Below are 57,671 nucleotides of genomic sequence, written 5' to 3'. Positions count from 1 at the left end.
TTCTAACGAACTCTGGATTGATTCCGATATTGCAGTTGGTTAATTTGTAATGTCTATTAGAAAAACGCACCTTCGGGTGCGTTTTTTATAAAAATCTAGAAAAGCAGGTTATAAAGTCACAAGCTTTGAACAAATTGACGATGCCAAATGGTCAATTACAGTGGTTAAATAACACACAAATCAAATCCTAAATATCTTTTCTATTAGCTTGGTCAGAATAGCTGGCCAAGCACTCAAAAAAGCAAGCAAAATAATAAAATCAATGAGTTAAAATTACATTGTAAATAAAGTGTAAATTTCTTAACTTTCCCTTCCTTTATTTAAAATTTGAGTTAAAATTCGGCACCTTATCGCCCTGTGCGTACGATTTTCAAACAACAACATCGCGTTTGCTTAGAACCTATAAGTATATTTTAAAGGACTTTATTATGAGACTTTCCAAACTTTTTACTGCAGCGATGGCAGCTTTCATGCTATCTGCTTGCTCATTAAACAACGAAAAATGGTCAAACTTTGATAATCAATCAACGAGTGTGACACCACAAGAAAATCATGCTGGCTTGATTTTCTATCGCACTGATGCTGGAGCAAACCCAATCGCAGTCAATATCAAAGTAAATGGCGAATACCTGTCTTCTCTTCAAGTCGGGGGATTCACTAAAACTGAAATTTGTGCAAAACCAACCGCACTTGAAGCGCACTATGTTGCAATGAAACCTGCAACAAACTTAACTGTCAATCTCGCGAAGCAAGCTGTTCATTATTTCTACGTCGATACCTCTAATGCATCAAAACCACAATTAAAAGAGGTGGATGCGGCAACAGCACAAAACCAGTTAAAAACAATTAAACATCAAGCACACACTATCTCTCGTGTAAACAACACTGCTTGTGCAACTCATTAATTAAGGGAGACTATTTATGTCAAAAAATATTAGCGTAAAGATTAATAACGGCAATAAAACTATTGAAACTGTCAAATTAAATTCAGCAAATCAAAAAGTTATCATCAAAGCACAACCTCATGTGAACTATGAATTGGTTGACGAAACAACACAATATGCCCCTGAAATACACCAAACGTGTCAAATTAAACGATCTTTAAATTGCGTTTGAAGGTTATCATCAAAGCACAACCTCATGTGAACTATGAATTGGTTGACGAAACAACACAATATGCCCCTGAAATGATCGACACCAAACGTGTTGGCAACGATCTTTATATTGCGTTTGAAGGCACCGATATCAATAAAGAAAGCGATTTAGTCTTAGAAGGCTATTATGAACATGATAATACTGAATTAGTATTAGGTATGGCCGAAGATGGTCAATACTATGCTTACGTTCCACAAAGTGGGGTGGAAAGCGATGCGGTGACTTTGCTTGCAGATCAAGTTTTTGCACCACAAGCATTAGGCGGAAACAGCGTCACTGCACCATTCTGGGCATTTAATCCAAACTGGTTATGGGTGGCGGCAGGTGTGGCTGCTGTAGGTGGTATTATTGCAGCAGCAAGTGGCAGTCATGGTGGCGGCTCGTCAAATAATACTGCTGACAAACCATCTGATAATAGTGATGCTAATAACAATAGCAATACCGCTAAAGACACCACTGCACCAGCTAAACCAACTGTTAAAGAAGGTTCAGCAAATGCGGGTAATAATCCTGACACCACGGCACCAAGTGCACCACAAGTAACGCCATCAACCACTGATGGCTCAGTAACCGTGAAAGTGCCAGACGATGCGCAAGTAGGTGATACTGTAGAAGTAACCGTAATTAGCGAAACCTCTGATACCCCCGAAAAAGTCACCTTAACGAAGAATGCAGACAGCAGCTGGACTTCTGATAAACCAGAAATCTTACCGAATGTTGATGCGGGTAAAGACAGCTCCACTATTCCACAAGATAAAGTGAAAGATGCTTCTGATGTAACGGCAGTAGCGAAAGACCCAGCGGGCAATAATAGTGCACTAGTAACGGCTCAAGCGGGTGAAAATGTAGATAAAACGGCACCAGCTAAACCAACTATTGAAGCGAAAATGAATGGTTTTGTTTATATTACTCCTCCAGCAGATGAAGATACTAAATCAGTTGAAGTGCACTACATTGATGAAGAAGGAAATCCACAAACAGTCACGATTACTAAAGATGCTGATAAAGGTTGGGTATCATCTAATCCAGATAATGATATCTGGCTCAATTCAGAAACTGGCAAAATAACTCTTCTAGCACATAAAGTGAAAGATGGATCTCTAGTGAAAGCCTCGGCAACGGATAATCAAGGTAACACAGGTGAAGCAGCAACGGAAAATGCGGTTAGCATTCCGGATACTTATGCGCCAAGCCGGCCGGAACCATTTTCTTTAGAAAATCGTTCTATAGGAGTAACAATGCCAAAAGAGGCAGAAGTTGGTGATTCTGTTGTAATTAAAGGAGTTATTTATATAGATGAAGAGGATTCGGGTTGGGGGAATACCCTTGATAATGCTAAAACTTTAGCTACCTTGACTAAACAACAGGATGGTAGTTGGATTTCAGATAAACCAGAGAATGTGCCGAATGTTAAGGCAGGCGACACTAATACTATTATTCCAGCTAATACACTTAAAGGATTCGAGCATGTACATACTTATGGGATAGATCCTGCTGGTAATAAAGGCCCATCATCAACAATTGGTCTTCCTAGCGAAATAGCTCCGCCAAACATAACCGTAAAACCAGATGGTTTTGTGGAAATTACCTATCCTACAGCTCAAGACCTTAAGTCTATGAAAATAAAATATACCGATAAAGCAGGGACACAAAAAATTACAATCTTAACGAAAGGTGAGGACGGTAATTGGACTTCGGACAACCCAGATGTGACGGTTGAGCCCGCCACCGGGAAAGCGATGATTTCAGCGGATAAAATACAACCTGGCTCACTAGTAAGGGCTAAAGTGTATGATAATTCGGGTATAATTACTGATAATGGCGTGGTAGTCGGTAAAAAACCTGATACTCCTGCACCAAGCGCACCAGAACTTATTCCATCAACTACAGATGGTTCAGTCACCGTGAAAGTACCAGATGATGCAAAAGTGGGCGATACTGTTGAAATAAGAGTAGTCTTTGAATATTCTGACATATTTTTGAACCCAAAAGATTCGGCTATGCCTTTCAACCTAACTTTAACAAAAAATGCAGATGGTAGCTGGACTTCAAGCGATCTTACGACGTTCCCAAACATTGAAGCAGGTCAAAACAGCACAACCATTCCACAAGACAAAGTAAAAGATGGCTCTTATGTGACAGCTCAAGCGAGGAATTCTGCGTACAACTATAGCGAACTGGTAACGGCCCAAGCAGGTGAAAATGCTAAAGATCCTGATGAGGCTGGGGTATCATCTAATACTATAGATAGTAACGGTATGGGCAGTAGCGCTAATGACTATGCAAGCTTTGAGCGAATTGCGGGCACTATTAATATGGGCGCGGGTAATGATATTCTTGAAGCGCGTTCTACAGATTTACCGTTCACCTATGGATCCCTCTATGGAACCTTACAAGCTAGGATAGATATGGGCTCAGGTGATGATATTATAAAAACATCAGGTTCTATTTCGCGTTACTCTTTTTACAAAGAACTATCTATTGATGGTGGTGATGATTTCGATACACTTGAGTTTGTGAATCGAGACGGCGAAGCGATTATTACCTCGATTACATCGCTCTCTAACTTTGAGAAAATTGATATTAAAGGTACGCTAAACAACACACTTAATATCCAAAAAGATGATGTTGAGAGAAACCACAGTGCTAAACCAACGGTTGATGACAGTGGTAAATCTCACAACAACGTATTAATTGTTGATGGTGATGCAGGTGATAAAGTGCGTTTAAATGATATTAGTGAAATTGCAAGCTCACAAGTTAATTATAAAGGCAATACTTATCATGTTTACCACACCGGTTCTAACGAACTCTGGATTGATTCCGATATTGCTGTTAGTTAATTTGTAACGTGTATTAGAAAAACGCACCTTCGGGTGCGTTTTTTGTAAAAATCGAGAACGTTTGACTGCTTGATGCTGAATAAAAAGAGGTATAGCTGAGATGTTTTTAGCGCAGCTTTATGCAATATTTATCTTGAACACTGCCTTTACAAGCGGTTAAATTTTACGAGCAGTTTGCATCTTTAATTATTACTCTTAACTTATTTGAGCTATAATTAAACAGTTAAAAAATTTTATTTTGATTACTCTATAAGAGAGCCTTTCCATGAAACTTGTACATCATAAAATCATTACATTGCTACTCCTTGGTGCATTGCAATCTCCATCTGCTTTTGCAGAAGAACTTGCTGATATTCTTCGCAATGCTTTGCGAAATGATCCTGCATTACTTGAGGCGAGCGCTAATACAGAAGGCGCTTATAATGAAATGGAAGCATCTAAAGCTGGGCACTATCCAACATTTTCGTTAACGGGACAAAATGTTGTCGCCCAGCAACATACTTCTAATAATGCCAGAATGCGTGATGATGTTGGCATTAAATCCCGTTTAAATTTATATGCTTGGGGTGGAATTCAAGCTGCTGTTGAGCGTGATAAACATAAAATGGAATATTATCAACATAAATATTATGAAACGCGCGAAGAATTAGCCAACACGATTAGCACTCTTTATTTAACCGCACTTCGTGCAAAAGAATCCATTGCAGTTGCTAAAAAAAATATTAAACGCCATGAGAAATTCTTAGCAGATTTGCGAGTAATTAGTGAATATGATTCAGGTCGTCGTTCAGAGATGACACAGGCACAATCCCGTTATTTACAAGCACAATCAACAGAAGCGAGTTTACAGAAAACGTTATCGGTTACTTTGAGTAAATTAAACAAATATAGCTCAAAACGTTTAACTGAAAAAGATATCGTCGATCCGTTTAATAAACAGAATTCAGCACAGCTTATTGCACTATTCGATAAAGTGCCAATCACTGCACATCCAAGTGTGAAAGCGCAAGAATCAGAATACAGTAGTGCATTATCGGATGCTGAAGTTGCAAAAGCTTCAAAATATCCCTCTATTAATTTAGAAGGAAGTGCAACTCGCCATGATAGAAGTGTTGCGGTAACGATGACTTGGGATCTTTATAATAAATCTGCTGATTATGCACTGGAGAAGAGCCACGCAGTAATACGCTCAGCCAGAGCGCGTTCAGATGAGTTATTACGTGATATCCAGGAACGAGCAGAAACAGCAAAAGTGGATATGAAGCAAAGTGAGCAACGCGCTAAAATTGTAAAATCACTGATTTCGACACAATCTCAAGTTGCTCAAGACTATGAGCAACAATTCTATATTTCTCACCGCACTTTGCTAGAAGTATTAGATTCTTATGCAGAATTAGCCGCAACGGAGACAAGTTATGTGGAAGCACAAAATGATTACCGCGATGCAGCTGTGGCATATTTATTGGCGAAAGCAAGTTTAGCAAAATGGGCAAAAATCCCGGATTTTAATGCAAATGGTCAGTTCTAAGTAGAAGGCATTTTGTAGATAAATTTTATGAATTCAATTATTAAACATTTAGCTATTGCAACAAAGCTACTCAATCAACCTGTTGCAGAAGAGGCGTTAGCCGCAAATGTCGCAAGGGATCGAAATTTAAATGCGAATATTCAATCACTTAGCGAAGTATTGCGTAGTTATGGATTTGAAAACCATATTTCTCGCCGTAAGTTAGTTGAGATTCCTTCACTAGCGATGCCAGTTATTATTATTTTACATAATGACGAAGCTGCTGTTGTGAGTGAGGTAAAAGGGCGTGGCGAAGAGCGTGTTTATGTTGTTCGCCAAGGTGATGCGCCAGCACATGAGGTTAGCCATAAAGATCTTGAAGCACAATATTTGGGATTCTGCTGGTTTATTAAGCCAAAATTAACTGCGGATCACCGTTCTGAATTACCAGAATATCATTTACCAAAAGCCTGGTTCTGGAAGGTTATTGGTCGCTTTAAAAAATATTACTACCAAGTCATTTTAGCCTCTTTTTTAATCAATATTTTGGCATTGGTGAGTTCACTTTATGTGATGAATGTGTACGATCGAGTGATTCCAAACCAAGCATATTCAACATTATGGGTGTTAAGTATAGGCGTATTCTTAGCTATTACCTTTGAATTTATTGCTAAAATGATACGTTCGCATTTAACTGATATTGCTGGTAAAAAAGCTGATTTAATAGTCAGCTCGGCACTTTTTAGACGAGTAATGGCATTACGTTTAATTGAACGTCCAATTTCTTCGGGCTCTTATGCGAATAATTTACGCGATTTTGAGGCGGTGCGTGAATTTATGACAAGTGCTAGCTTATTGGTATTAGTTGATGCACCATTCTTATTGCTTTTCTTATTTGTCATGTTTGTTATTGGTGGAAAATTGGTTATTGTACCTGCAGTGACTTGTGCTTTAGTGTTGCTAATTTCTTTTGCAGTGCAGCCAACATTAGCAAAACGTATCAATGAAAGTATGAAAGAGAGCTCTCAACGTCAGGGGCTAGCAGTTGAAGCGGTAGAAGGCATTGAAACATTAAAGGTTAATAACGCAACTAACTGGGCTCAGCAGCGTTGGGATAGACTCAATGCTTTAACAGCTATCAGTTCAATGAAAGTTAAGCAGATCAATGAATTTGTTTCTAACTTTACAGTAGGGCTACAGCAATTAAATACCGTAGGTTTAGTTGTATTAGGTACTTATTTAATTCACGATGATGTCGTTGAAGCTCGTATTACAATGGGTGCGGTAATTGCTTCGGTAATCCTTTCTGGCCGCGCACTTTCATCTCTTGGGAAAATTGCAGGATTAGCCATTCGATATCAACAAGCTAAGAATGCACTCAAAGGTGTAAACTCCATTGTTGAAAGACCAATTGAACGAGATCCAGAACGTTCTTATGTAACACTTGATCAAGTACAAGGTCAGATAACCTTTAACAATGTCGTATTTAAATATAATAAAGATTCGCAACCTGCTATTGCAAACCTTAATTTAACCATTCGTCCTGGTGAAAAAGTTGCAATTTTAGGGCGAATCGGTAGTGGTAAAAGTACATTATTAAAATTAGCGAGTGGGCTATATGAGCCAACGGGCGGAAATATCTTGTTAGATAATGTAGATATTCGCCAAATTGATCCGAATTTCCTACGTGATAAAGTCACTTTACTTAATCAATCCCCACGTTTATTCCTTGGGACATTACGTGAGAACTTAGATTTAGCCAGAATGGATGGTTATTCAACAGACCAGGAATTGCTTGGTGCATTGCGTAATTTCCATTTAGATCAGTTGGTTCGTAACCATCCTAAAGGTTTGGATATGCCACTCGGTGAAGATGGTTTAGGGCTTTCTGGTGGACAAAAACAAATTGTTTCATTAGCACGTTTGACTTTACGCCATCCTCGCGTTGTTTTATTAGATGAACCCACAACAGGTTTAGATGAGCAAACTGAACAACAAGCGCTAGGCGTGTTAGCTCAATGGGCTAGAGATAAAACCGTTGTAGTGGTGACGCATCGTTTACAAGTGTTACCAATGGTTAATCGTGTCGTTGTTGTTGATAATGGCCGTGTCGTGATTGATGGCCCTCGAGATGCAGTTATTGCAAAATTGCGTGAAAATGAAGAGCGACAAGCACAAGCAGCACAGGCAAAAGCGCAAAATGTTGCACAGGTTGCCGCTGAGAAAAAAGAAGAAAAAGGTGAGTAATATGTCAAATCAGCAAAGAGAAAATATCAATCAAGAGGATTTAAAGCTGATTAACGATCTAAATGCAGCCTTACAATCGGAAAAACATACGGGTTATTTTTCAATAATTAGTTTATTTTTGTCTTTTATCATTGCTTTTATCATTTGGGCATATTTTAGTCCGCTCGAAGAAGTTACCCAAGGACAAGGACGAATTATTCCAAGTAGCCGTGAGCAAATCGTACAAAGCCTCGATCCAGGAACGATTCAAGAAATGTTAGTCAAGGAAGGAGATACCGTTGAAAAAGGACAAATTCTCTTAAGATTAGATGATACCCGTAGTTCTGCTATTTTACGTGAAAGCCAAGCAAAAGTAGAAAACTTAGAAGCTATGGTAGCTCGTTTACAGGCAGAGGCCTACAACACAAATCTTGTTTTCCCTGACCATATTTCAGATGAATTAAAAAAGCGTGAAGAAGCCGCTTACGTTTCTCGTCGTAGAGCGATGGAAGAACAAGTTTCGGGTTTAAGACAAAGTAAAGATGCGCTTGAACAGCAAATAGCTATAGCAGAACCAATGGTAAAACGTGGCGTTATGTCACAAGTTGATCTTTTACGTATGCAACGTGATTCACATGATTTAGAAGCACAAATTACAGAACGTCAAAACCGTTATACAACAGATGCAAGTAATGAGTTAGTAAAAACAGAATCGGAACTCGCACAGGCTAAGGAAAATATGGCAATGCGAGCTGACCCCGTTGAACGTTCACAAATTCGTGCACCAATGAAAGGGATTGTAAAAAATATTCGCATTAATACGATTGGTGGAGTTGTTAATGCTGGGCAGGATATTCTTGAAATTGTACCGATTGAAGATAATCTTCTAGTTGAGGCTTATATTCGCCCGAATGATGTTGCATTTATCCGCCCTGGTTTGCCTGCAGTTGTAAAACTCACCGCTTATGATTATGCCATTTATGGTGGTTTACAAGGCGAAGTGACTTTAATCAGCCCAGATACATTAAGTGATGAAAAACATAATGCTAGTGAATTAAAGCTAAATATGAATAACGTGTATTATCGCATATTAGTGAAAACGTCAGGGAGCCATCTTGTTGATAAAAACGGGAACGAAATGCCAATTATTCCTGGGATGGTTGCAACAGTAGATGTTAAAACTGGTGAGAAAACAGTGTTTCAATATTTAATAAAACCAATTACGCGAATGAAACAGGCATTAAGAGAGCGATAAATTTCAAAGTGCGGTCAGAAAATATATAAATTTCTAACCGCACTTTTTCTTTAATGAATCGAAATAATTAAATCAATTCTACCGGTACTTTCACCACCAGTTTTTTCACAATAGTAGATTTACCGTTTACGGTGCAACCCGGTTTATGGGGTTCATAAGGGAAAAAGACGGCGAACATTTTTGGTAAAAGTGTCACGGTGATTTTATCTTCAATTTGTGGGGTTAATTGGTAATCATCTGCTTCATGATATTCATCGTATAAGCAAAGATTTGGATAAGTCGCGCTTACTTCAACATTTTCTTCACCACGAATAAGTAATTGAATATCTAGATATTTGTGGTGAAGTTCAGCCTGTTTGCTATCTGCTTCAACCGTATCAAATTCCATGACATTCATATAGACTTGCTCGCTTAAATCATGACGACCATTTTCTAATGCTTCAAGATCTAAAGTATTGAGATGATCGCAAATGTCTGCGATAACTTTTGGTAACCCCACTTTAAAATTTGGGTTATTTAATGCACTGATAATCATAGTATCTCCTTACGTATGTATTTCTATGAGAATATGATAACAAGTCGGTTAAATGAAATAAAGTTACCAATCACACAAAAACCCCTGTATAATGCTTAAGCTTTATTTTCTACATTAGCGTGCGGCTATCAAAAGCAATTTTACTCACTCGAAAGTGCGGTTATTTTTACAAAAGATTTCTTTTGCTAGTCGCAATCTGGAAAATAAGGCATTGTTTTTAATATAAATTTCAAGGAAAACATTGTGAATCCAATTGTTAAACAATTTAAATACGGTCAACATACCGTTACTCTAGAAACCGGCGCGATTGCACGTCAAGCAACGGCTGCGGTTATGGCAAGCATGGACGATACCACAGTATTCGTGACTGTTGTGGCTAAAAAAGATGTGAAAGAAGGTCAAGACTTCTTCCCATTAACCGTAAACTACCAAGAGCGTACTTATGCGGCGGGTAAAATCCCTGGTGGATTCTTCAAACGTGAAGGTCGTCCATCTGAAGGCGAAACTTTAATTGCACGTTTAATCGACCGTCCAATTCGTCCATTATTTCCAGAAGGTTTCTTCAACGAAATCCAAGTTGTGGCGACTGTGGTTTCTGTAAACCCACAAATTAGCCCTGACTTAGTGGCAATGATCGGTGCTTCTGCAGCATTAACCTTATCTGGCGTGCCTTTCAATGGTCCTATCGGTGCAGCACGTGTTGGTTTCATCGACAACCAATTCGTATTAAACCCAACGATGGCTGAACAAAAACAAAGCCGTTTGGACTTAGTGGTTGCAGGTACTGACAAAGCCGTATTAATGGTTGAATCTGAAGCTGATATCTTAACTGAAGAACAAATGTTAGCGGCAGTCGTATTCGGTCATCAACAACAACAAGTTGTGGTTGAAGCAATCAAAGAATTTGCAAAAGAAGCTGGCAAACCACGTTGGGATTGGGTTGCACCACAACCAAACACAGATTTAATCAATAAAGTAAAAGCAATTGCTGAAGCACGTTTAGGCGATGCATACCGCATTACTGAAAAACAATCACGTTACGAACAAATCGATGCGATTAAAGCGGATGTGATTGCACAAATCACAGCAGAAGATGAGGAAATCAGCGAAGGTAAAATCGTAGATATTTTCACCGCACTTGAAAGCCAAATCGTTCGTGGCCGTATCATTGCAGGCGAACCACGTATTGACGGTCGTACCGTTGATACTGTTCGTGCATTAGATATTTGCACTGGTGTATTACCACGTACTCACGGTTCTGCGATTTTTACTCGTGGCGAAACGCAAGCATTAGCTGTTGCAACCTTAGGTACCGAACGTGATGCACAAATCATTGATGAATTAACGGGTGAACGTCAAGATCACTTCTTATTCCATTATAATTTCCCTCCATATTCTGTAGGCGAAACAGGTATGATCGGTTCGCCAAAACGCCGCGAAATCGGTCACGGTCGTTTAGCAAAACGCGGTGTAGCGGCAGTTATGCCTAGCCTTGCTGAATTCCCGTATGTTGTGCGTGTTGTATCTGAAATCACTGAATCTAACGGTTCTTCTTCTATGGCATCTGTATGTGGTGCGTCTTTAGCATTAATGGATGCAGGTGTACCAATTAAAGCAGCTGTTGCAGGTATCGCAATGGGCTTAGTAAAAGAAGAAGAAAAATTCGTGGTGCTTTCAGATATCTTAGGTGATGAAGACCACTTAGGGGATATGGACTTTAAAGTAGCGGGTACACGCGAAGGTGTAACGGCACTTCAAATGGACATCAAAATTGAAGGTATCACCCCTGAAATTATGCAAATTGCATTAAACCAAGCGAAAAGTGCACGTATGCACATTCTTGGTGTAATGGAACAAGCAATCCCAGCTCCACGTGCGGATATTTCAGATTACGCGCCGCGCATCTATACAATGAAAATCGATCCAAAGAAAATCAAAGATGTCATTGGTAAAGGTGGTGCAACAATTCGTTCACTAACTGAAGAAACTGGTACATCAATTGACATTGATGACGATGGTACAGTGAAAATTGCCGCAGTAGATAGCAATGCAGCGAAAAACGTGATGGGACGTATTGAAGAAATCGTTGCAGAAGTTGAAGCTGGTGCAATTTACAAAGGTAAAGTTACTCGTCTTGCTGACTTCGGGGCATTCGTTGCTATCGTTGGAAATAAAGAAGGTTTAGTTCATATTTCTCAAATTGCTGAAGAGCGTGTAGAGAAAGTGAGTGATTACCTTCAAGTTGGTCAAGAAGTAACCGTTAAAGTGGTTGAAATCGATCGTCAAGGTCGTATCCGCTTAACCATGAAAGATCTTGCACCAAAACAAGAAACTGAAATTAACCAAGAAGATTCTGTAGAAGAACAGGAATAATCTTGGAATATAGAATCAAAACTTGGTAGCGTTCGCTGCCAAGTTTTGTTGTTTTCCCAACTTTTAGGCATAAAAAAAGCAAATGCGGTGTTTTCGCTTATCTCGCCATTTTATAGTCTATTTATTTAGCTTATGTGCGATCTTACTCCTTGCAGGCTGTGTTCAGTCTAGGGGCGGTTTTGTGTCTAAAAATCATGTTGTGTTGGCTGAACAAAATCCGAATACTCACTTTGAACAAGAAGTGATGATCGTGCGATTAAGCCAAGTACTACTCGTTGGAAAAATGAGTAATGAAGAACGTGCATCGCTACATTTTGAACGTGGCGTACTCTATGATTCCCTTGGATTATGGGGACTTGCTCGTTACGATTTTACTCAAGCCCTTGCATTACAGCCTAAAATGGCATCTGTGTACAATTACTTAGGGCTTTATTTATTGCTTGAAGAAGATTACGACGGCGCATTGGAAGCATTCAATACGGTGTTTGAATTAGATTCAAGTTATGACTATACCCACCTTAATCGTGGTTTAAATTTTTATTATGTAGGGCGCTACCATCTTGCTCAGCAAGATTTCTTACAGTTCTACCAAGCCGATACAAAAGATCCCTATCGTGTCTTATGGCTATATTTGAACGAACAAAAATTAAAACCACAAGAAGCCCAAACAAACCTTGTTGAACGAGCAAAAGGGCTATCAGAGGACTTCTGGGGTACACATATCGTTCAATATTACTTAGGACGCATCTCTGTAGAAGAATTACAACAACGTGCGAGTGAATTTGCTGAAAATTCACAACAATATGCTGAAATTCTCACAGAAACCTATTTTTATCTAGCAAAACAAAAACTCAATGTAGGGCTAGTAGATGAAGCGGCAGCTTTATTTAAACTAGCTATGGCAAATCAGGTTTATAACTTTGTTGAGTATCGTTTTGCCGCGTTTGAACTAATGAAATTAAAACCGGTTCAAACAGAAGACGAAAAAGAAGAGAAAAGTGCGGTAACAAAAGCGATTGTTTTCTAAAAATCAATCAAAAAAACTTACCGCTCTTTGTAGTAGAACGAATAGAAAAATTCATTCGCTCTGCTCAACTTAATAAACCGAAGGCCTCTTTGAGCTTTCCTTATTTATATTCGAGTATTTTAATGACTGACAAAATTACTTTTAATGACTTAGGCTTACCTGAGTTCATCTTAAAAGCTGTTTCTGACTTAGGTTTTGAAACCCCTTCTCCAATTCAACAAGCTTGTATCCCACATTTGCTCAGTGGCAATGATGTGCTAGGTATGGCACAAACGGGTAGTGGTAAAACCGCTGCCTTTGCACTGCCTTTATTAGCGCAAATCGATCCAAGTGAAAAACATCCACAAATGTTAGTAATGGCGCCTACTCGCGAACTTGCTATTCAAGTTGCCGATGCATGCGAACAATTTGTTAAATATGCTCATGGCTCCCGCATTGTTACCTTATATGGTGGCCAACGTTATGACATTCAGCTTCGTGCATTAAAACAAGGCGCACAAGTGGTTGTGGGTACACCAGGCCGTATTCTTGACCATATTCGCCGTGGAACATTAAATCTTTCAGAACTTCGTTTTATCGTATTAGATGAAGCAGATGAAATGCTACGTATGGGTTTCATTGATGATGTAGAAACCGTCATGGCAGAATTACCAGAAAATCACCAAACAGCGTTATTCTCTGCAACAATGCCTGAACCGATCCGTCGTATTACGAAACGTTTTATGAATGATCCGAAAGAAGTGAAGATCAAAGTTAATAACGAAAATGCCCCAGATATCGACCAAAGTTGTTGGTATGTGCACGGTGTGCGTAAAAATGAAGCTCTTCTTCGTTTCTTAGAAGTGGAAGATTTTGATGCAGCGATTATCTTTGCTCGCACTAAAACTGGTACTTTAGATATTACAGAACTACTTGAAAAAAATGGTTTCCGTTCTGCCGCACTTAATGGTGATATGACACAACAATTGCGCGAACAAACACTCGATCGCTTACGTAACGGCAGTTTAGATATTGTTGTGGCAACCGATGTAGCCGCACGCGGTATTGATATTGAACGTATCAGCCTTGTGGTGAACTACGACATTCCGCTTGATGCAGAATCTTATGTACACCGAATTGGCCGTACTGGTCGTGCAGGTCGTTCTGGTCGTGCTTTATTGTTCGTTGAACCTCGTGAGCGTCGTTTACTTCGTAATATTGAACACCTAATGAAAAAAGGTATCAATGAAGTAGAATTGCCAAATCATCTTGTGTTACAAGAATGCCGCCGCAAAAAATTCGTTGCAAAAATTACGAAACAATTAGAACATCACGATTTAGAACAATATCGTAGTTTATTAGAAGACTTATTCACAGCCGATCAGGATCAAGAAGATATTGCTGCAGCAATGTTAATGTTGCTACAAGGAAAACAAAAATTAATTCTTCCACCAGATCCGCCAATGGAAAAACGTCGTCGTGAACGTAATGAACGAGATGATCGCCGTGAAAATCCACGTTCAGCTGAACGTCGTGGCGAACGTAAAGGCTACGGAAATCCACAACCAATGGATTTATATCGTATCGAAGTCGGTCGTGCAGATGGTGTGGAAGTTCGCCATATCGTTGGTGCGATTGCTAACGAAGGTGATATCAATAGCCGCTATATTGGCCATATCAAACTTTATGATGACTACACTACCATTGAATTGCCACAAGGTATGCCGAAAGAATTATTGCAACAATTCGGTAAAACACGCGTATTGAATAAACAAATGCAAATGTCTTTCTTAGGTTCAGTGAAGTCTGATAGTTCGCGTGGCGGCGATGATTTTAACGGTAAACGTAAAGGCCGTGGTGGCGATTTCCGTGGAGAACGCGGGCGTAATGAACGCAGTGGTGACAATCGTGGAAATCGTAAATTTAATGAAAAAAGTAACCGCTCTTTTAGCGATAAACCACGCCGTGATCGCAGAGGATAATATCCTTACGATATAAAGAATAGTGTTATTTCCTAATGTTTTTGCATCATTTAAAATTTAGCACTACTCGGTGAACAAAATTTAGCCCCTTGAACCTCAAGGGGCTTTTTATTGTCTATTGCTTAAATTCTGGCTACAATCCCGCAAAATTTTTATATAGGAAAAATCATTGAAAGGTCTCTTTTTACGTATTATTACTGCCTTGGCTTTATTACTTTGGGCTATTGATATGGTATTCCCATGGCAATTTCTACTCCATGCTGAAGAAAACCACTATATAGCAATTCAAGAACGAGGCTCACTCATTGTGGGCACAATGAACAACCCTATTTCTTATTTTATAAATAAAGATGGTAAACGCGGTTTTGAATATGAATTGGCTAAAGAATTTGCTGATTCACTCGGTGTAGAACTCGAAATTAAAACTTTCAATAATCAAGAACAATTATTTAATGAGTTAGATAAGCATAATATTGATTTAGCTGCGGCTCACCTTTTATATCATCCTAATAATGCAGAGCGTTTCCAAATTGGCCCAGCATATCATTCAGCTTCATGGCAATTAGCTTATCGAAAAGATGAACAACGCCCTAAAAATCTAGGTGATATTAAGAAAGAAATTTATATCGCTAACAATTCATCATTGGAAGAAACACTAAAAGAATTACAAAAACAATATCCACAATTAACTTGGAAAAGAAATCAAGCGTTTACTCAAGAAGAACTATTACTACAGCTGTCTGAAGGAAAAATTCCTTACGTCATTGCTAATTCCATTGATATCGCTGCGATCCAACAAATCAAACCAGAATTAGCCATTGCCTTTGATATTACTGATGAAGCAAATATTCACTGGTATTTACCAAATAATGCCTACAATGATCTGCAAGCTGCCTTACTCAATTTTATGAATAACGCACAAGAAACAGGGCTAGTAGATAATTTAAAAGAAAAATATTTAGGGCATATTTCACAATTTGATTACGTGGATACGCGCTCTTATATGAACGCAATTGAAAATACACTGCCACAATTCTCACCGCTCTTTGAAAAATATAAAGGTAAATTAGATTGGCGATTACTCGCAGCAGTCGCTTATCAAGAGTCTCATTGGAATCCAGATGCAACATCACCTACGGGCGTGCGTGGCATAATGATGCTGACGAAAGATACCGCACAACATATGAAAATCAGCGATAGAACAGATCCTGAACAAAGCATTAAAGCGGGATCAGAATATTTACACTGGCTGATTAGTCAAATTCCAGAAACCATTCAAAAAGAAGAAAAAATTTGGTTTGCCTTAGCTGCCTATAACATGGGGCTGGGACACTTAATTGATGCACGTCGTTTAACTAAAAATCTTGGAGGAAATCCAGATAATTGGCTCGATGTGAAAAAAAATCTGCCTTTATTAGCAGAAAAACGCTATTATTCCCAACTCAAATACGGCTATGCGCGAGGCTATGAAGCCCATCAATATGTAGAAAATATTCGCCGCTATATGAATAGCATTGTGAATTATCATCGAGTCCAAGAAAATCAAACAACGAATGATAATGCAAACAACGAAAGTGCGGTCAAGAATTCAGAAGAAATAAAAGAAAAAAAGGATAAATAAAATGTTAAAACGCAAAACTTTTCTTAAAAAGAAAACCAATTTACAACAAACCTCTTTATCACGTAATCTACGTTTGAGACGCTTGAAACACCGAAAACAACAGCAATTTGCGAGACATTCATTACAATTTGTCGTACAAGAAATTTGTTGTTAATTAAAGCATCTCTATCTAACAAAAAAACGGGTTAAAACTTATAGTCTTAACCCGTTTTTTATCAAAATTTATGCTGTTTAGCTTAAGCTAGAGGAATCTCCGCATCTGGCTCGCCAGTTAAGCGATTACGTAAATCTCGACGAATAACCTCAATAGTCCAGAACCAGAAAATATGCCCAACTAATTCTGAAATATGTTCATATAGCGGCCATTCTGCAACTGGTGGGGCTAAACCTAGTGTGGGGAAAGTGATATAGTGCACGCAAATATTAGCAATAATCCCTGCTCCAATACCTTGCCAAAACTTAATTTTTGGAAAACGCTCTGCGACTAAGCAATAACCAATTGCAAAAACTAAAGAAAAGATCATATGGATAACACCAATCCAATTGAATTCATGATCAGCAAAGGTAAATGCCACATCTGTTGGATTAACACCTAAATATAGGTAGTGTACTAAAATAGTTTGTGGATGAGTCAAGTTATTATTCTGATTTCACATCAAGGTTCCCAATTTTTACGCCTAATAATCCAATAAAAATAGGATCGAAATAATCACTCAGAAATTTGAATAACTCATTTAGTTCTGTAAAAGAGCGCTGAATTTTTATTTGATCTTCTACTTTACGAACGAACTCATAACGTATTCTATTTTCTTCAAAATATGCAGTTAAAGTGAGGTAGATAGTTTCAAAAAAATGGCTTTTTGCCCCCTCTTCACCAGGATCGCTAATGCGTACATTCCATGTATTATTAAACAGGACTTGAGGCTGATTTGACATTTTATACTCCTTTTTACTATTTTTAGCCTAAGAAAAACCCGATTATAAAGTTTCTGTAATCAAAAAATTTATAATCGGGTTTTTCAAACATTTTCCCTGCGTGTTTCGCTTTACGTTGGTAACTACCTTTCCCTTTACGTTTTTTCTCAACACGTTGGCGAAATAATTTATCATGCAATAATGCCATCACTGCATTATCTTTGATCACTCCTCGAGTGTGCTCATAAACGGTTTCATTTTCAACCGCACTTTTTTGTTGCTTTGCCATAATTTTTCCTTAAAAAAGCCGCGGAAGGATTTCCACGGCGGGAGTATTATACGCGCAAACGTTTAAATTACAAAATCTCAAGTACACTTTCTGGCGGACGCCCGATTTTAGCTTGATTACCATTGATAACGATTGGACGTTCAATAAGCGCTGAATGTTCACTCATGGCTTTTAATAATGCAGCTTGAGAGAGATCTAAATTATCTAAATTTAAGCTTTTATATAAATCATCTTTCGTACGCATCATTTGACGCACATCATCAATCCCTAATTTTTGGGCAATGCTTTGTAATTCATCAATGGAATATTGCTTTTGCAAATACAATTCAACTATTGGCTGAACTCCTTGATTTTCTAATAATGCTAGCGTTTCACGACTTTTTGAACAACGAGGGTTGTGATAAATCACGACAGACATAGGATTTCCTCTTAGTAGCTATAAAGACTATAAATTTTAACTTATAATGGCGGAAAATACTTATAGGAAAAGAAATTATGCTAGAAATGTTGAAAAGCTGGTACTCGCGTCGCTTAAGCGATCCACAAGCGATGGGGCTATTAGCAATATTATTATTTGGCTTTATCTCCATTTATTTTTTTGGAGATTTAATCGCGCCGTTGTTGATTGCTCTAGTACTATCCTATTTACTAGAAATGCCGATCAATTTTTTGCATCAACATTTAAAATGCCCAAGAATGTTAGCGACAATCATCATTTTTGGTGGCTTTATTGGACTAGCGACAATCTTCTTTTTAATCCTCATGCCAATGCTATGGAATCAAACTATTTCCTTATTAAGTGATTTGCCCGCAATGTTTAACAAGCTCAATGAATGGTTACTAAACTTACCAGAGCATTATCCTGAGCTCATCGACTATTCAATGGTAGATTCTATTTTCAATTCTGTGCGAGAAAAAATCCTTGGTTTTGGTGAATCTGCTGTAAAACTTTCTTTAGCCTCTATTATGAACTTGGTTTCTTTAGGGATTTATGCCTTCTTAGTGCCATTAATGATGTTTTTTATGTTGAAGGATAAATCAGAACTTTTACAAGGTGTGAGCCGTTTCTTACCGAAAAATAGAAACTTGGCCTTCAAAGTATGGAAAGAAATGCAACAGCAAATTTCCAACTACATTCATGGAAAATTATTAGAAATACTGATTGTCACGCTCATCACCTACATTATTTTCTTAATATTCGGGCTAAATTACCCGCTCTTATTGGCTTTTGCGGTGGGGCTTTCAGTTCTCGTTCCTTATATTGGCGCGGTAATTGTTACGATTCCTGTTGCATTGGTTGCTTTATTCCAATTTGGAATCAGCCCAACATTTTGGTATATCATCATCGCTTTTGCTGTGAGCCAGCTCTTAGATGGAAACTTACTCGTCCCTTATTTATTTTCTGAAGCAGTGAATTTGCATCCATTGATTATTATCATTTCAGTATTAATTTTCGGCGGTTTATGGGGATTTTGGGGCGTATTCTTTGCCATTCCTTTAGCGACTTTAGTGAAAGCCGTTATAAATGCCTTACCTCAAGATTAAAAGCCTAAATTAAAAAGTGATACAAATAAAAAAAATAGTTAACCATGAATTTTTGGTTAACTATTTTTTATTGAAGTTTATTCTAAGAATAGAATTTAACTAAGGTAATTCGTCAATTTCCTTATCTACTTTAGGCGGGATCATATGTTCACGGCGTAATCCAACATCATATGCAATTGCGATTGCAATAAAGATTGAAGAATATGTACCAAATCCAATACCCACAAGTAACGCTAAAGAGAAGTTGTGAATTGATGGACCACCAAAAAAGAACAATGCAATAACAACAATTAATGTTGTTGCAGAGGTCATGATGGTTCTTGATAAAGTTTGAGTTAAAGAAACATCAATAATATCAATCGTATCTAGACGTCTTATTTTTCTAAAGTTTTCACGCACACGGTCAAAAACCACGATACTATCGTTAATAGAATAACCCACAACAGATAAAATCGCTGCAACGAAGGTTAAATCAATTTCGATTTGTAACGCTGAAAACACACCAAGAGTAATAATTACGTCATGCGCAAGGGATGCGATACCGCCGAAACCTAAACGCCATTCAAAACGAGAACCTACATAAACTAGCATCATCGCTAATGTTGCTAATGTCGCATATACCGCGCCTTGAGCCAATTCTTCCCCTACGTTTGGTCCAACGAATTCAACACTACGAATCTTAATGCCAGAATCTACTTCTTGGAGCATTCCTTTTACGCGATCACCAATGCCTGAATCATTGTCCGTAGCTGGTAAACGAATCATGACATCTTGAACAGAACCGGTTGTCTGCACAATTGGGCTTTCAATACCATTTTCATGGAGCTTACCACGGATTTTTTCTAAGTCTGCAGATTGTGAAAAATGGGTATCAAAAACAACCCCACCGGTAAAATCCAATCCCCAGTTAAAGCCTTTTGATACGATAAAAAATAGCGAAACGGCCATTAAAAGTGCGGAAAAAACATAGCCCCATTTACGCATTTTCATAAATTCGGTCAATGGGAACGGGAGTTTAATCCCATTGATTTCACGGATAAAATGTCCGTCTTTATCTTTTGCAAAAATTTTCATCGTTCCCTACCTAAATTGATAATTTCTTAAGTTGTTTGCCGCCATAAAGCGCATTAACTAATGCACGTGTTCCTGTAATTGCGGTAAACATTGAAATTGCGACACCAAGTGAAAGCGTAATCGCAAATCCTTGAATTGGGCCTGTCCCCACAGCATACAAGATAATTGCAGTTAAAATTGTCGTTAAATTCGCATCAAAAATAGAGGTAAACGCCCCGTTGTAACCTTCGTTAATTGCTTGTTGAATTGGACGACCATTACGAATTTCTTCTTTAATACGTTCAAAAATCAACACGTTTGCATCCACCGACATACCTAAGGTTAATACAATACCGGCAATCCCTGGCATAGAAAGTGTCGCACCAGGTAAAATAGACATTAAACCGACTAACAACACAATATTAATGACCAAAGCAAAACTTGCGATAATACCGAACATCTTGTAGTAGAACAGCATAAAGACAATTACAGCAATGAGTCCCCAGAAACTTGCATTAATCCCTTGCTCCACATTTTGTGCCCCCAAAGATGGGCCAATTGTACGTTCTTCAACAATTTGAATTGGTGCAATTAATGCCCCAGATTTCAATAAGGTAGAAAGATTGTGCGCTTCCGCGATACTATCAACACCGGTAATTTGGAAATTAGAACTGAAACGACCTTGGATCGTCGCCACATTAATCACTTCCTCATGTTTTTCTAAAATAGTTTTACCATTTTCGTCTTTTTTACCGTTATCTTTATATTCAACATAAAGCGTCGCCATTGGTTTCTTGTAATATTTTTTGGTGGTTTGAGACATAATCTCACCACCTTCACCATCCAAGGTTACGCTCACTTGCGGGGTGCTTGAATGCTGATCTAAACCAGAACTTGAATTAATGATATGCTCACCACCTAATACCGCGCGTTTAAATAATGCAACAGGATGACCTTGGCGATCATATTTAACTTCCGAATCAGCTGGCAACATATTACGAGAAATTGCATCGGCCGTAACATTTTGATTTACGATACGAAACTCAAGCGTTGCAGTTGCCCCTAAAATTTCTTTTGCGCGAGCAGTATCTTGAACACCTGGTAATTCAATTACAATACGTTCAGCGCCTTGACGTTGAATGACCGCCTCAGATACCCCTAGTTCAGCAACACGTTTACGCAAAATCGTTAAGTTTTGCTCAATTGCTAAGTCGCGTGCTTCATTTAATGCTGAAGTTGAAAGACCTAAATTGATACTATCATTATCCAACTCTGTGATATCTAAGGTTGGATGCAACTGATGAATAATACGTTCCGCTTTAGAGCGTTGACTTGCATCGGCCAATGTGACCGATGTACCAAAATGCTCAGTATTTTTAATTGCCGTATATTGAATTTTTTCTTTACGAAGTTCGTTACGTAAACTGTCTTGTAATTGTTCTTGGCGTTTTACAAGTGCAGCATTCATATCAACTTCCATCAAAAAACGAACCCCACCTCGTAAGTCCAACCCCCATTTCATTGGGTTAGCACCAAACATGCTTAACCAAGCTGGGGTGGCTGGAGCAAGATTTAATGCGGTGGTGTAATTATTGCTAAGACGTTCAGCAATTTTATCTTTAGCGAGGAGTTGATCATCGGTATTAGTAAAACGAGCTAGAATTGAGCCGTTCTCAAGCACGATAGATTTGGTTGGAAGATTGTTGGTTTTAAGCACATCTTGAACTTGTCCAAGCACGCTAGTATTCGCTTCTTGACCGCGCGTACCAGAAATTTGAACCGCAGGATCTTCACCATAAATATTTGGAAGAGAATATAAAATCCCGATGGCCACAATAAAAATAACCATCAAATTCTTCCATAATGGATAACGGTTTAACATAGTTTTCCTTTTCTTTTCTAACGCACAGAGCCACAATTCGTGGCTCTGGAAAATAATTTAACGTTACTCTTAAAGTGATTTTAATGAACCTTTAGGAAGAACGCTCACAATGTAGTTACGATTAATCGTAATTTCTGTCGTGTCGTTTAACGCAATCACGATGCTATCGCTACCTTCGGTTACTTTAGTAATTTTGCCGATTAAACCACCAGCAGTTAAAACTTCAGTACCTTTTGCAAGCTCAGACATCAATTTTTTATGTTCTTTATTGCGTTTAGCTTGCGGGCGATAAATCATAAAGTAAAAAATTAAACCAAAGATCACGAAAATAAATAACGTGGACATCGGGTTTTGTGCTTCCATTGTATGTTTTCCTTGTTAATTTAAGTTAAAAATTGCGCTTAAAATACCATAAATTGGCTCATTGGGAAAGGTGAACCACGCCCAATATCCTACGTTATGGCGATTAATTTTATTTTTTCAAGATAACGATAAATTCTTTTTCCGAAGCATAATATTGCTCAACCAAAGCAACAGAATTTTCCTCGGCAAAAATAGAAAAATTTCCCACCGCACTTTCAAGGTTTAAGATCAACATTAGCTCATCATTTTTATCCAAATTTTTTAAGGCTTTTTTGGCACTTAAAAGAGGAATTGGACATCGAAGTGCGGTTAAATTGAGCTGATATTTCATTCTTTAATTTGACGACGAGCACTCATTCTCTTGCCCATTTCAGCCAAAATATCTGCACTTAAGCATTCACGCCCCATTTCAAATAATGGTTCTTCTAACGCAATATGACGATCATAACCTTGAACAAAGCATTCAATTAAATGTTCATCAATATTTTGACGTTGTTCAGAAATAAGCTCTTCTAACTGCGCAGATAGTGCATTCCAATTTTCATGCAAATATTCGTGCTGTTTTTCTAATTCATCAATGAAGCTTTGTGCTTGCGGAGCCACTTTGACTAATTGAGGGAAAAAATCTAATTCCTCATCCTCATGATGTAGGGGAGCGGCACGATTGAAATAAGTTAAAATTTGCTCAACATCATTTAATACAGCCTGAGTATATCCGTGTTTTTCTAGATAATCAGGTAAAATGCTTAACTGGCGACAAAAACGTTTTACCTTACTATGACAGGCATAAAGCATTTCAATAGGTTCATTCCATGTGGCGAATTGTTGAGGTTCAAGAATTTGCATAAGGTTTCCTTTGTTAAAAAGTGCGGTCAAAAAACATTTCATTTTTTACCGCACTTTTATCAATTATGATTTATCCGCTAATTGTAATGGGGGAACAGGTTTGCCCATGCGAGCATAGAATTCCACCACAAAATCATCAAAACGATCTTCTTCGATAGCTTGACGAATTTCCGCCATTAAACGTTGATAATAGCGTAAATTGTGAATGGTATTTAAGCGTGCACCTAAAATTTCACCGCACTTATCTAAATGATATAAATAGGCCTTGGTATAGTTTTTACAGGTGTAGCAATCACATTCAGGATCTAATGGGCTCGTATCATCGCGATATTTTGCATTACGAATTTTAACAATACCGTCAGTCACGAATAAATGACCATTACGTGCATTACGGGTTGGCATTACGCAGTCAAACATATCAATACCACGACGTACGCCTTCTACTAGGTCCTCCGGTTTACCTACGCCCATTAAATAACGAGGTTTGTCAGCCGGGATTTGTGGGCAGATATATTCTAAAATGCGGTGCATGTCTTCTTTTGGTTCGCCTACCGCTAAGCCGCCCACCGCATAACCGTCAAAGCCAATATTCACTAAGCCTTCTAATGAGACTTTGCGTAACTCTTCAAATACTCCGCCTTGAATAATACCGAATAGCGCATTTTTATTGCCTAATTCATCAAAGCGATCGCGGCTGCGTTTTGCCCAACGAAGAGACATTTCCATGGATTTTTTCGCATAATCGAAAGTCGCAGGATAAGGCGTACATTCATCGAAAATCATCACGATGTCAGAACCTAAATCATATTGAATTTCCATGGATTTTTCAGGCGAAAGGAAAATGCGCTCACCGTTAATTGGGTTTTGGAATTTCACGCCTTCTTCGGTAATTTTACGTAATTTACCTAAACTGAATACTTGGAAACCACCACTGTCAGTCAAAATCGGGCGATGCCATTGCATAAAATCGTGCAAGTCACCGTGTTTACGCATCACTTCTTGGCCTGGACGAAGCCATAAATGGAACGTATTGCCAAGTAAAATTTCTGCACCTGTCGCACGCACTTCTTCTGGCGTCATGCCTTTCACGGTGCCATAAGTACCCACAGGCATAAACGCAGGGGTTTCTACACTGAACGTGCCTTGTGGACGTTCAAATACCAAGCGACCACGACGGGCATTGCCGCTTGTTTTATCTAATTCATATTTCATTTTTTTCCTCAACGAATAAACAGTTCGAAGATTTTTGTAAATAAAAAAGCCTGTTATAACAGACAGGCAAAATTTGATAAAACTCATTAAACAGACGCAGATTTAAAAATAATCTGCCTCAAAAGAGTTTAGATATTTCGTACTTAACACTACAAAACAATAACTAAGTACGACCTTTTTATTGTAAGTTCTGTGTACTTACAAGTCAAACGACTCATTCTAATCCTAGAACATTAGGGTTTTTATTGATAAACATCGCATCACCATAACTAAAGAAACGATATTTTTCTTGCACTGCATACTTATACGCATTCATAGTATTTTTATAACCAGCAAAAGCTGAAACTAACATTATCAATGTGCTTTCAGGTAAGTGGAAATTAGTAATTAAACAATCCACCACTCGAAATTTTTTTCCTGGATAAATAAAAATAGAGGTATCAGAAAAATAAGGCTCAATTAAATCTGGATTGCCAAATTCTTCCGCAGAAAGCGCCGCACTTTCAATAGAACGAACAGAAGTGGTTCCTACTGCAATAACACGTTTACCCGCTTTTTTTGTTGCAATAATAGCATTACAAACTTCTTGAGAAACTTCTACGTATTCTGCATGCATCACATGATCTTCAATATTTTCGACACGAACAGGCTGGAATGTTCCTGCGCCCACATGCAATGTGACAAATTCAAAATTGACACCTTTCTTTTTAAGTTTTTCAAGCAAGGGAGCATCAAAGTGTAAGCCTGCTGTTGGTGCAGCTACAGCTCCCGGTACTTTACTATAAACGGTTTGATAACATTCTTGATCAGCTTCTTCATCTGGACGGTCGATATAAGGCGGCAATGGCATGTGTCCAATGGCTTGCAACACATCTAAAAGAGCGGTTGATTTATCACTTAATTCCACTTCAAACAATGCGCCATGGCGCGTTGTCATTACCGCTTTAATTCCATTATCTTCGCCTAATTTATCTTCACCTAAAAATAATTCAGTCCCTTCTTTGGGTGACTTCGATGAACGGATATGCGCTAAGAAACGATGCTCATCTAACATGCGTTCAACTAAAACTTCAATTTTCCCACCGCTAGCTTTACGCCCAAACATTCTTGCAGGAATGACGCGAGTATTATTGAAAATCAATAAATCGCCTTCATTAATTAAATCCAATACATCTGAAAAAGTGCGGTCAATTACCTCGCCATTTTCCCCATTCAAATGTAATAAACGGCAAGATGATCTGTCCTCTTTTGGATAACGAGCAATAAGTTCATCAGGTAAATCGAAATTAAAATCTGAAACACGCATAATAAAATTTAGGTTAAATAAAATAGGCGGTAAGTCTAGTTTGAATCGAGGATGATCTCAAGAAAAAATAAAAATCTTATCTTCTATTTGTAGTTAAACTTTTTTATTTATCTATCTATTCAAGTGATGCAAGTTAAGAAGTATTTAAGATAGAAAAATGGCTAGCAATTACGCTAGCCATTTTGATGAATTACAAATTTGCTTTTTTAGTTGCTTTTGCGTTTACATCACAGTTTTTGATGATGATCTTATCGCTAGTTTTGCCTTTTTGAATTAAATTTACTGGCACAACAGAATCAAATTTATCTAAAGTTAAACCACTATCTACATTCCAAACATAGTCACCAGAAGTGAAACTTGTAAAATCGTTTTGTGATTTATCACGAGCAAAATCTTTTGCAATAATTTTGTTACCTAAACTAACCATTGCCGCAACTGGCTCTTGGTTTTCAAATTGATACACTGCAGTCACAGTTTTTTTATTGCAAGAATAAACTACTGTTTTGTCAGTAATAGTTGACGCAGTTTGAGCAGCCATTTGAGTCGATGCATTTTCCATTATTGGCGCATCTTTTGCACATGCAGATAATACAACAGCGGCAGCAAATGCTGGTAAAACTTTAGTAAAGTTCATTATTAAATCCTCTTAATTAAGCCCCAATCTGAGGCGCTACTTAGATACGTTAAATAAAATAAAGTTCTATTTTAAAGTAAAAATTTGTTGAGATAAAAACTAAACAACTCGTCAAACAAATCAACCTATCTACGAATAATGTTTTACCAACGATAACCTAATTTCAAGCCTATATTTTGCTGTTTATCTAATTGCGAACCTTGTGATTGTGAGATAGCAGCAGAAAATTGGAAATGTAAAATTTCCGTACTTAATCCAACCTCTTTTTGCCAATAACGTCCAAATGGCTGTTGTAATGTAGCACTATTCACTTTGATTTGCATATTGGCATTAGATGCATCAACATAATTCACTGAGAAATAAGGCTTAATCGTGATGTTATTAGTTGGTGTAAAAGTATAATCGAACCGTACACCTGTATTATAGCGATTAAATACAAGGCTAGGTGTTTGAATTCTCACGCCTTCCGATTGATAGTTTTCACGTTCAATAAAATAGCGATTCCCCCCCAAATAAGGCTGAATACCTAATTGCCCTAAGCGGAACTGATAACTTGCATTTACACCATAATTTACCACTTTACGATAAACTTTTCGACTTTGTTCTCCTGCGGTTTTACTTACACTGCTCCCCATTCCTACGCTTACACCGAACTGGAAATCCTTCCATTGATATTGAGCAAATCCCGATAGCATCATCAGTGTAGTATAATTTTTAACTTGCTCATCAAAGGTATTATCCGAACGGCTATGTGAGAAAACTGCCCCAATTCGTCCATTACCTAACACTTTTTGCATCCCAATTTGACGCAAGTTAGTTTTCTGCTTATAAGCACGGAACGCATCAGAATCATAGCGTCTTTTATCCTGTGCGATATTTGTCCACACCATAGGCTGCGTTTGCTCCACAAAAAGACGATCCAATTCATCTTGAACGGAAAGCATACTATTTACGGTAGCAGACAATTCCGATAACGCATTGTTTGAGTATTTGCTAATTAAATTTTTTTGTTTGAGCTGTTTTTTAGCTTCTATTCTTGCTTGCTCTTCTTGAGCTTTACGTTTCTCGGCTTCAATACGCTCTGCTTCTTCTTGAGCTTTACGTTTCTCAGCTTCAATACGTTCTTGCTCTTCTTGAGCTTTACGTTTCTCAGCTTCAATACGTTCTTGCTCTTCTTGAGCTTTGCGTTTCTCGGCTTCAATGCGCTCTGCTTCTTCTTGAGCTTTACGTTTCTCAGCTTCAATACGTTCTTGCTCTTCTTGAGCTTTACGTTTCTCAGCTTCAATACGTTCTTGCTCTTCTTGAGCTTTACGTTTCTCGGCTTCAATGCGCTCTGCTTCTTCTTGAGCTTTACGTTTCTCGGCTTCAATGCGCTCTGCTTCTTCTTGAGCTTTACGTTTCTCGGCTTCAATGCGCTCTGCTTCTTCTTGAGCTTTACGTTTCTCAGCTTCAATACGTTCTTGCTCTTCTTGAGCTTTACGTTTCTCGGCTTCAATGCGCTCTGCTTCTTCTTGAGCTTTACGTTTCTCAGCTTCAATGCGCTCTGCTTCTTCTTGAGCTTTACGTTTCTCAGCTTCAATACGTTCTTGCTCTTCTTGAGCTTTACGTTTCTCGGCTTCAATGCGTTCTTGCTCTTCTTGAGCTTTACGTTTCTCTGACTCAATACGATCAGCTTCCGCTTGTTTTAATTCTGCTTCTTTAATTGGGCTGTAAAGTCGATATTGATTACCGTCTTTAATTAACTCGTAACGCCATGCCCCCGCATCAACATATTGATTGGTTAATGAAACATCTAATCCAGTCGTAGGCATTGTTTTTAGTGAGATGAGAGTGAGGTGAGCAAGTCTCGTTGGTTCAGCACCTGTATTACGAACATTGAGTTTAAATGTCCCTTGTGCTTGCCCATTGACCTGCAACTTATCTCCTAAATATTGATCCAAATGAGTAGGATAATTAAATGTCCCAGAACCATTTAAATCACCATTAACCGTTAATGTATTAAATTGGTTACGGTTAGTTTCTTTCGCAAAATCAGGATTTAATGTAACCTCACTTCCATTATTTAATGTCAAACTGCCTAAAGTGGTGCTAGTTGGCATTGTCCATTGTGATTGATTTAAGGTCACATGGGTGGCATTTTCACCTGTGATTTGGTGATCAAATCTTGAATTGTTAAATTTAAGCTGTGCAGAATTAGTTAATTGTGCATCACCGATTAAATTAGCATCATCTATGGTAGAATCGGCTTGATCTCGCAAAATTAAATTACCTTGATGAGTGGCTTTATTGATTAAACGGTAAGTCGAATATTCTTGTGCGGTTAGATTGCCCGTTAATTGAGAATGATCCATCGTCATTACACCAATATTCGATAAGCTAACTGAACCATTGATTTGAGATGCGTCATTAACATTCACTCGTCCAGTTGAGCGAACATTACCATTGATAATTGATTTGGTGATATCTGCAATAGAGCTATCCGTAGCAAGATCAAGTAACCCATTTAAGCGGGCATGATTAGAAAGTGTGATTCTATTGTTGCCTAAAGTGCTTAAATTACCCACTTGTACTGCTTGGTCTTTAAGTGTGTAGGTAGCATTTTTATTCAAAGTGACATTGCCATTAACTTGAGCACTATTTGTAACAGTTAATTCATTATCCTTTATCGCTTGAAGGTTTCCGTTCACGGTGGAAGAGTCGATATTTAAATTCGCATTATCGGTAATTTGAATAGATCCATTTGTAGTGGAGTGGTTAGCGATACTAATGTTAGTATTATCAGAAGCAATCATATCTCCCGTCATAGTGGCATCATTAATGCGCGCTTGAGCATTGTCTTCAAGATGAATATCGCCTGCTTGGTTAGCTTTATATGTTAAGTGATATTCACTGTCAGAGTGAGCGCTAATAGACCCATTAAGGGAAACTAATCCATTCACATTTAATCGAGCATGATCGGATAGTGAAATATGTCCATTAACTTGTGTAGTAGGAATAGATTTAATCACAGATGGCTCGGTAAGATTAACGGATTGACAAGTTGTTGCGCCCGTCCAATCAGAACGTGTGCAAATCGTGTTTTCTTTATTTGGGATCACGCCAAAAGTAACAGATGCATTATTGCTAATGTCCCATCCACCTTTAATAGAAGAAACATTGCGAGAAATAAATGTATTACCATTCTGAATGTTGAAATTTTCAGCAACAAAAGAACGATTAATCCAATCATCATCCATTACTACTTCACCGCGTTTTGTGCCTTCCATTTTGGCATGGTGCGGATTTAAATGGTTATAAGCGTGTGGAGTAGGGCGACCGCTGAAAATTAAGTTGCCCCCGTTTTGGGTGATATTACCTTTTAGATTGGTGCCACCAGAAAGTAAAAGATGATTTTCTTGATTGGTTGGAGAATAATGAACATTTAAGCGACCCACGTTTTTTGTATCATCTTTATCGCCAAACCATCCATTAAAGGCAATATCGCGTTTATTAGTAAGATCATTCTCTTTATTATTAATGATGTTGCTTCCCGTAATAGTAATATTGGATTCTTTGTTGGCATTATGGTTGACTAACATCGCGCCTTCATCGACGTTTTGAATACGAGTAAAGGTAAGGTCGTTCCCGTTTAAATCCAAGCGTCCACCACGGAATCCAAAATAGATATTATTTGGGTCGACCTGATCGGCGCTATTAAGTCTTACGGTTGCTCGACCACTCACAATCCCCACTTCTTTGAAGGCTTGTTTCTGACCATTTGCATCTGCTTTTTGATCTAAAATAACGGTTCCGTTACCAACACTAATGTCACCCAAATTTTTCCCTGTGCCGTTTACAAGTAGTGTGCCGATCCCAAGCTTAGAGAGACGATCACCTTCGGGGTTTTTTACCTGCCATTCAACGGTGGCGTCTTCCCCAATAGAAACACCTGCGCCCTGCCAAGTCATATTATTTTCACTTGGTTTAACGGTGAAATCTCCTTCAAAGTAAATCCCGCCGGCACCTTGATTGACATTATTTGCAATAGTAAGTATGCCTTTCCCCATGTCGCCTAAATAAATAGTTTTACCATTATGTAACGCAGGAGACCAAGGATTCGGTCCACCATAACTTGGGGATATATCGCCATTTTGATCTCGGGCTTTCTCGAGAAGAGTGCTTTTATACAGCCCCACTTCTTTAGGGTTTCTTCCATTTTGAGAGATGGTACCTTTCCCGTCCTCTACGGTTTTAAAGACGTAATGGGCATTATTGGCAAATTCTCTTACCGTTGTGTCATTATTTTGCACTTCTTCAAGGTACTCTTGGCGAGCAACTTGGTATCCATTGCCTACCGCTGCGTAAGGGTGTCCTTCGCGCAACACGCCATTTAATAACCACTTGCCTTTATCTTTATCATAAATAAACATAGGGGATCCGCTATCGCCTTGTGCCCCTGCAATCGGTAATGGTCCATATTCATTAGGGTTTTGTACACGTCCATTAAGATAAAGATCGCCGTTTCTTGTACTGCCATCCATAAAGGTATTACCGCCTGTCAGCCATGAACCACCATAAGCTAAGTCACCATTGGTTTCATTATTATCATTCTTCCAATATTGGTGTCCGCTTCCTGCGCGTACTCGCATAGGATATTTTTTTAAGTCGGTGTAAACATTACCGTGAGTGTTTGTTACCATCTCAATCGGTGCGACTTCTGTTACAAACTTGGCCAGACGAGGATGTTGGTAATCCGTCATAAATGGATGTCGAGCATCATTGATATAGTTATATCGTTTAACAACTAAATATTTATAGTTATGTCGATCGGGATTGCGTCCAAACTCACCAAAATCGACATCTTGATATCCCACGTTGTGTGCCACACTCACTAAATGTTGATCGCCCACTAATGTGGCATATCCACCTTTTGCAAGTGCTGATAAATCAGGCATTGGCACATTTTTCATCATTGTGCCAATCATTTCACCTTTTTTGTTATAAATATCAATATTTTGCGCACCCACCGTAAACTTGCCTTTATTTTCCGCGAAGTCACGATAGTATTGGTAATTAATGCCAAAATAAGTATGTCCTGCCCAGGCTTGCGATACTATCCCTAATGAAATGCAAGCAGTTAAAAAATTAAAACGAAATATAGTTTTTTTCATAAGACTTACTCAGTAAACAATTCGTTATGTATAAAACTTATAGTTAAACATTAAAAATGCGGTAATTTTCTGAAAAGATTTCAGATAAAAACTGAAAGGTTTAGGAGAAAATGAAGGTTAAAAATTATACATTATTAAATAAGCAATCGCCAGGAACTTTGGTTACTGATTGATAGGTAATATTATCGCCCTATATAATATTGGGAATAAGTTTTACAAATAGGGATTAAATTAAACCTACGTATAGAAAATAAAATCACCGCACTTTATATCTACGTTCCATAAAGTGCGGTAATTTTTAACGTTTTTCCAAAATTGGTTTAAGGAATCTGGCAGTGTGAGATCCTTCGACTTTAGCGACTTCTTCAGGAGTCCCAGTAGCAATAATTTGTCCGCCACCGCTTCCCCCTTCAGGACCAAGATCGACAATCCAGTCTGCCGTTTTAATCACATCAAGATTGTGTTCAATGACGACAATAGTATTTCCTTGATCGCGTAATCGATGCAACACTTCAAGTAATTGCTTAATGTCAGCAAAATGCAAACCAGTTGTCGGCTCATCTAGAATATACAAGGTTTTGCCTGTATCACGTTTAGAAAGCTCAGTCGCTAGCTTAACGCGCTGTGCTTCGCCGCCCGAAAGTGTTGTGGAAGATTGACCTAATCGAATATAAGATAATCCCACATCCATCAAGGTTTGTAATTTTCTTGCAATCATTGGAATCGCATCAAAAAACTCGCGAGCCTCTTCTACCGTCATATCTAAAACTTGATGAATCGTTTTCCCTTTGTAACGAATTTCTAAGGTTTCACGATTATAGCGTTTACCTTTACATTGGTCGCAGGGAACATAAACATCCGGTAAAAAATGCATTTCAACTTTGAGTACACCATCGCCCTGACAGGCTTCACAGCGCCCACCTCGTACGTTAAAGCTAAAACGTCCTGGATTATAACCACGCGCACGTGCCTCTGGCACGCCTGCAAAAAGTTCACGAATCGGAGTAAATAAGCCTGTATAAGTGGCTGGATTTGAACGTGGTGTGCGTCCAATCGGGCTTTGATTAATATCAATAACTTTATCGAAATACTCTAATCCCTCGATAGACTGATAAGGTGCGTAATCCGTCTTTTCTGCTCGATTTAATGCATTTTGCGCAAGTGGAAATAAAGTGTCATTAATGAGTGTTGATTTTCCTGAGCCTGATACACCGGTTACGCAAGTAAACAAACCAACGGGAATATCTAAATTCACATTTTTTAAGTTATTGCCTGATGCTCCTTTAAGTTTGAGCCATTTTTTCTTATCAAGTGCGGTGCGTTTTTTAGGAATTTCGATTTTATCTGCGCCCGATAAAAATTTTCCTGTGATGGAATTTGGATTCAGCATAATTTCATCAGCGTTTCCTTGCGCAATAACTTGCCCGCCATGCACGCCTGCTCCAGGTCCAATATCAATAATATGGTCAGCTGCACGAATCGCGTCTTCATCGTGTTCCACGACAATTACCGTATTACCAAGATTACGCAGATGAATTAACGTGTTAAGTAAGCGTTCATTATCACGTTGGTGCAGGCCAATAGAAGGTTCATCTAATACATACATCACACCAACAAGCCCCGCACCAATTTGGCTAGCAAGGCGAATACGTTGTGCTTCACCGCCTGAAAGAGTTTCAGCTGAACGAGAAAGAGAAAGATAATTCAAACCAACATTGACTAAGAACTGCAAACGCTCACGGATTTCTTTAAGAATTTTTTCCGCAATTTGCGCTTTTTGACCAGTGAGAGAAAGTGCGGTGAAAAATTCGAGCGTTTCACCAATACTTTTTTCCGCGATCATCGGTAAATTCGTTTTTCCGATATACACATTACGCGCTTCTGGACGTAAACGAGATCCGCCACAGTCTGCACAAGGTCGATTGCTAATATTTTTCGCCAATTCTTCTCGCACCGACATTGATTCCGTTTCTTTATATCGGCGAGCCATATTATTCAAAATACCTTCAAAAGGATGCTTGCGAATAACCATATCGCCACGATCATTCATATATTGGAATTCAATTTCCTCTTTGCCAGAACCATGCATAATGATGTGTTGAATTTTCTTTGGCAAAGATTCATAAGGGGCTTCAACATCAAAATCATAATGTTTCGCCAATGAGGTGAGCATTTGATAATAATAGAAATTACGACGATCCCAACCTTTCACTGCTCCACCAGCAAGGGAAATCGTTGGATTTTGCACCACACGATCTTCATCAAAATATTGTTGCATACCCAAACCATCGCAAGTAGGGCAAGCTCCGGCTGGATTATTAAAGGAAAATAAACGAGGTTCTAATTCTGGTACAGAATAACCACAATGCGGACAAGCAAAATTTGCCGAAAAAACTAATTCTTCCGCTTTCGGATTATCCATATCTGCCACAATCGCAGTACCACCTGAAAGATCTAATGCGGTTTCAAAAGACTCTGCTAAACGTGTTGCTAAATCTGACCGCACTTTAAAGCGATCCACCACCACTTCAATAGTATGTTTTTTCTGTAACTCTAATTTTGGTGGATCAGATAAATCACAAATTTCGCCATCAATACGCGCTCGAATATAACCTTGCGCTGCAATATTTTCTAAAATCTTAACGTGTTCGCCTTTTCGTTTTTTTACAACTGGCGCAAGTAACATCATCTTACTGTCTTCTGGCAAACTTAATACTTTATCCACCATTTGACTAATCGTTTGTGCGGTTAATGGAACATCATGATCTGGACAACGCGGTTCACCTACTCGGGCAAACAATAAACGTAAATAATCGTAAATTTCCGTAATTGTTCCCACCGTAGAACGTGGATTGTGCGAGGTAGATTTTTGTTCAATCGAAATTGCAGGGGAAAGTCCCTCAATAGAATCCACATCAGGCTTTTCCATTAAAGATAAAAACTGGCGAGCATACGCCGAAAGAGATTCAACATAGCGGCGCTGCCCTTCTGCATAAAGTGTATCAAACGCTAAAGAGGATTTTCCCGAACCTGAAAGCCCAGTGATCACCACAAGTTTATTGCGTGGAATAGTTAGATTTATATTTTTCAGGTTATGGGTTCGCGCCCCGCGAATATCGATATTTTCCATAAAATAACTCAAAAGAATGAAATAAGTTTAAATTCTGCGATCATTATCGCATATTTTAATATCTGTGCAAATATCCAGTTAAAATATATAGATCTTTTGAAAAATTTCAGGCAAAATAACCGCACTTTTTTAGATAAAAAATGAGGTTTTTTATGGCTGGAGTAAATAAAGTCATTATTGTGGGTCATCTAGGCAATGATCCTGAAATTCGTACCATGCCAAATGGCGATGCCGTAGCAAATATTAGCGTAGCAACAAGTGAAAGCTGGAACGACCGTAATACTGGCGAGCGCCGTGAAGTAACGGAATGGCACCGTATTGTATTCTATCGTCGTCAAGCGGAGATTTGCGGTGAATATTTACGCAAAGGCTCTCAAGTATATGTGGAAGGTCGTTTAAAAACGCGTAAATGGCAAGATCAAAATGGTCAAGATCGTTACACCACAGAAATTCAAGGTGATGTAATGCAAATGCTTGGTGCGCGCAATCAAAACGCAGGTGGTTACCCTAGTGATATGGGAGCTGCACCACAACCTTCTTACCAAGCTCGTCAAACTAACAATGGTGGTAGTTACCAATCATCTCGTCCAGCGCAACAACAAGCTGCACCACAGGCTGAGCCACCAATGGACGGATTCGATGACGATATCCCGTTCTAAGTCATGATCACACATATGGATTTTGTAAAAAAATCATAAGAAAAAAGAGATTCCTTTTAAAATAAAGGATCTCTTTTTTATGTCTGTCTTCACTTTGAATGTGTCAATAATATTGTTTTCTAATTTCTTAAAATTCACTACCGTTTACTACAATTATATTTAGGTCTTAATCATTCAAAGAAATTATCCGTGAACTAAACATGCGCTTTACCCACAATAATTATTATGGACCTGATATAAAGGAATTTAAGTATTTTTGTATTCCCTAACCTGGAATATATTTTGTCAAAATATGGTTAGGGAATGGAGATTTGAATTCTATACTAATAATATCTAAAAGATTACTAACTTTTAATTCTTGAATTTATTTCTCAGCAATCTAACACAAACTACAACTTTTTATTTTCTGCATTTTCTGGCTCTAAATCTAATTTAGCCATCAATAACTGATCACCATCTTCTTCTGGGTTACCTGTAACAAGTAATTTATCGCCATAGAAAATCGAATTTGCACCAGCCATAAAACACATCGCTTGCATTTCTTCACTCATACCACTACGGCCAGCAGAAAGGCGAACATAACTTTTTGGCATGGTAATACGTGCAACAGCAATTGTTCGCACAAATTCAGTCCAATCTAATTCTTCCGCATCGGCTAACGGCGTACCTTCAACCTTAACGAGTTGATTAATCGGCACTGATTCAGGTTGCGGATCAAGATTTGCAAGGCTCGCGATTAATCCAGCCCGTTCTTTGCGAGTTTCATTCATTCCCACGATGCCGCCACAACACACTTTTAATCCAGCTTTGCGTACTTTTCCTAACGTGCTAAGGCGATCGTCAAAACGTCGTGTACCAATCACTTCTGCGTAATGTTCTGGCGCTGTATCAAGATTATGATTGTAATAATCTAATCCAGCTTCTTTTAAATCTTCCGCCATACCGTCTTGCAATAAACCAAAAGTGCCACAGGTTTCTAAACCAAGCGATTTCACCGCTTTAATAATTTCTGTGACTTTCTCAATATCTTTTGGCTTAGGTCCTCGCCAAGCTGCGCCCATACAAAAACGCCCTGCTCCACGTGCTTTCGCAATTTTTGCTTTCGCGACGATCTCATCAACATCTAATAACTGTTGATTTTGTACGCCAGTATGATAACGGGCTGATTGAGGGCAATAGCCACAATCTTCTGGACATCCACCCGTCTTGATAGACATTAACGTGGATAACTGAATCGCTCGAGGATTAAAATGCTTGCGATGGACTTGCGCAGCGCGGTAAACTAATTCCAAAAATGGCGTTTCAAATAACACCTCAACTTTGCAAACAGACCAATATTCAACGCTTGGATGTGGTGTAATGGAGTTAATTTGTAGTTTTTCAGTTAACATATTTTTCCTTTGAAAGTGCGGTGAATAATAACCGCATTTTTGTATCTTATATTCATTCAGTTTATAGGCTGCCATCAATAGCCATTGAACCGATTCATCAGTTATAAAATCTATATAATTTTACGTCTCTTTTTGCAATTGACTTATCTGACCATTTTCCACCAGCAATACTCGATCTATCGTACCAACTAATTCCGATGGTTGGTGAGTAACAAGTAACAAGGTCAGATGTTTCTCATCACAAAGTTTGGCAATTAAAGCAAGCATTTCTACACGAAGTTTCTGATCTAATGCGGAAAAAGGCTCATCTAATAACAAGATGGGTTTATCTCGCAACAAACAACGCGCCAATGCCACTCGTTGTTTTTGCCCCCCTGAAAGAGAATTCGGTAAACGTTGTAAATAATCGCCCAATCCTACAGAACAAGCGACCTGTCCAATTTTTTCCTGTTCAAGTGCGATTAATTTTAAAGAGGGTTTTAAACCCAACGCAAGATTTTGCTGTACGGTTAAGTGAGGAAATAAATTATTTTCTTGAAATAGCATGGAAACCGGACGCTCGTAAGGTGCACTACGCGTATGATCTTTATCGTTTAACCAAACTTCTCCTTGATGAGGAAATTCAAATCCAGCAATTAAATTCAATAATGTACTTTTCCCCGCCCCACTTTCGCCAATAATTGCAACACGTTCGCCAGCATTTACGCTCAAATTAAAGCACATCGGTAAGGTTTTATCATTCAAAATCACATTATTTAGATAAATCATCAGCATCCCTATATGTGTGAATAAAGGCAAACAATATGCCACAAAGCAATAATAGAATCCCTGCGGTTACTGCAGCATCTTGATTACGATAATTACCTAACTGCTGATATAACAAGTGCGGTAGGGAAGTAAACTCTTGATTGCCAAACAACGCAATAGCCGTAAAATCCCCTAAAGATAGCGCCAAGGCTAAAGCAAAAGCATAGCGCAATGGCGCACGTAAAATTTGCCACTCAATCAGATAAAAACGTTGCCACCCCACAATTCCCAAACTATTACACAGATTTTCGTAATAACGCATATTGTTATGGAAAGGTGTGCTCAAAATACGTAAAACAAAAGGCATTGCACTTAACGCATTGCAAAATACAACTATGGCAAACAAATCAATATTCGAAAAATCACGCTCTTGTAATAATAAAAATAACCCCATTGCGAGTACTAAAATCGGGATTGCCAAAATCACCATTCCTGCATTAATAATAAATTGAGCGATTTTCTGATAATGCAACCATTCTAAACGGCGTGATAAAAGTAGCAAGGCAATTGCCATCGTTAATGCAAGTAATGCGGATAAGGGCGCAATAGAAAGAGAATAGTCTAACGCACGCCAGAGCTGAGAATTATGCCAAACTGTGAGCAAACTAGGTGAACTCAATGCGCTGATAAGAATGTTCAATACTGGCGAAAAAAGGAAAAATACGAAAACAAGCAAGACAAAAACATGGAAAATTCTGACCGCACTTTTAGGCTTCTCAAACCAAGGATTACTATTACTCAAGCTATTTTGATTAGAGGGCGAAAAACGCGATGTTAAGCTAAATAAAACTAAGCAAAATACAAATTGCAACATAGCAAAAAGAGCAGCTTTTGGCAGATCAAATTCAAATAAAATCGCTTGGTAAATTGCGGTTTCTAATGTTGTATATTGAGGCCCACCACCTAGCGTAAGAACAACAGTAAAACTGGTGAAGCAAAGCATAAAAATCAAGCTGAATGTAGGCAAACATTGCTGACGAAAAACGGGCCATTCCACCAATTTAACGAATTGCCAGCCTTGCAAATTGAGTTGCGCAGCAAGCTGACGTTGCTGATAAGGGATACTTTGCAAACTTTGTAAGAAAAGTTGCGCAGCCAGTGGAATATTGAAAAAAAGATGGGCAATTAAAATACCCGAGAGTCCGTAAATATGACCCTGCCATGACATTCCCAAAAAGTTAGCAAACCAAGCTAACCAACCGCTTGAACCATAAATGCCAATCAAACCAAAAATTGCTACTAAAACAGGTAAAACAAAGGTCAGCGACATTAATTTTAATAGCCACTTTTTTCCTGAGAATGGTTGATAAAACAATGCTCGAGCGAGGAGCAGACCAAAAAAAATAGATAAAACGGTAGAAAATAAGGCTTGCCCAAGACTGAAAAGAATCAGATGCTGTAGGTAATCATCCGTTAACCAAGATCGCCATTGCAATTCATCGCCAAATGCAAAGATTGAACTTAATGCGCTACCATAAAAAAGAGTAATGAAACTAATAACAACAACGCCGCCCACATAATGACGAGGGCGGAGTTGTGGATGATGAAATAACGAAAACATCAAACTATTTTGTTAATGTGGTTTGCCAAGTGCTAATCCAATTTTTTAAGTGTTCCGCATTCACCATTGGATTGATTGGAGTTTGAGTTTTTTGTAGAGCTTTAAGTGCATCAAAGTGCGGTTCAATTTCACCTTGAATAACTGGCAACATAATATTGGCTGTCACAATATGTTTTTGTGCCGTAGGTGAAATTAAAAATGCCATAAAATCATCCGCACATTGATTTGGATGGTTGGCGACTCGAGCCGCTAATTCCACTTGGGTTATATGCCCTTCCGAAAAATCTGTCGCTGCATAATTATCTTTTTTCTCAAAAAGTTGGTGATAAAGTGGTGATGTACTGTAACTTAACACTAAATCAGCTTCGCCTTTTAAGAATGCACCATAAGTATCCGACCAACCTTTACCCACTGTCACCGTATGCTTATCCAACTCTTTCCAAGCAGATTGAATTTTGTCTGCAGGATAAATCGCATTCATCCAAACCAATAAACCACGCCCCACACTACTGGTGCGAGGATCTTGATAAATTACACGGATATCTTGGCGTTCAACCAATTCTTTCAAACTTTTCGGCGGATTTTGTAATTTAGTTTTATCGTACACAAAAGCATAGTTACCAAAATCGAAAGGTAAGAATGTTTTATTCGTCCATTTTGTTGGCAGATCAAGTTGAGTTAAATCTACTTTATTTGGCGTGAAAATACCTGTTTTTTCAGCTTGTTCTAAAACAAAGTTATCTAAACCTAGCACAATATCGGCTTTGGTTTTCTTTCCTTCCAAGCGAACTCGATTGAGTAACACGCCACCACTTTCAAAAGGCGTAAAATTAATAGCGCATTGTGGGTGCACTTTCTCAAAATCTTGTTTTACTTTTGGACCCGCTCCCCACTCAGACGTGAAAGAATCATAGCTATATACGTTAACACTTTGCTGTGATTGGGCTAATGCCGCGGTGGAAAAAAGTGCGGTAGAAATTAAGGTTAATTTAAGAAGTTTCATTATTACATCCTTATTTATATCAAAAGGCAGCAATAATGACGGGAAGGAGATAAGGTTGTATTCCTAGTTTCCTACGTCAGTATTAACTGTTTCAGGTTCACGGGTATGATCTCAGCATATTGCACCCCGACTAGGCTTTTTAGTGTATTAAAATTTATTAGGCTTGCCAACGGATTTTTAAAAAGAAATAAACTTTCTACATTTTCTGAAAAAAATAAAAAAGCCCTGTCAAACAGGGCATCCATAAGAGGTTTTAAAATTAAAAAGTGATTCGATTGGGCTTTCAATGCCTAAATCTGTCTGATCAATGACTTCAAAACCGAAATCACCTAACACATCTGCCATTTCTTTTACTTTGCCTTTATTGCCCGTGGCAAGTACAATTTTTTGCTTCGTGATGCTGTCCCTCATATCAAACATTGTCTTATTTTAGAATCTCACCAAAAATTTTCGGAATAAGTATTGACTTTAACCTTAGGTCAAGGTTTATGATTTGTGCTCATTCAGTTATCACATAGGAGAAAAACATGAAAAAACTTATGACTTTTATCACACTTAGCGCTGCTGCAGTTTCAGTTTGTGTCCAAGCTAATGAACAACCGCATCAAGCACACATGAATATGCCAATGTCGACAGATTCTGCAATGCAACAAGAATTAATGCAAGGTATGAATCAAATGCATCAAGACATGATGGCAGCCTCACAATATAAAGATCCTGATGTTGCTTTTGCAGCAGGTATGTTGCCACACCATATTGGCGCAGTAAAAATGGCGGAAGTTGAATTAAAATACGGAAAAGATCCTGAGATGCGTAAGCTTGCTGAGAATATTATTCACGCACAACAAGCGGAAATTGAACAAATGCAAAAATGGCTTAAAGTGCACAATAAAAAAGCCCTGTAAAACAGGGCATCCATAAGCGGTTTTAAAATTAAAAAGTGATTCGATCACGGTTTCTTTCAAGCGTTGCCTTACCAATCCCTTGCACTTCTAATAGTTGTTCAGCACTCGTGAAATTACCGTGTTTTTCACGATATTGCACAATAGCTTCTGCTTTTTTAGCGCCGATCCCTGTTAAGGATTTTTGAATTTCACTAACGGTTGCCGTATTGATATTCAATTTATCGCTCACAGTAGCCGGTGCAACTTGAGCCTCAGTTTGAGTAGCCACAACAGGTTGAACAGCCTGCTCTGCAGCTTTTTCCTCAGCAAAGGCCGAAGAGGCAATCAGCGCGCCACACAATACAACTGAAGTAAATAATGTTTTCATTAATTTCATAGAGGTTTCCTTTTAATATGAACATGTTGATGAGCATATCAACAGAGCCATTTTTTATGCTTTCAAGAAAACGCTCAAGATTCTTACCGCACTTCTGCGATTCAGATCGCAAAAATTCTTAATTTGAATGAAAAAACAAAGGGCTTATCATTTACGACAAGCCCTTAGCATTAGTTAACTTCTTTTATTCTCAGCTCTTTTGGAACTTCAAAGAACATATTTTCTTCTAAACCTTGCAGTTCTTCTATAGTATTCGCACCAAACTCTTTTAAGCGGGAAATAATCGATTGGACTAATTCTTCTGGCGCAGACGCTCCCGCTGTAATTCCAATGGTTTTCACATCATTAAACCAGTCAGCTTGAATATCGGAAGGATCATCAAGAAGCTGTGATTTAACCCCCATACGAGAAGCCAATTCAGCTAAGCGATTTGAATTTGATGAATTTTTAGAACCAACTACCAATACCAAATCAGATAATTTTGCCAATTCTCGCACCGCTTCTTGACGATTGGTTGTCGCATAACAAATATCGTTTTTGTGTGGGCCTTGAATAGCGGGATATTTTTCCTTTAATGCTGCAATGGTTTCAGCCGTATCATCTAGCGACAAAGTTGTTTGCGTCATAAAGGTTAAATCATCATTTTCTTGCATTGGCAAACGCGCAATATCTTCTACTTTTTCAATCAGGAAAATACCGCCGTCTTCATTGCTATACTGCCCCATCGTGCCTTCAACTTCAGGATGCCCTTTATGCCCAATCAAAATCGCTTTTGTTCCCTTTCGACTTGCACGAGCAACTTGCATATGCACTTTTGTTACCAAGGGACAGGTTGCATCAAATACTTTGAGATGACGATCTTTCGCTTCTTGTCGTACGGCTTGAGATACACCATGCGCAGAAAAAATAACGATAGCACCATCAGGCACCTCGCTTAATTCTTCCACAAAGATCGCACCACGATCACGTAATCCGTTTACAACAAATCGGTTATGCACCACTTCGTGACGAACATAAATCGGTGCGCCATGAATTTCTAAGGCTAATTCAACAATACTAATGGCACGATCTACACCGGCACAAAATCCTCGTGGATTCGCTAAAATTATCTTCATTTCTGACCGCACTTTTCTGCTTGTTTATCTTGTACTTTTTTCTTTTCGTTATTAAAAGCATCCAATGCTAATAACCCTGCACCAATACAAATGGCAATATCGGCGATATTAAATACTGGATAATGGTAAATATCCCAATAGAAATCAAAAAAATCCACGACAAAACCATTGTAAGCACGATCCACCATATTCGCTAACGCCCCACCAATAATGAGTGCATAAGCAGAATTTGGGATTTTTTGTTGAGCATTATTTTTTGCTAAAAAATAAACCAACATGCCAGAAATAGCTAATGCTAACAAAATAAAGAAATATTGTTGCCAGCCACTATGATCCGCTAAGAAACTAAATGCCGCGCCATAATTGCGAACATAGGTGAGATTGAAAACAGGCAACACATTAACACTTTCATACAAATCAAATTTTTGCACCACAATATATTTAGTGAGCAAATCAATCACGAAAGCGACCGCACTTAACCATAAAAATGAAAGCCCTGATTTTTTGGACATAATATTTCCCTTTTAAAAAAATTCCGTTAATTCTAGCATAGGCCGATAAATGATAAAGCACGATCTCATTTACTGAACGGATTCTGGTAATTTTGCTGGATCATTAGCCAACTCTTTAACATTCACCACTTTCTTCCAATCAAATACCTTAATTTCCTGTTTTTCAGGACGGAAGAAATCGACGCCTTGTAAATGTTTTTCCTTAATCCCCATCCAATCAGCAAAACCATAAACAAAATTAAATGCAGATTGCGGTGTTTTTATTTTTTCTACCTTTTGGCTATTACTCGAAAACATAACGAAAGGAATTTCATAATCTTGTTTATAAAGATTATTTGGATGCAATGATAAACCTTTAGAATCCTCATAATGAGCAAGCCCATGATCAGAAAAGTAAATCACCGAATAGGGCTCATTTTGTGCCACTAATTGTGAATTTAATTTTTCTAAAAACTGATCGGTATATTTAATCGATTCTAAATAACAAGACATAGATTGATTAATAAAATAATTTTTAACCTCGTACGGAAGACGCTCACAAAAGGCGGGATGTGAGCCCATTAAATGAATCACAATTAATTTTGGATTCGTAATATTTTCTTTTAAGGCTTTATCTAATACAGGTAACATTTCATCGTCATAAACTTTTTTAGAGTTATAACCTAACGGCTTCATAAAAATTGTTTCATCTGCACTTTGACCAATACGAGAGGCCATCGTATCAAATTCCCCAATTTTGCCTTGATTAGAAATCCAATAGGTTTTCACGCCCGCTTTTTTGGCTAAAGAAATAATATTATCCGTATAAACCGTTTCCCCTTTTTCTGCTCGATATAAGGTGCGTTGTAAAGACGGTTGCGTATTTGGTGCCGCAGAATAATAATTTTCAAAAACTGTGCCTTTCACACTTTCTAAAAATGGCGTGGTTTTCAGTGGAAAGCCATATAATGACATATAATCTTTTCGCATGCTTTCACCGATAATCAAAATATAATTTTTATACTTTGGCGTGAAAGATTGAATATCCCATTGAGAAGGCGCATTAACGGATTGATTTAGAAAATCTCGTTGTTCTAAATACAGATCATTCATACGATCAAATTCTGAGTAAAACAGAACAGGATAAAAACGGAATTTATACGCATAGTTCCAATCAGAAAATTGATTGTAAGAAAAAACTAATAATATGCCGATAACACCCGTATTCAGCCATTTAAATGCTTGTTGTTTAGCATGAAAACTTAATTTCATTAAAGCAATAAACAGAATGAGATAACTAGCTTGAAATAAAAATATCCAAAAAGGAATAGTTGTGTAGTATTCCAAGGTTTCATTAATATTCGTTTCATAAACAGAAGCGATAATACCCAAAGATGGAATACCATAGAAAAAACCAGCAGAACAATAAAATAGCGAACTGAGGAACAATACAGTAATTAATATTCGCCCAACCCAAGGGGTGAAATAAAAAGAAATCGCCGTGATAACAAATAAAATTGCGTAATCTGAAACAGGAATATTCTCACTTAATACATTACCCAACCCCATATTGGTAAAAATGGAGAAAATAACCAATAAGAGATAAAACCACATTGTTTTTGAGCGAATCATTTTTTTCCCTAACATCATCTCTACTTCCTTTTGTACAAAAGTAAAAAAGTGCGGTTAAAATCAACCGCACTTTTCTGTTTTACAACGAATTTAATTATGCAAAATGGCGTACTTCACCATTACCCGCCACATTTTCCACACAACGTGGACAAAGTGTTGGGTGTTCTGAATTTACACCAATTTTGTCAGAATAATGCCAGCAACGCGGACATTTTTCACCGTTAGAACGAGCTACGCTTACTGCAATTCCCTCTAACTCACCCGCAGCTACATCTGCAGGTTTGTCTGCTAATGCTTTCACTTCAGCTTTTGAGGTGATTAACACGAAACGTAATTCATTGCTTAATTGTTCTAACAATGCACGATATTCGTCATTCGCATAAACGGTCACTTCTGCTTCTAAACCGCCACCAATCACTTTATCGTTACGCGCAACTTCTAATACGCGGTTCACTTCTGAACGAACTTTAATCAGTTGTTGCCAGTAAGCATCGTCTAATTTTTCATTCTCGCCTAAACCAAATAAGCCTTGATAGAATTCTTCAGTAAATACGAATTCTGCACGAGCATTTTCGGTTTGTGGCAAGTGTTGCCAAATTTCATCGGCAGTGAAAGATAAGATCGGTGCCATCCAACGAACTAATGCTTCAGCAATATGCCATAACGCAGTTTGACAGCTACGACGAGCAAGGGTATCCGCTTTAGTTGTATATTGACGGTCTTTGATAATATCGAGGTAGAACGAGCCCATTTCCACAGAACAGAAACGCATTAAACGTTGTACCACAGTGTGGAATTGATAGTTATCGTACGCCTCTTTGATTTCTTTTTGTGCATCTAATGCACAAGCCACCGCCCAACGATCTAGGCTAATCATTTCTTCTGGTTTGACTAAGTCACATTTTGGATCAAAACCATTTAAGTTCGCTAATAAGAAACGTGCGGTGTTACGAATACGACGATAGCTATCCGCTGCACGTTTTAAGATCTCATCCGAAACGGTCATTTCACCAGTATAGTCGGTAGATGCAACCCACAAACGTAAAATGTCACCACCGAATTTATCCATCACTTCTTGTGGTGTCACGATGTTACCGATAGATTTTGACATCTTACGGCCTTGACCATCCACGGTGAAACCATGGGTTAATACTTGTTTATATGGTGCTTTGCTGTCTGTTGCAGTAGAAAGCATTAAAGAAGACATAAACCAACCACGGTGTTGGTCAGAACCTTCTAAATACATGTCGATATCTTGGCCGTTAAATTCTGGACGATTCGCGACAACAGAAGAATAGGTTGATCCTGAATCAAACCATACGTCAAGGGTATCAGGCACTTTACGATAAGTTTCTGCATCCGCGCCTAATAATTCTTTTTCGTCTAAATCCCACCATGCTTGAATACCGGCTTTCTCTACACGTTTCGCCACTTCTTCAAGTAGCTCTAAAGTACGCGGATGAAGTTCTTCGGTTTCTTTGTGCACGAATAGGGTCATCGGCACACCCCAAGTACGTTGACGCGAAATACACCAGTCAGGGCGGTTTTCAACCATTTTCTCGATACGTGCTTGACCCCAATCTGGAATCCAACGAACTTGTTTGATTTCGCCTAATGCTTGTTGGCGTAGACTCTGTGTTTCCATGCCGATAAACCATTGCGGAGTCGCGCGGAAAATAATCGGGGTTTTGTGACGCCAGCAGTGTGGGTAACTGTGTTTGATTTTCTCAACTTTTAATAAGTTGCCCACTTCTTGCAATTTTTCAACAACCAATGGGTTCGCTTCAAATACGCCTTTGCCTGCAAAGAATTCAGTCGTTGAAATAAATTTACCGTCATTCGATACAAGACCCGCCATTGGTAAATTATATTTTTGTCCTACAATAAAGTCGTCCAAACCATGATCCGGTGCAGTGTGTACTAAACCTGTACCGCCATCAGTGGTCACGTGATCACCTAAAATCACTGGTACAGTGAAATCATAGAACGGATGGTTAAAGCGTACTAACTCAAGCGCCTGACCTTTTACTGAACCTAAAACTTCAACTTGTTCTACGCCCACGGCTTTCGCTACGGATTCAACTAATTCAGCAGCTAAAATCACACGCTCATCGCCAAGTTGTACTAAGTGGTATTCTAAGTCTGCATTTACCGCAATCGCACGGTTAGATGGCATTGTCCAAGGTGTGGTTGTCCAAATCACCGCAGATAATTTGCCATAGCCTTTACCTACTGCGTTAAATTTCTCTTCAATTTCAACCGCACTTACTGCAGGAAAACGCACATAGATAGATGGAGAAACTTTGTCTTCATATTCCACTTCTGCTTCTGCTAAAGAAGATCCACAATCCAAACACCAGTGCACTGGTTTTGAACCTTTGTATAAATGACCATTCGCAATCACTTTACCGAGTGTGCGGATGATGTTTGCTTCAGTGTTGAAGTTCATCGTTAAATAAGGATTATCCCAATCGCCTAACACCCCTAAACGGATAAAATCTTTTTTCTGCCCTTCTACTTGCTCTGCCGCATATTCTCGGCATTTTTGGCGGAATTCAGCTGCAGTCACTTTCTCGTTTGGTTTACCCACTAAACCTTCTACTTTTAATTCAATTGGCAAGCCATGACAGTCCCAACCTGGGATATAAGGCGAGTCAAAACCTAATGCGGTTTTGGATTTAACAATAATATCTTTCAGAATTTTATTAACGGCGTGACCGATATGAATATTGCCGTTCGCATACGGAGGGCCATCGTGCAAAATAAAGGATTTTTTACCTTTAGTCGCTTGGCGGATTTTTTGATACAACTGTTTGTCATACCAATTTTTTAACATTACAGGTTCGCGTTTGGCTAAATCGCCACGCATAGGGAAACCTGTTTCAGGTAAATTTAACGTGTTTTTGTAATCAACTGTCATGTTATTTTCCAATTTTATATTTCAATATAATTCTATTTTACAAAAAATGCTTTCGCTGTTTTTACGTCTTGTTCAATTTGAGCTTTCAACGCTTCAAAAGAAGGAAACTTTATCTCATCGCGAATCTTATGGCTGAATTCCACTTCGACCATTTGCCCATAAATATTCTTAGAAAAATCAAATAAATGGACTTCTAATAATTGTATCGTACCGTTAATGGTTGGGCGTTTTCCCATGTTGGCGACGCCGTTAAAAATCTCGCCCGATTTTAACCGAACTTTTACCGCATAAACCCCTTTTACTGGGTTCACTTGGCGATGTAAGCGAACATTCGCGGTAGGAAAACCAATGGTTCGCCCTAATTTATTGCCGTGGATCACGCGACCAAAAATACGATAAGGCTTACCGAGTAAATTTTCCGCATGCTGTAAATCATCTTTAGCCAATGCTTCACGGATAGCGGTGCTACTGATACGTAACTCATCTAAACAGAAGGTGCGACTGTCTTCAACTTCAAAACCAAACTGCTTTCCTGCTTGTTGCAACATCGCAAAATTGCCTAAACGTTTCGCACCAAATTTGAAATCGTCACCAATGCTGAGAAACTTCACATTTAATTTGCGCACAAGCCAATCTTCAATAAATTGTTCTGCTGGAAGATTAGCAAAAGTGCGGTCAAATTTCGCGACGATCACCACATCCACACCCGCATCAGCTAAATAATGTAATTTATCTCTTAATCGCATTAAGCGCGCGGGGGCTCTGTCACCCATAAAATATTCGCGCGGTTGCGGCTCAAAAAGCATCACCGCCATGGGTAAATTCAGCGCATTCGCTTTCTGACGAAGATGACGCAAAATCGCCTGATGCCCCAAATGCACCCCATCAAAATTGCCAATGGTTAATGCGCACCCTGACAAATATGGCTGTGAATTATGAAGCCCACGAATTAATTGCATTACATCTTATTCCAAAAAACGAAAAATAATCGGTGCATTATAGCGGTAACTTAATGTTTTGTCAGTAAATGGTGTTTACGAACACCCAAGAGCACCAATACGCCTAAATAAACAACCGCTGCCAGTCCAATTAACCAAACCAACCAATAGATACGCATTAAAAATGTCATAGCTGCCCATTCTTGAATCGGTGGGCAGTTATACCAAACCAAACCGCCCATGGCTAAGGCTGCACCTAAAACTTTCAGAAAAAAGACCGCACTTTTACGTGAAAAATGATACACATCCGCTTTGGCTAAACCTCGATAAAGTAAATAAGCATTTAAGGTTGCCGACATCGCAGAAGCAATCGCCAACCCCACATAACTAAATGGAATCGCCAATACGTTAAAGCCCATATTGCTTACCATGGCGATGATCCCGATTTTCACAGGGGTTTTGGTATCTTGACGTGCGTAATAACCATTAGCCAGGATCTTAATCAGCATAAAGCTAAGCAAACCGGCATTGAATGCCCATAAAGAATAAGAGGCTGCATGCACATCGGTTAAGGTAAAACTGCCACGCATAAACAATACCAGTAACATCGGCTGGGCTAACACGGCAATACCAATCGCGGCTGGCACACCGAGTAATAAAATCATTCGTACGCCCCAGTCCATTGTGTTGCGAAAATCAACCGCACTTTGGGAAGAATTATCTTCACGATTTACATGATGGCGAGCAAGCGTTGGTAAAATCACAGTGGAAATCGCAATACCAAATAGCCCAAGTGGAAACTCTAATAGACGATCAGAATAATAAAGCCAACTAATAGATCCCGTCATTAAGAAACTGGCAATGACTGTGTCAAGCAATAAGTTGATTTGACTCACAGAAACCCCGAACAAGGCAGGAATCATCAATCGACGGATTTTGGCTACCCCTTCATCATGCCATGCCCATTTTGGTTTTACGAGCAAGCCTGCTTTCTTCAAGAAAGGGATTTGAAATAAAAATTGTAATAAACCGCCTAAGAAGATCCCGATAGCAAGGGCAAGATCGGGATTGTCTAATCTTGGTGCGAGGAAAAGTGCGGTTGCAATCATGGCGATATTGAGTAAAACAGGCGAAAACGACATCACGCCAAATTTGCCTATCGTATTTAAAATTGCCCCAGAAAGCGCCACAAAGGTGACAAACCATAAATAAGGAAACGTAATTTTTAAGAGTAAAGACGCTTGTTCAAATTTGTGCGCATCAGGTCCGTCATTTAGCCAATCAGTAAACCAGCCCATCCCAAAGATCGCTGCAACAACAGGCGAGCCCACCATGGCAAGCAAAGTAACAATACTGACTAAACCGCCTAGCGTGCCTGATACTTTTCCGATAAATTCGCGGGTTTTAGAAAGATCGCCAGATTTTTGATATTCGGCCAATACGGGGACGAAAGCCTGAGAAAATGCCCCTTCCGCAAATAAACGACGTAAAAAGTTTGGGATACGGTTAGCGAATAAAAACACGTCTGCTGCCGCGCCTGCACCGATTAAATGGGCAATCACCACATCACGGACTAAACCTAACACACGGGACACTAATGTCATCCCACTCACGATAATGCCGGATTTTAAAAGTCGTTTACTCAAAATAGGGGTCTCTTCAAAAAAATTTGCCTTAATTGTATAGAATTTTTGTTTTTACGCTATATTCCAACGAAAAAAACTGATAAAATCCTGCCCACATCGTTTGTGTGAGCCAATAGAAAGCGCTTTTTTAAATAACGATGCTTACTTTCGGTTGTGTCTCACCGAAATCAACACAAATTTTCCATTGACAAAAGTATAAAAAATCGGCATATTGACGCCCTTTATTTTGTCTATCAATCAACAGAAATTTTAGGAGTTTGACCTTGGCTAATATCAAGTCAGCAAAAAAACGCGCGGTTCAATCTGAAAAACGCCGCCAACACAACGCAAGCCAACGCTCTATGATGCGTACTTACATCAAAAAAGTATATGCTCAAGTAGCAGCAGGTGAAAAAGCAGCAGCTGAAGCAGCATTCGTTGAAATGCAAAAAGTTGTTGACCGTATGGCTTCTAAAGGCTTAATCCACGCTAACAAAGCAGCAAACCACAAATCTAAATTAGCTGCACAAATCAAAAAATTAGCGTAATTTTTAGCTAGAAAGAATAAAAAATAAAACCGCACTTTAAAGTGCGGTTTTTTATTTCATCGAATTTTAAACTAAAGTAATAACATCGATCCCCATTTAATAATATCAAAGAAGAATTTATTTTCATTCGTCGCGATACCATCAGGATTTTTCGGTGTGCCATCTTCATTTTTCTGCACTTCCACCATGCCATTTTTATATTGACCTTTCACGACGGCTAAATCATCGCGCGCTTCATTACGTAATTTTAAACACGCCTGTTCAGTTAGAGGCTCAACATTTCCCACTTCGGTACGGAATTTTTTAAACTGATAGCTTGCATAATTCATCGATTTTTCATCACCTTGAATAATCTTCACATATTGCTCGCCAATAATTTTTTCCAATGGGTAGAAAAAGACATATTGTGAGTGAATATAGCTATCCTCTTTAGAAAAATGCTGTTGCAAAATTCGAGTTAAATTTGGGTAAACGCATTGTTCTGCTTGCTTACTTGCAATCGCCCATTGTTTTGCATCTTGATCGGAAAGTTGGTAATCCGCACCCGCAAATTCACCTGGGATTGCGGATTGTGAGTTTCCAAAAATTGAGCAGCCAGACAGCAATGCTGCCATACCTAAGGTTGCAATTAATTTCACATTTGATCCTTATAAAAGTGAGAATGCGCAAAATTCTAGCAATATCTTCACAACAGATAAAGCAGCAAATGAATTTAGTTTTCCTGATCCGAAAAACTTCCGCTATAATGACCGCACTTTTTTACGTTAATTAAAAGGAATTCTCATGCAAAATCCAAAAGATGATGTGTTATATGCGCCTGTTGAATGGGTCGATCACAGCGAAGGCTATAACGACATTCGTTATCATAAATCCACTGATGGTATTGCTAAAATCACGATTAACCGCCCAGAAGTTCGTAATGCGTTCCGCCCACAAACAGTGAAAGAAATGATCACTGCATTTTCCGATGCACGTTTCGATGAAAATATTGGTGTCATTGTCTTAACCGGCGAAGGCGAAAAAGCATTCTGTTCTGGTGGTGACCAAAAAGTGCGTGGCGATTACGGCGGTTACAAAGATGACAGCGGTGTACATCACTTAAATGTATTAGATTTCCAACGCGATATTCGTTCTTGTCCAAAACCAGTTGTAGCAATGGTGGCTGGTTATGCAATTGGTGGTGGCCATGTATTACATATGCTTTGTGACTTAACAATTGCAGCAGAAAATGCCATTTTCGGGCAAACTGGGCCAAAAGTCGGTTCATTCGATGGCGGTTGGGGCGCAAGCTATATGGCTCGTTTAGTGGGTCAGAAAAAAGCGCGTGAAATTTGGTTCTTATGCCGTCAATATAATGCACAAGAAGCATTAGATATGGGCTTAGTCAATACTGTAGTGCCTTACGCTGATCTTGAAAAAGAAACCGTACGCTGGTGTCGTGAAATGTTACGCAATAGCCCAATCGCAATTCGTTGTTTGAAAGCGGCATTAAATGCGGATTGTGATGGCCAAGCTGGTCTTCAAGAATTAGCGGGTAACGCAACAATGTTGTTCTACATGACTGAAGAAGGTCAAGAAGGTCGCAATGCGTTTAATGAAAAACGCGCTCCAGACTTCAGCAAATTCAGACGTAACCCTTAATTTATCGTTCTAAAGTGCGGTTAAAAATCTTCGTGAATTTTGACCGCACTTTTGTATTGGGAGCAAGCATGGCTGAAAAATCATTTAATCTTTACCGTTATTCCATCCCCGTTGATAGCCAACTTATTCTGCGTGATCGTTTTTTAAAACGCCGTGAAGGCTTAATCGTAAGAGTGAGTTGCAGCCGAGACGGTTGGGGAGAAATCGCCCCGCTACCTGGTTTTAGCGAAGAAACCTTAGACCAAGCTCAAGAACAAGCAATTGAATGGCTAACAACATGGTGCAATGCCAGCTGCGATGCACCTCGAATACCATTAAATGGCACCTATCCCTCCGTTGCTTTTGGTATCAGTTGCGCAATGGATGAAATGAAAGGTTATTTACAAGCTGAAGGCAATTATCATACTGCACCACTTTGTTATGGCGATCCAGATGAGCTGTACGCCAAACTTGCAAGCATGGAAGGCGAAAAAGTGGCAAAAATGAAAGTGGGCATATACGAAGCCAATCGCGATGGATTAATTGCCGATATGTTTTTAGAAGCCATTCCCGATTTACAATTACGGCTTGATGCAAACCGTCATTGGTCGTTAGAAAAAGCGTTACAATTTGCCGCTAAAGTCAAACCGCAACATAGAAAACGTATTCAATTTTTAGAAGAACCTTGTAAAACACAAGAACTCAGCCGTGAATTTGCTACTCAAACCGACATTGCGATTGCATGGGATGAATCCGTGCGAGAGACTAATTTTTGCTTGGGAAAAGAACCGCACTTATCGGCTGTCGTAATCAAACCCACTTTAATTGGTTCAATTCAACGTTGTGCAGAGCTCATTAACCAAGCACATTCGTTAGGTCTAAAAGCGGTTATTAGTTCAAGTATCGAAAGCAGTTTAGGGCTCTCTCAGCTTGCACGAATCGCACAACAATACACCCCGAATGTAACTCCAGGCTTAGACACTTTAGATTTGATGGAATATCAAGTACTACGCGCTTGGCCTGGTTCTAATTTACCTATTGTTGATTTAGAATCTGAATTTATCACTAAAATTATCTGATTCGACCACCAAAAATCGAAAAACCAGTATAATGCGCCACACAAAAAGGATTAAAAATGTCGCAAACACACAGAATTTTGCTGTTAAATGGCCCGAACTTAAATATGTTAGGGGCTCGCGAGCCAAAACATTATGGCAGTATTTCTCTTGAATCCATTGAAGAAAAAATACAAGCTTTAGCCACTCAGCACAATGTAAAAGTGGAATGTTTTCAAGCCAATAGTGAAGAAAAATTAATTAATAAGATCCACGAAAGTTTTCAACAAGTCGATTTTATTTTAATTAATCCTGCGGCTTACACCCATACCAGTGTAGCATTGCGCGATGCACTTTTAGCTGTTTCAATTCCTTTTGTGGAGATTCATTTATCTAACGTGCATAAACGTGAACCATTTCGTCATCATTCTTATTTTAGTGATGTGGCTGAAGGCGTTATTTGCGGTTTGGGCGCAAAAGGTTACGAGTTTGCCTTTTTATTTGCTATCGATTACCTTGCTAAAAAATAAGAAAATCAAGCATTTTTGGCGAAATTCACAGAATTTTATCGCAAATTTGCAAAATTTAAGGTAATCTTTGCAACACAAAAATAAGTTTATTCATAACCGCACTTTTTCGTTTAAAAGTGCGGTTAAAATTTCAATCTTTTTAGGAAGAACGTATGGACATTCGTAAAATCAAAAAATTAATCGAATTAGTAGAAGAATCTGGCATTACTGAATTAGAAGTGCAAGAAGAAGAAGGTACAGTACGTATTAGTCGTGCAGCGCCAGCAGTTGCTCCAGCAGCAGTTCAATACGCTGCAGCACCAGTAGTAGCGGCAACACCAGCCGCCGTACCAGCTCAAGCGCCAGCAGCGGCAACACCAGCACCAGCTGCATCTGATGAATTATCAGGCCATCTTGTACGTTCACCAATGGTGGGAACGTTCTATCGCAGTCCAAGCCCAGAAGCAAAAGCATTCGTTGAAGTCGGTCAGTCTGTGAAAGTTGGCGACGCGCTTTGTATCGTTGAAGCAATGAAAATGATGAACCGCATTGAAGCAGACAAAGCTGGCGTAGTAAAAGCAATTCTTATCAACGACGGTGACGCTGTTGAATTCGACGAACCATTAATCGTTATTGAATAATCTCCAATATTTTCGTCGGGCGGACTTTAGTCCGCCTATTTCATATACAAACAATTAGAGCGAATTTATCGTAGGCAATATAAATTGAAATCTGTTCACACCAAATTTTATAGGGAGAACAATATTTCAAAAACCTACATAAAAATTCACGTCTATCTGACTAAACGGACTCTTTTATGTTAGAAAAAGTTGTGATTGCTAACCGCGGTGAAATTGCACTACGCATTTTACGTGCTTGTAAAGAATTAGGTATTAAAACAGTGGCGGTTCACTCCACCGCTGATCGTGATTTAAAACACGTTTTACTCGCTGATGAAACCATTTGTATCGGTCCAGCACCTTCCGCAAAAAGTTATTTAAATATTCCAGCTATCATTGCTGCTGCCGAAGTAACAGGCGCGGATGCAATTCATCCAGGATACGGGTTTTTATCTGAAAATGCAGACTTTGCTGAACAAGTTGAACGTTCAGGTTTCACTTTCATCGGCCCAACTGCGGATGTCATCCGTTTAATGGGCGATAAAGTTTCAGCTATTAAAGCAATGAAAAAAGCGGGTGTGCCTTGTGTACCAGGTTCTGATGGCCCTGTAAGTAACGACATTGCTAAAAATAAAGAAATTGCCAAACGTATTGGCTATCCAATCATCATCAAAGCATCAGGCGGTGGTGGCGGCCGAGGAATGCGTGTTGTTCGTGGCGAAGACGCATTAGAAGAATCTATCGCGATGACCAAAGCAGAAGCAAAAGCTGCATTCAACAATGATATGGTCTATATGGAAAAATACTTAGAAAATCCACGTCACGTAGAAATTCAAGTGTTAGCAGATACCCATGGCAATGCAGTTTATTTGGCTGAACGTGACTGCTCAATGCAGCGTCGTCACCAAAAAGTTGTGGAAGAAGCGCCAGCTCCAGGTATCACAGAAGAAGTACGCCGTGATATTGGCTCACGCTGTGCAAAAGCTTGCGTAGAAATCGGCTATCGTGGAGCAGGTACGTTTGAATTCTTATATGAAAATGGCGAATTCTATTTCATTGAAATGAATACACGTATCCAAGTGGAACACCCAGTAACTGAAATGATTACAGGTGTAGATTTAGTGAAAGAGCAATTACGCATTGCAGCAGGCTTACCAATTTCCTTTAAACAAGAGGACATCAAAGTTAAAGGCCATGCAATGGAATGCCGTATTAACGCAGAAGATCCAAAAACATTCTTACCATCTCCGGGTAAAGTAAATCACTTACATTCACCAGGCGGTTTAGGCGTTCGTTGGGATTCTCATGTTTATGGCGGCTATACGGTGCCTCCACATTACGACTCCATGATCGCAAAACTAATCACTTATGGCGATACGCGTGAAGTTGCAATCCGCCGTATGCAAAATGCATTATCTGAAACAATTATTGATGGTATAAAAACCAATATCCCACTTCATGAATTAATTCTTGAAGATAAAAATTTCCAAAAAGGAGGAACAAACATCCACTATTTGGAGAAAAAATTAGGTATGCATGATTAATTTATAAGTTATTAAGGTAAAGGCAGACATTGTTTTTACCTTATTTTTTATAGATTTATACATAATAATATTAATTTTATGGTAGGATGAAAGTCTACATAAATTTATTTTATGTATTTGTATTAAGTGTGTCTAATAAAGAACTTAGAGGTAAACTATGAAGAATACGATTTTAAAGTTTAGTTTAACAGCTTTAGCTACATTAACTTTAGCTGCTTGTGGAAGTAGTGGCGGTGGTGATAATTCAACACACTCAGCTACTTCAGAACAACCAGTTACTCCAGCACAACCAGCTACTTCAGCACAACCAGCTACTTCAGCACAACCAGCTACTTCAGCACAACCAGCTACTTCAGCACAACCAGCTACTTCAGCACAACCAGCTACTTCAGCAGAGGCAGGGAAAGGCAAAGACCCCTTATCAGATAATTATTTTCCATCAACAGGGCAAGTATCAGGTAATCATTTAAACTTATCAGTAAAAGAAGTTAAATCAGTTGATATTACAACGTTCTTAAGTAATGAACCTGACGAAGTTAATAAATTAATTGTTGAAGGGAAAGCAATTGATATTATTCCTGGTAACCTATCTTCAGGCAAATATATACTAACAGATGCGAAGAATGAAATACGCCTTGTCGGTGGAAGACAAAATATTCGTTGGGGATATGTTGGTTCTTCTCAAACAACTGAGCATTATGTTGTAGCCCAAGGTACATACGCCACCAGTAAAAGCGATATGGACAAGATGGCAGGAGTAATTCAATATTCTGGTTATGCTGCACATTTATATAACACCGTTCCAAGAAACCCTGGAGTTGATAAGGTTGTTCCTGGTAAAGTGAATATTAATGTAGACTTTGGTACTAAAAAATTAGCTGGTAAGATAGTTGCTACCGATAATTACCAATTTGGCGCAGACTCAGTCGTCAATTTATCTGCTGATGTTAAAGGAAATAAATTTGAAGGTTCGCTAAACGGCACTTCAACAGAAGGAGCCTTCTATGGTAAAGATGCTGCTGAATTAACAGGATATTATGTTAATCCTGATAAAAAATATTTAGGTGTTTACGGCGCATCTAAACAATAATTTTTAGTATTCCTTAATAAAGCAAGCTCAGGCTTGCTTTATTCTTTACCAATAAGGATAAAAATGAATATACGAACTAAATTTATTTTATTTCTCGGCTCATCATTATTTCTTACGTCATATTCTATTGCCGAGGAAAAATCTCCACAACCACATGATGGGCGTTTAGATGAACAGCTACATTTGGCTAAACCAAATTTACCACAAAAAATACCCGCACTTTTGACCAATAATAATCCATCAAAGTTATCGATTACAAAAGAAGAATTAGCCAAACACCCAGACTTGATTATTCGCGGTCTTATCCCTGCAGTATTACAAAATAATGGCGAGGCGGTACAGCTTTTATTGCCGCTATATCAGCCTTTACCTAAAAAAGATCCGTTTTTATTAGAATGGGCGGAAGCAATTGACTTACGAGAAAAAGGGCATTT

50 protein-coding genes, 1 pseudogene and 1 riboswitch (2 of these 52 cut by a window edge) are annotated in these 57,671 nt (G+C 38.7%); of the genes and pseudogenes, 23 read left to right on the top strand and 28 right to left on the bottom strand.

The window, feature by feature from the left end:
* The 7 genes from AC6H22_RS00540 to AC6H22_RS00510 all read left to right on the top strand — a co-directional run.
* Positions 1-43, top strand: partial view of a hypothetical protein gene (locus AC6H22_RS00540; protein WP_497515164.1) — the 3' portion only. 3,800 nt of this gene lie to the left of the window's left edge; 43 of the gene's 3,843 nt are visible here — the last part of the coding sequence; its start codon lies off the left edge, out of view; it ends in the stop codon at positions 41-43.
* 385 nt (positions 44-428) lie between these two features.
* Positions 429-905, top strand: coding sequence for a hypothetical protein (locus AC6H22_RS00535; RefSeq protein WP_497515162.1), 477 nt, complete (start codon positions 429-431; stop codon positions 903-905).
* A gap of 16 nt (positions 906-921) precedes the next feature.
* Entirely contained in the window at positions 922-1,116 is a 195-nt protein-coding gene (locus tag AC6H22_RS00530; RefSeq protein WP_497515161.1) for a hypothetical protein, read from the top strand.
* Positions 1,107-3,998 (top strand): cell wall anchor protein, encoded by a 2,892-nt coding sequence (locus tag AC6H22_RS00525; RefSeq protein WP_497515160.1) that lies wholly within the window; start codon positions 1,107-1,109, stop codon positions 3,996-3,998. The genes AC6H22_RS00530 and AC6H22_RS00525 overlap by 10 nt, the downstream gene beginning before the upstream one ends.
* 265 nt (positions 3,999-4,263) lie before the next feature.
* A complete protein-coding gene (locus AC6H22_RS00520; protein WP_497515159.1) occupies positions 4,264-5,526 on the top strand; it encodes a TolC family protein in 1,263 nt (420 codons plus the stop codon).
* 27 nt (positions 5,527-5,553) lie between these two features.
* Positions 5,554-7,752: a type I secretion system permease/ATPase gene (locus tag AC6H22_RS00515; RefSeq protein ID WP_497515158.1), complete on the top strand. Its 2,199-nt coding sequence runs from the start codon at positions 5,554-5,556 to the stop codon at positions 7,750-7,752.
* Between the two features lies 1 nt (position 7,753).
* On the top strand, positions 7,754-8,986 hold the full coding sequence (locus AC6H22_RS00510) for an HlyD family type I secretion periplasmic adaptor subunit (RefSeq protein WP_005626766.1): 1,233 nt from the start codon (positions 7,754-7,756) through the stop codon (positions 8,984-8,986).
* A 67-nt stretch (positions 8,987-9,053) separates the two neighbouring features.
* Here the strand turns inward: AC6H22_RS00510 and nanQ are convergent, their stop codons facing one another.
* Complete coding sequence (gene nanQ, locus AC6H22_RS00505) at positions 9,054-9,521, bottom strand: N-acetylneuraminate anomerase (RefSeq protein ID WP_005626764.1); 468 nt, start codon at positions 9,519-9,521, stop codon at positions 9,054-9,056.
* A 243-nt stretch (positions 9,522-9,764) separates the two neighbouring features.
* Here nanQ and pnp point away from each other — a divergent pair, with 243 nt between their 5' ends.
* From pnp to AC6H22_RS00480, 5 genes are all read left to right on the top strand, one after another.
* Complete coding sequence (gene pnp, locus AC6H22_RS00500) at positions 9,765-11,894, top strand: polyribonucleotide nucleotidyltransferase (RefSeq protein WP_497515157.1); 2,130 nt, start codon at positions 9,765-9,767, stop codon at positions 11,892-11,894.
* Positions 11,895-11,976: 82 nt separating this feature from the next.
* Positions 11,977-12,921 (top strand): lipoprotein NlpI, encoded by a 945-nt coding sequence (gene nlpI, locus AC6H22_RS00495; RefSeq protein ID WP_046952636.1) that lies wholly within the window; start codon positions 11,977-11,979, stop codon positions 12,919-12,921.
* Positions 12,922-13,043: 122 nt separating this feature from the next.
* A complete protein-coding gene (locus AC6H22_RS00490) occupies positions 13,044-14,882 on the top strand; it encodes a DEAD/DEAH box helicase (protein WP_114892390.1) in 1,839 nt (612 codons plus the stop codon).
* A gap of 169 nt (positions 14,883-15,051) precedes the next feature.
* Positions 15,052-16,503, top strand: coding sequence for a membrane-bound lytic murein transglycosylase MltF (mltF, locus tag AC6H22_RS00485; protein ID WP_497515156.1), 1,452 nt, complete (start codon positions 15,052-15,054; stop codon positions 16,501-16,503).
* A 1-nt stretch (position 16,504) separates the two neighbouring features.
* A complete protein-coding gene (locus AC6H22_RS00480; RefSeq protein WP_005631066.1) occupies positions 16,505-16,657 on the top strand; it encodes a hypothetical protein in 153 nt (50 codons plus the stop codon).
* A gap of 82 nt (positions 16,658-16,739) precedes the next feature.
* Here AC6H22_RS00480 and AC6H22_RS00475 read toward each other — a convergent pair.
* The 4 genes and pseudogenes from AC6H22_RS00475 to arsC form a co-directional block, all read right to left on the bottom strand.
* Positions 16,740-17,102: pseudogene (locus tag AC6H22_RS00475) on the bottom strand (DUF1440 domain-containing protein); the annotation flags it as partial.
* Positions 17,103-17,142: 40 nt separating this feature from the next.
* Positions 17,143-17,439 (bottom strand): DUF5377 family protein, encoded by a 297-nt coding sequence (locus tag AC6H22_RS00470; protein WP_497515155.1) that lies wholly within the window; start codon positions 17,437-17,439, stop codon positions 17,143-17,145.
* A gap of 22 nt (positions 17,440-17,461) precedes the next feature.
* Positions 17,462-17,707: an alternative ribosome-rescue factor A gene (locus AC6H22_RS00465; RefSeq protein ID WP_046938961.1), complete on the bottom strand. Its 246-nt coding sequence runs from the start codon at positions 17,705-17,707 to the stop codon at positions 17,462-17,464.
* 67 nt (positions 17,708-17,774) lie between these two features.
* The gene (gene arsC, locus AC6H22_RS00460) at positions 17,775-18,125 is read right to left on the bottom strand and encodes an arsenate reductase (glutaredoxin) (protein ID WP_497515154.1); all 351 of its coding nucleotides are present in this window, start codon (positions 18,123-18,125) and stop codon (positions 17,775-17,777) included.
* Between the two features lie 77 nt (positions 18,126-18,202).
* On the opposite strand from arsC, the gene AC6H22_RS00455 reads away from it, so the two are divergent.
* Positions 18,203-19,252 (top strand): AI-2E family transporter, encoded by a 1,050-nt coding sequence (locus AC6H22_RS00455; protein ID WP_046943293.1) that lies wholly within the window; start codon positions 18,203-18,205, stop codon positions 19,250-19,252.
* A 99-nt stretch (positions 19,253-19,351) separates the two neighbouring features.
* Here the strand turns inward: AC6H22_RS00455 and secF are convergent, their stop codons facing one another.
* The 10 genes from secF to uvrA form a co-directional block, all read right to left on the bottom strand.
* Positions 19,352-20,326: a protein translocase subunit SecF gene (secF, locus tag AC6H22_RS00450; protein WP_005634414.1), complete on the bottom strand. Its 975-nt coding sequence runs from the start codon at positions 20,324-20,326 to the stop codon at positions 19,352-19,354.
* A gap of 10 nt (positions 20,327-20,336) precedes the next feature.
* Positions 20,337-22,187, bottom strand: a complete 1,851-nt coding sequence (secD, locus tag AC6H22_RS00445) for a protein translocase subunit SecD (protein WP_118817295.1) — start codon at positions 22,185-22,187, stop codon at positions 20,337-20,339.
* Positions 22,188-22,256: 69 nt separating this feature from the next.
* On the bottom strand, positions 22,257-22,550 hold the full coding sequence (gene yajC, locus AC6H22_RS00440; protein ID WP_005631054.1) for a preprotein translocase subunit YajC: 294 nt from the start codon (positions 22,548-22,550) through the stop codon (positions 22,257-22,259).
* 109 nt (positions 22,551-22,659) lie between these two features.
* Positions 22,660-22,881 carry a sulfurtransferase TusA family protein gene (locus AC6H22_RS00435; RefSeq protein WP_118817296.1) on the bottom strand — a complete coding sequence of 74 codons (222 nt, stop codon included), beginning with the start codon at positions 22,879-22,881 and terminating at the stop codon, positions 22,660-22,662.
* The gene (locus AC6H22_RS00430) at positions 22,878-23,396 is read right to left on the bottom strand and encodes a hemerythrin domain-containing protein (protein WP_118817297.1); all 519 of its coding nucleotides are present in this window, start codon (positions 23,394-23,396) and stop codon (positions 22,878-22,880) included. The genes AC6H22_RS00435 and AC6H22_RS00430 overlap by 4 nt, the downstream gene beginning before the upstream one ends.
* A gap of 63 nt (positions 23,397-23,459) precedes the next feature.
* A complete protein-coding gene (gene tgt / locus AC6H22_RS00425; RefSeq protein WP_106013477.1) occupies positions 23,460-24,608 on the bottom strand; it encodes a tRNA guanosine(34) transglycosylase Tgt in 1,149 nt (382 codons plus the stop codon).
* Between the two features lie 214 nt (positions 24,609-24,822).
* Positions 24,823-25,914, bottom strand: coding sequence for a tRNA preQ1(34) S-adenosylmethionine ribosyltransferase-isomerase QueA (queA, locus tag AC6H22_RS00420; protein ID WP_118817298.1), 1,092 nt, complete (start codon positions 25,912-25,914; stop codon positions 24,823-24,825).
* Between the two features lie 190 nt (positions 25,915-26,104).
* Positions 26,105-26,548: an ACP-like domain-containing protein gene (locus tag AC6H22_RS00415; RefSeq protein WP_005626732.1), complete on the bottom strand. Its 444-nt coding sequence runs from the start codon at positions 26,546-26,548 to the stop codon at positions 26,105-26,107.
* Between the two features lie 143 nt (positions 26,549-26,691).
* Positions 26,692-31,698: a S6 family peptidase gene (locus tag AC6H22_RS00410; RefSeq protein WP_497515152.1), complete on the bottom strand. Its 5,007-nt coding sequence runs from the start codon at positions 31,696-31,698 to the stop codon at positions 26,692-26,694.
* Positions 31,699-31,996: 298 nt separating this feature from the next.
* Positions 31,997-34,828, bottom strand: a complete 2,832-nt coding sequence (gene uvrA, locus AC6H22_RS00405; RefSeq protein WP_497515151.1) for an excinuclease ABC subunit UvrA — start codon at positions 34,826-34,828, stop codon at positions 31,997-31,999.
* A gap of 152 nt (positions 34,829-34,980) precedes the next feature.
* On the opposite strand from uvrA, the gene AC6H22_RS00400 reads away from it, so the two are divergent.
* The gene (locus AC6H22_RS00400) at positions 34,981-35,487 is read left to right on the top strand and encodes a single-stranded DNA-binding protein (protein WP_005626728.1); all 507 of its coding nucleotides are present in this window, start codon (positions 34,981-34,983) and stop codon (positions 35,485-35,487) included.
* 389 nt (positions 35,488-35,876) lie between these two features.
* On the opposite strand, the gene bioB is transcribed toward AC6H22_RS00400, so the two are convergent.
* From bioB to AC6H22_RS00375, 5 genes are all read right to left on the bottom strand, one after another.
* Positions 35,877-36,878, bottom strand: coding sequence for a biotin synthase BioB (gene bioB, locus AC6H22_RS00395; RefSeq protein WP_118817299.1), 1,002 nt, complete (start codon positions 36,876-36,878; stop codon positions 35,877-35,879).
* Positions 36,879-36,998: 120 nt separating this feature from the next.
* A complete protein-coding gene (gene thiQ / locus AC6H22_RS00390; RefSeq protein ID WP_118817300.1) occupies positions 36,999-37,646 on the bottom strand; it encodes a thiamine ABC transporter ATP-binding protein in 648 nt (215 codons plus the stop codon).
* Positions 37,630-39,246 (bottom strand): thiamine/thiamine pyrophosphate ABC transporter permease, encoded by a 1,617-nt coding sequence (thiP, locus tag AC6H22_RS00385; protein ID WP_118817301.1) that lies wholly within the window; start codon positions 39,244-39,246, stop codon positions 37,630-37,632. The genes thiQ and thiP overlap by 17 nt, the downstream gene beginning before the upstream one ends.
* A gap of 4 nt (positions 39,247-39,250) precedes the next feature.
* Positions 39,251-40,249: a thiamine ABC transporter substrate binding subunit gene (gene thiB / locus AC6H22_RS00380; protein WP_118817302.1), complete on the bottom strand. Its 999-nt coding sequence runs from the start codon at positions 40,247-40,249 to the stop codon at positions 39,251-39,253.
* Positions 40,250-40,300: 51 nt separating this feature from the next.
* Positions 40,301-40,388: riboswitch (TPP riboswitch) on the bottom strand.
* Positions 40,389-40,477: 89 nt separating this feature from the next.
* A complete protein-coding gene (locus AC6H22_RS00375; protein WP_046942447.1) occupies positions 40,478-40,669 on the bottom strand; it encodes a Maf family protein in 192 nt (63 codons plus the stop codon).
* A 107-nt stretch (positions 40,670-40,776) separates the two neighbouring features.
* Between AC6H22_RS00375 and copM the strand changes: the two genes are divergently transcribed.
* Positions 40,777-41,154: a CopM family metallochaperone gene (gene copM / locus AC6H22_RS00370; protein WP_118817303.1), complete on the top strand. Its 378-nt coding sequence runs from the start codon at positions 40,777-40,779 to the stop codon at positions 41,152-41,154.
* Positions 41,155-41,182: 28 nt separating this feature from the next.
* Here the strand turns inward: copM and AC6H22_RS00365 are convergent, their stop codons facing one another.
* From AC6H22_RS00365 to murJ, 7 genes are all read right to left on the bottom strand, one after another.
* A complete protein-coding gene (locus AC6H22_RS00365; RefSeq protein WP_192885338.1) occupies positions 41,183-41,530 on the bottom strand; it encodes a ComEA family DNA-binding protein in 348 nt (115 codons plus the stop codon).
* Positions 41,531-41,700: 170 nt separating this feature from the next.
* Positions 41,701-42,645, bottom strand: coding sequence for a 4-hydroxy-3-methylbut-2-enyl diphosphate reductase (gene ispH / locus AC6H22_RS00360; RefSeq protein WP_118817304.1), 945 nt, complete (start codon positions 42,643-42,645; stop codon positions 41,701-41,703).
* Positions 42,642-43,157, bottom strand: a complete 516-nt coding sequence (gene lspA, locus AC6H22_RS00355) for a signal peptidase II (RefSeq protein WP_118817305.1) — start codon at positions 43,155-43,157, stop codon at positions 42,642-42,644. Before lspA ends, ispH begins: the two co-directional genes overlap by 4 nt.
* 69 nt (positions 43,158-43,226) lie before the next feature.
* The gene (locus AC6H22_RS00350; protein WP_118817306.1) at positions 43,227-44,786 is read right to left on the bottom strand and encodes a phosphoethanolamine transferase; all 1,560 of its coding nucleotides are present in this window, start codon (positions 44,784-44,786) and stop codon (positions 43,227-43,229) included.
* A gap of 76 nt (positions 44,787-44,862) precedes the next feature.
* A complete protein-coding gene (ileS, locus tag AC6H22_RS00345; protein WP_118817307.1) occupies positions 44,863-47,688 on the bottom strand; it encodes an isoleucine--tRNA ligase in 2,826 nt (941 codons plus the stop codon).
* A 32-nt stretch (positions 47,689-47,720) separates the two neighbouring features.
* Positions 47,721-48,647: a bifunctional riboflavin kinase/FAD synthetase gene (gene ribF / locus AC6H22_RS00340; protein ID WP_118817308.1), complete on the bottom strand. Its 927-nt coding sequence runs from the start codon at positions 48,645-48,647 to the stop codon at positions 47,721-47,723.
* A gap of 50 nt (positions 48,648-48,697) precedes the next feature.
* On the bottom strand, positions 48,698-50,272 hold the full coding sequence (gene murJ / locus AC6H22_RS00335) for a murein biosynthesis integral membrane protein MurJ (RefSeq protein ID WP_118817309.1): 1,575 nt from the start codon (positions 50,270-50,272) through the stop codon (positions 48,698-48,700).
* 263 nt (positions 50,273-50,535) lie between these two features.
* Here murJ and rpsT point away from each other — a divergent pair, with 263 nt between their 5' ends.
* The gene (gene rpsT / locus AC6H22_RS00330; RefSeq protein ID WP_005548279.1) at positions 50,536-50,799 is read left to right on the top strand and encodes a 30S ribosomal protein S20; all 264 of its coding nucleotides are present in this window, start codon (positions 50,536-50,538) and stop codon (positions 50,797-50,799) included.
* Positions 50,800-50,870: 71 nt separating this feature from the next.
* Here the strand turns inward: rpsT and AC6H22_RS00325 are convergent, their stop codons facing one another.
* Entirely contained in the window at positions 50,871-51,437 is a 567-nt protein-coding gene (locus AC6H22_RS00325) for a DUF5358 domain-containing protein (RefSeq protein ID WP_005626706.1), read from the bottom strand.
* A 145-nt stretch (positions 51,438-51,582) separates the two neighbouring features.
* On the opposite strand from AC6H22_RS00325, the gene menB reads away from it, so the two are divergent.
* The 7 genes from menB to AC6H22_RS00290 all read left to right on the top strand — a co-directional run.
* The gene (menB, locus tag AC6H22_RS00320; RefSeq protein WP_005626704.1) at positions 51,583-52,440 is read left to right on the top strand and encodes a 1,4-dihydroxy-2-naphthoyl-CoA synthase; all 858 of its coding nucleotides are present in this window, start codon (positions 51,583-51,585) and stop codon (positions 52,438-52,440) included.
* A gap of 68 nt (positions 52,441-52,508) precedes the next feature.
* On the top strand, positions 52,509-53,498 hold the full coding sequence (gene menC / locus AC6H22_RS00315; protein WP_005626701.1) for an o-succinylbenzoate synthase: 990 nt from the start codon (positions 52,509-52,511) through the stop codon (positions 53,496-53,498).
* 56 nt (positions 53,499-53,554) lie between these two features.
* The gene (aroQ, locus tag AC6H22_RS00310) at positions 53,555-54,004 is read left to right on the top strand and encodes a type II 3-dehydroquinate dehydratase (RefSeq protein ID WP_005626699.1); all 450 of its coding nucleotides are present in this window, start codon (positions 53,555-53,557) and stop codon (positions 54,002-54,004) included.
* Between the two features lie 152 nt (positions 54,005-54,156).
* On the top strand, positions 54,157-54,624 hold the full coding sequence (gene accB, locus AC6H22_RS00305; RefSeq protein WP_005626697.1) for an acetyl-CoA carboxylase biotin carboxyl carrier protein: 468 nt from the start codon (positions 54,157-54,159) through the stop codon (positions 54,622-54,624).
* 176 nt (positions 54,625-54,800) lie between these two features.
* Positions 54,801-56,147, top strand: coding sequence for an acetyl-CoA carboxylase biotin carboxylase subunit (accC, locus tag AC6H22_RS00300; protein ID WP_118817311.1), 1,347 nt, complete (start codon positions 54,801-54,803; stop codon positions 56,145-56,147).
* Positions 56,148-56,304: 157 nt separating this feature from the next.
* Entirely contained in the window at positions 56,305-57,237 is a 933-nt protein-coding gene (locus AC6H22_RS00295; protein ID WP_497515150.1) for a transferrin-binding protein-like solute binding protein, read from the top strand.
* Between the two features lie 63 nt (positions 57,238-57,300).
* Positions 57,301-57,671 carry the 5' end (the start) of a surface lipoprotein assembly modifier gene (locus tag AC6H22_RS00290; RefSeq protein WP_118817313.1) on the top strand. It continues 1,075 nt past the right edge of the window, so the window shows 371 of its 1,446 coding nt (coding positions 1-371); it begins with the start codon at positions 57,301-57,303; its stop codon lies beyond the right edge, outside the window.

This window comes from Haemophilus sp. THUN1690, assembly GCF_059704375.1.
The sequence above is the reverse complement of the archived record's forward strand: the minus strand, read 5'-3'. Positions and strand labels throughout refer to the sequence as shown.

Bases quoted from the DNA above. Each gene is read 5' to 3' on its own strand.
- AC6H22_RS00435 (WP_118817296.1), bottom strand. From the start codon at position 22,881: ATGAAATATCAGCTCAATTTAACCGCACTTCGATGTCCAATTCCTCTT.
- AC6H22_RS00365 (WP_192885338.1), bottom strand. From the start codon at position 41,530: ATGAAATTAATGAAAACATTATTTACTTCAGTTGTATTGTGTGGCGCG.
- lspA (WP_118817305.1), bottom strand. From the start codon at position 43,157: ATGTCCAAAAAATCAGGGCTTTCATTTTTATGGTTAAGTGCGGTCGCT.
- AC6H22_RS00350 (WP_118817306.1), bottom strand. From the start codon at position 44,786: ATGATGTTAGGGAAAAAAATGATTCGCTCAAAAACAATGTGGTTTTAT.
- copM (WP_118817303.1), top strand. From the start codon at position 40,777: ATGAAAAAACTTATGACTTTTATCACACTTAGCGCTGCTGCAGTTTCA.
- AC6H22_RS00470 (WP_497515155.1), bottom strand. From the start codon at position 17,439: ATGTCAAATCAGCCTCAAGTCCTGTTTAATAATACATGGAATGTACGC.
- thiQ (WP_118817300.1), bottom strand. From the start codon at position 37,646: ATGATTTATCTAAATAATGTGATTTTGAATGATAAAACCTTACCGATG.
- AC6H22_RS00515 (WP_497515158.1), top strand. From the start codon at position 5,554: ATGAATTCAATTATTAAACATTTAGCTATTGCAACAAAGCTACTCAAT.
- aroQ (WP_005626699.1), top strand. From the start codon at position 53,555: ATGTCGCAAACACACAGAATTTTGCTGTTAAATGGCCCGAACTTAAAT.
- AC6H22_RS00530 (WP_497515161.1), top strand. From the start codon at position 922: ATGTCAAAAAATATTAGCGTAAAGATTAATAACGGCAATAAAACTATT.
- accC (WP_118817311.1), top strand. From the start codon at position 54,801: ATGTTAGAAAAAGTTGTGATTGCTAACCGCGGTGAAATTGCACTACGC.
- AC6H22_RS00400 (WP_005626728.1), top strand. From the start codon at position 34,981: ATGGCTGGAGTAAATAAAGTCATTATTGTGGGTCATCTAGGCAATGAT.
- nlpI (WP_046952636.1), top strand. From the start codon at position 11,977: ATGCGGTGTTTTCGCTTATCTCGCCATTTTATAGTCTATTTATTTAGC.
- secD (WP_118817295.1), bottom strand. From the start codon at position 22,187: ATGTTAAACCGTTATCCATTATGGAAGAATTTGATGGTTATTTTTATT.
- AC6H22_RS00490 (WP_114892390.1), top strand. From the start codon at position 13,044: ATGACTGACAAAATTACTTTTAATGACTTAGGCTTACCTGAGTTCATC.
- menC (WP_005626701.1), top strand. From the start codon at position 52,509: ATGGCTGAAAAATCATTTAATCTTTACCGTTATTCCATCCCCGTTGAT.
- accB (WP_005626697.1), top strand. From the start codon at position 54,157: ATGGACATTCGTAAAATCAAAAAATTAATCGAATTAGTAGAAGAATCT.
- AC6H22_RS00295 (WP_497515150.1), top strand. From the start codon at position 56,305: ATGAAGAATACGATTTTAAAGTTTAGTTTAACAGCTTTAGCTACATTA.
- queA (WP_118817298.1), bottom strand. From the start codon at position 25,914: ATGCGTGTTTCAGATTTTAATTTCGATTTACCTGATGAACTTATTGCT.
- AC6H22_RS00510 (WP_005626766.1), top strand. From the start codon at position 7,754: ATGTCAAATCAGCAAAGAGAAAATATCAATCAAGAGGATTTAAAGCTG.
- menB (WP_005626704.1), top strand. From the start codon at position 51,583: ATGCAAAATCCAAAAGATGATGTGTTATATGCGCCTGTTGAATGGGTC.
- AC6H22_RS00430 (WP_118817297.1), bottom strand. From the start codon at position 23,396: ATGCAAATTCTTGAACCTCAACAATTCGCCACATGGAATGAACCTATT.
- AC6H22_RS00465 (WP_046938961.1), bottom strand. From the start codon at position 17,707: ATGGCAAAGCAACAAAAAAGTGCGGTTGAAAATGAAACCGTTTATGAG.
- AC6H22_RS00480 (WP_005631066.1), top strand. From the start codon at position 16,505: ATGTTAAAACGCAAAACTTTTCTTAAAAAGAAAACCAATTTACAACAA.
- AC6H22_RS00520 (WP_497515159.1), top strand. From the start codon at position 4,264: ATGAAACTTGTACATCATAAAATCATTACATTGCTACTCCTTGGTGCA.
- ispH (WP_118817304.1), bottom strand. From the start codon at position 42,645: ATGAAGATAATTTTAGCGAATCCACGAGGATTTTGTGCCGGTGTAGAT.
- bioB (WP_118817299.1), bottom strand. From the start codon at position 36,878: ATGTTAACTGAAAAACTACAAATTAACTCCATTACACCACATCCAAGC.
- thiB (WP_118817302.1), bottom strand. From the start codon at position 40,249: ATGAAACTTCTTAAATTAACCTTAATTTCTACCGCACTTTTTTCCACC.
- thiP (WP_118817301.1), bottom strand. From the start codon at position 39,246: ATGTTTTCGTTATTTCATCATCCACAACTCCGCCCTCGTCATTATGTG.
- nanQ (WP_005626764.1), bottom strand. From the start codon at position 9,521: ATGATTATCAGTGCATTAAATAACCCAAATTTTAAAGTGGGGTTACCA.
- yajC (WP_005631054.1), bottom strand. From the start codon at position 22,550: ATGGAAGCACAAAACCCGATGTCCACGTTATTTATTTTCGTGATCTTT.
- secF (WP_005634414.1), bottom strand. From the start codon at position 20,326: ATGAAAATTTTTGCAAAAGATAAAGACGGACATTTTATCCGTGAAATC.
- ribF (WP_118817308.1), bottom strand. From the start codon at position 48,647: ATGCAATTAATTCGTGGGCTTCATAATTCACAGCCATATTTGTCAGGG.
- ileS (WP_118817307.1), bottom strand. From the start codon at position 47,688: ATGACAGTTGATTACAAAAACACGTTAAATTTACCTGAAACAGGTTTC.
- arsC (WP_497515154.1), bottom strand. From the start codon at position 18,125: ATGTCTGTCGTGATTTATCACAACCCTCGTTGTTCAAAAAGTCGTGAA.
- AC6H22_RS00455 (WP_046943293.1), top strand. From the start codon at position 18,203: ATGCTAGAAATGTTGAAAAGCTGGTACTCGCGTCGCTTAAGCGATCCA.
- AC6H22_RS00410 (WP_497515152.1), bottom strand. From the start codon at position 31,698: ATGAAAAAAACTATATTTCGTTTTAATTTTTTAACTGCTTGCATTTCA.
- AC6H22_RS00535 (WP_497515162.1), top strand. From the start codon at position 429: ATGAGACTTTCCAAACTTTTTACTGCAGCGATGGCAGCTTTCATGCTA.
- tgt (WP_106013477.1), bottom strand. From the start codon at position 24,608: ATGAAATATGAATTAGATAAAACAAGCGGCAATGCCCGTCGTGGTCGC.
- uvrA (WP_497515151.1), bottom strand. From the start codon at position 34,828: ATGGAAAATATCGATATTCGCGGGGCGCGAACCCATAACCTGAAAAAT.
- AC6H22_RS00415 (WP_005626732.1), bottom strand. From the start codon at position 26,548: ATGAACTTTACTAAAGTTTTACCAGCATTTGCTGCCGCTGTTGTATTA.
- AC6H22_RS00375 (WP_046942447.1), bottom strand. From the start codon at position 40,669: ATGTTTGATATGAGGGACAGCATCACGAAGCAAAAAATTGTACTTGCC.